This is a genomic window from Streptomyces sp. NPDC004609 (assembly GCF_042873655.1).
In the GTDB taxonomy this organism is placed as follows: domain Bacteria; phylum Actinomycetota; class Actinomycetes; order Streptomycetales; family Streptomycetaceae; genus Streptomyces.
The window spans coordinates 1-57,090 of record NZ_JBIALS010000043.1 but is presented as its reverse complement, the minus strand read 5'-3'; the positions used below and the strand labels follow the sequence as shown (position 1 = coordinate 57,090).

The 57,090-nt window shown below is 71.4% G+C and carries 50 protein-coding genes and 3 pseudogenes (1 of these 53 only partly in view); 33 read left to right on the top strand and 20 right to left on the bottom strand.

The window, feature by feature from the left end:
* Positions 1-36: the beginning of a dodecin gene (locus ACFYT4_RS31215; protein WP_389276538.1), read on the bottom strand. The gene continues 180 nt to the left of window position 1, outside the view; the window shows 36 of its 216 coding nt (coding positions 1-36); the start codon lies at positions 34-36; the stop codon falls past the left edge of the window.
* Between the two features lie 185 nt (positions 37-221).
* Between ACFYT4_RS31215 and ACFYT4_RS31210 the strand changes: the two genes are divergently transcribed.
* From ACFYT4_RS31210 to ACFYT4_RS31200, 3 genes are all read left to right on the top strand, one after another.
* A complete protein-coding gene (locus tag ACFYT4_RS31210) occupies positions 222-1,478 on the top strand; it encodes an extracellular solute-binding protein (RefSeq protein ID WP_389276535.1) in 1,257 nt (418 codons plus the stop codon).
* A 168-nt stretch (positions 1,479-1,646) separates the two neighbouring features.
* Positions 1,647-2,498: a GNAT family N-acetyltransferase gene (locus ACFYT4_RS31205; protein WP_389276532.1), complete on the top strand. Its 852-nt coding sequence runs from the start codon at positions 1,647-1,649 to the stop codon at positions 2,496-2,498.
* A gap of 17 nt (positions 2,499-2,515) precedes the next feature.
* Positions 2,516-3,475: a lysophospholipid acyltransferase family protein gene (locus ACFYT4_RS31200; protein ID WP_389276529.1), complete on the top strand. Its 960-nt coding sequence runs from the start codon at positions 2,516-2,518 to the stop codon at positions 3,473-3,475.
* Here the strand turns inward: ACFYT4_RS31200 and egtD are convergent.
* Genes egtD through egtA form a run of 4 tightly spaced genes read right to left on the bottom strand, consistent with a single transcriptional unit; the run spans position 3,367 to position 7,809 of the window.
* Positions 3,367-4,332, bottom strand: a complete 966-nt coding sequence (gene egtD / locus ACFYT4_RS31195; RefSeq protein ID WP_389276526.1) for an L-histidine N(alpha)-methyltransferase — start codon at positions 4,330-4,332, stop codon at positions 3,367-3,369. The genes ACFYT4_RS31200 and egtD overlap by 109 nt on opposite strands.
* Positions 4,329-5,084: an ergothioneine biosynthesis protein EgtC gene (gene egtC / locus ACFYT4_RS31190; RefSeq protein WP_389276524.1), complete on the bottom strand. Its 756-nt coding sequence runs from the start codon at positions 5,082-5,084 to the stop codon at positions 4,329-4,331. The genes egtD and egtC overlap by 4 nt, the downstream gene beginning before the upstream one ends.
* On the bottom strand, positions 5,084-6,493 hold the full coding sequence (gene egtB / locus ACFYT4_RS31185; protein WP_389276521.1) for an ergothioneine biosynthesis protein EgtB: 1,410 nt from the start codon (positions 6,491-6,493) through the stop codon (positions 5,084-5,086). The genes egtC and egtB overlap by 1 nt, the downstream gene beginning before the upstream one ends.
* A complete protein-coding gene (gene egtA, locus ACFYT4_RS31180; protein ID WP_389276518.1) occupies positions 6,490-7,809 on the bottom strand; it encodes an ergothioneine biosynthesis glutamate--cysteine ligase EgtA in 1,320 nt (439 codons plus the stop codon). The genes egtB and egtA overlap by 4 nt, the downstream gene beginning before the upstream one ends.
* Before the next feature lie 172 nt (positions 7,810-7,981).
* Between egtA and ACFYT4_RS31175 the strand changes: the two genes are divergently transcribed.
* The 3 genes from ACFYT4_RS31175 (at position 7,982) to ACFYT4_RS31165 (ending at position 10,413) form a co-directional block, all read left to right on the top strand.
* Positions 7,982-8,857 carry a TIGR02452 family protein gene (locus tag ACFYT4_RS31175; RefSeq protein WP_389276515.1) on the top strand — a complete coding sequence of 292 codons (876 nt, stop codon included), beginning with the start codon at positions 7,982-7,984 and terminating at the stop codon, positions 8,855-8,857.
* 213 nt (positions 8,858-9,070) lie between these two features.
* On the top strand, positions 9,071-10,093 hold the full coding sequence (locus tag ACFYT4_RS31170; RefSeq protein WP_389276512.1) for a LacI family DNA-binding transcriptional regulator: 1,023 nt from the start codon (positions 9,071-9,073) through the stop codon (positions 10,091-10,093).
* A 47-nt stretch (positions 10,094-10,140) separates the two neighbouring features.
* On the top strand, positions 10,141-10,413 hold the full coding sequence (locus tag ACFYT4_RS31165; RefSeq protein ID WP_389276509.1) for a hypothetical protein: 273 nt from the start codon (positions 10,141-10,143) through the stop codon (positions 10,411-10,413).
* Positions 10,414-10,495: 82 nt separating this feature from the next.
* Here ACFYT4_RS31165 and trxA read toward each other — a convergent pair whose 3' ends face one another.
* Positions 10,496-10,891, bottom strand: coding sequence for a thioredoxin (gene trxA, locus ACFYT4_RS31160; protein ID WP_389276506.1), 396 nt, complete (start codon positions 10,889-10,891; stop codon positions 10,496-10,498).
* 603 nt (positions 10,892-11,494) lie between these two features.
* Between trxA and ACFYT4_RS31155 the strand changes: the two genes are divergently transcribed.
* Positions 11,495-12,937 carry a dihydrolipoyl dehydrogenase family protein gene (locus ACFYT4_RS31155; protein ID WP_389276503.1) on the top strand — a complete coding sequence of 481 codons (1,443 nt, stop codon included), beginning with the start codon at positions 11,495-11,497 and terminating at the stop codon, positions 12,935-12,937.
* 337 nt (positions 12,938-13,274) lie between these two features.
* Positions 13,275-13,619 (top strand): annotated as a pseudogene (locus ACFYT4_RS31150) (peptidase E); the annotation flags it as partial.
* Between the two features lie 76 nt (positions 13,620-13,695).
* Here the strand turns inward: ACFYT4_RS31150 and ACFYT4_RS31145 are convergent.
* Positions 13,696-14,016 (bottom strand): trypco2 family protein, encoded by a 321-nt coding sequence (locus ACFYT4_RS31145; protein WP_389276500.1) that lies wholly within the window; start codon positions 14,014-14,016, stop codon positions 13,696-13,698.
* Between the two features lie 76 nt (positions 14,017-14,092).
* On the opposite strand from ACFYT4_RS31145, the gene ACFYT4_RS31140 reads away from it, so the two are divergent.
* The 8 genes from ACFYT4_RS31140 to ACFYT4_RS31105 all read left to right on the top strand — a co-directional run bounded on the left by ACFYT4_RS31140 (position 14,093) and on the right by ACFYT4_RS31105 (position 24,938).
* On the top strand, positions 14,093-15,796 hold the full coding sequence (locus tag ACFYT4_RS31140) for a trypsin-like serine peptidase (RefSeq protein ID WP_389276497.1): 1,704 nt from the start codon (positions 14,093-14,095) through the stop codon (positions 15,794-15,796).
* Positions 15,793-18,102, top strand: a complete 2,310-nt coding sequence (locus ACFYT4_RS31135; RefSeq protein WP_389276494.1) for a tetratricopeptide repeat protein — start codon at positions 15,793-15,795, stop codon at positions 18,100-18,102. Before ACFYT4_RS31140 ends, ACFYT4_RS31135 begins: the two co-directional genes overlap by 4 nt.
* A 34-nt stretch (positions 18,103-18,136) precedes the next feature.
* Entirely contained in the window at positions 18,137-19,588 is a 1,452-nt protein-coding gene (locus tag ACFYT4_RS31130; RefSeq protein ID WP_389276491.1) for a VWA domain-containing protein, read from the top strand.
* On the top strand, positions 19,585-20,520 hold the full coding sequence (locus ACFYT4_RS31125; RefSeq protein ID WP_389276488.1) for a hypothetical protein: 936 nt from the start codon (positions 19,585-19,587) through the stop codon (positions 20,518-20,520). The genes ACFYT4_RS31130 and ACFYT4_RS31125 overlap by 4 nt, the downstream gene beginning before the upstream one ends.
* Positions 20,517-21,725: an ABC transporter substrate-binding protein gene (locus tag ACFYT4_RS31120; protein ID WP_389276485.1), complete on the top strand. Its 1,209-nt coding sequence runs from the start codon at positions 20,517-20,519 to the stop codon at positions 21,723-21,725. The genes ACFYT4_RS31125 and ACFYT4_RS31120 overlap by 4 nt, the downstream gene beginning before the upstream one ends.
* 851 nt (positions 21,726-22,576) lie before the next feature.
* Complete coding sequence (locus ACFYT4_RS31115; RefSeq protein WP_389276482.1) at positions 22,577-22,759, top strand: hypothetical protein; 183 nt, start codon at positions 22,577-22,579, stop codon at positions 22,757-22,759.
* Between the two features lie 473 nt (positions 22,760-23,232).
* On the top strand, positions 23,233-23,607 hold the full coding sequence (locus ACFYT4_RS31110) for a MerR family transcriptional regulator (RefSeq protein WP_389276479.1): 375 nt from the start codon (positions 23,233-23,235) through the stop codon (positions 23,605-23,607).
* Between the two features lie 35 nt (positions 23,608-23,642).
* A complete protein-coding gene (locus ACFYT4_RS31105) occupies positions 23,643-24,938 on the top strand; it encodes an MFS transporter (protein WP_389276477.1) in 1,296 nt (431 codons plus the stop codon).
* 81 nt (positions 24,939-25,019) lie between these two features.
* Here the strand turns inward: ACFYT4_RS31105 and ACFYT4_RS31100 are convergent.
* Both ACFYT4_RS31100 and ACFYT4_RS31095 read right to left on the bottom strand, forming a co-directional pair.
* Positions 25,020-25,206 (bottom strand): annotated as a pseudogene (locus ACFYT4_RS31100) (CGNR zinc finger domain-containing protein); the annotation flags it as partial.
* A 352-nt stretch (positions 25,207-25,558) separates the two neighbouring features.
* Positions 25,559-26,200, bottom strand: a complete 642-nt coding sequence (locus tag ACFYT4_RS31095; protein WP_389276474.1) for an endonuclease — start codon at positions 26,198-26,200, stop codon at positions 25,559-25,561.
* 744 nt (positions 26,201-26,944) lie between these two features.
* Here ACFYT4_RS31095 and ACFYT4_RS31090 point away from each other — a divergent pair.
* Positions 26,945-28,729: a TerD family protein gene (locus tag ACFYT4_RS31090; protein WP_389276471.1), complete on the top strand. Its 1,785-nt coding sequence runs from the start codon at positions 26,945-26,947 to the stop codon at positions 28,727-28,729.
* Positions 28,730-28,913: 184 nt separating this feature from the next.
* On the opposite strand, the gene ACFYT4_RS31085 is transcribed toward ACFYT4_RS31090, so the two are convergent.
* Positions 28,914-30,359 (bottom strand): aldehyde dehydrogenase, encoded by a 1,446-nt coding sequence (locus ACFYT4_RS31085; protein ID WP_389276468.1) that lies wholly within the window; start codon positions 30,357-30,359, stop codon positions 28,914-28,916.
* A 499-nt stretch (positions 30,360-30,858) separates the two neighbouring features.
* The gene (locus ACFYT4_RS31080) at positions 30,859-31,194 is read right to left on the bottom strand and encodes a tetratricopeptide repeat protein (RefSeq protein WP_389276465.1); all 336 of its coding nucleotides are present in this window, start codon (positions 31,192-31,194) and stop codon (positions 30,859-30,861) included.
* Between the two features lie 159 nt (positions 31,195-31,353).
* On the opposite strand from ACFYT4_RS31080, the gene ACFYT4_RS31075 reads away from it, so the two are divergent.
* A complete protein-coding gene (locus ACFYT4_RS31075) occupies positions 31,354-32,319 on the top strand; it encodes a pirin family protein (protein ID WP_389276461.1) in 966 nt (321 codons plus the stop codon).
* Positions 32,320-34,040: 1,721 nt separating this feature from the next.
* Positions 34,041-34,445: a hypothetical protein gene (locus tag ACFYT4_RS31070; RefSeq protein ID WP_389276457.1), complete on the top strand. Its 405-nt coding sequence runs from the start codon at positions 34,041-34,043 to the stop codon at positions 34,443-34,445.
* Between the two features lie 231 nt (positions 34,446-34,676).
* On the opposite strand, the gene ACFYT4_RS31065 is transcribed toward ACFYT4_RS31070, so the two are convergent.
* The 3 genes from ACFYT4_RS31065 to ACFYT4_RS31055 are packed head-to-tail and all read right to left on the bottom strand — an operon-like array spanning position 34,677 to position 37,377.
* The gene (locus ACFYT4_RS31065; protein ID WP_389276454.1) at positions 34,677-35,177 is read right to left on the bottom strand and encodes a hypothetical protein; all 501 of its coding nucleotides are present in this window, start codon (positions 35,175-35,177) and stop codon (positions 34,677-34,679) included.
* Positions 35,174-36,682, bottom strand: coding sequence for an ATP-binding protein (locus ACFYT4_RS31060; RefSeq protein WP_389276451.1), 1,509 nt, complete (start codon positions 36,680-36,682; stop codon positions 35,174-35,176). The genes ACFYT4_RS31065 and ACFYT4_RS31060 overlap by 4 nt, the downstream gene beginning before the upstream one ends.
* Complete coding sequence (locus ACFYT4_RS31055; protein ID WP_389276448.1) at positions 36,679-37,377, bottom strand: response regulator transcription factor; 699 nt, start codon at positions 37,375-37,377, stop codon at positions 36,679-36,681. The genes ACFYT4_RS31060 and ACFYT4_RS31055 overlap by 4 nt, the downstream gene beginning before the upstream one ends.
* 132 nt (positions 37,378-37,509) lie before the next feature.
* On the opposite strand from ACFYT4_RS31055, the gene ACFYT4_RS31050 reads away from it, so the two are divergent.
* From ACFYT4_RS31050 to ACFYT4_RS31030, 5 genes are all read left to right on the top strand, one after another.
* Complete coding sequence (locus tag ACFYT4_RS31050) at positions 37,510-38,130, top strand: hypothetical protein (protein ID WP_389276445.1); 621 nt, start codon at positions 37,510-37,512, stop codon at positions 38,128-38,130.
* Entirely contained in the window at positions 38,127-39,200 is a 1,074-nt protein-coding gene (locus ACFYT4_RS31045; protein ID WP_389276442.1) for a peptidoglycan-binding protein, read from the top strand. Before ACFYT4_RS31050 ends, ACFYT4_RS31045 begins: the two co-directional genes overlap by 4 nt.
* On the top strand, positions 39,197-39,943 hold the full coding sequence (locus ACFYT4_RS31040; protein ID WP_389276439.1) for an ABC transporter ATP-binding protein: 747 nt from the start codon (positions 39,197-39,199) through the stop codon (positions 39,941-39,943). The genes ACFYT4_RS31045 and ACFYT4_RS31040 overlap by 4 nt, the downstream gene beginning before the upstream one ends.
* Positions 39,940-41,151 (top strand): ABC transporter permease, encoded by a 1,212-nt coding sequence (locus tag ACFYT4_RS31035; protein ID WP_389276436.1) that lies wholly within the window; start codon positions 39,940-39,942, stop codon positions 41,149-41,151. Before ACFYT4_RS31040 ends, ACFYT4_RS31035 begins: the two co-directional genes overlap by 4 nt.
* A gap of 134 nt (positions 41,152-41,285) precedes the next feature.
* Positions 41,286-41,906: an L-threonylcarbamoyladenylate synthase gene (locus ACFYT4_RS31030; protein ID WP_389276433.1), complete on the top strand. Its 621-nt coding sequence runs from the start codon at positions 41,286-41,288 to the stop codon at positions 41,904-41,906.
* A 136-nt stretch (positions 41,907-42,042) separates the two neighbouring features.
* On the opposite strand, the gene ACFYT4_RS31025 is transcribed toward ACFYT4_RS31030, so the two are convergent.
* The 5 genes from ACFYT4_RS31025 to ACFYT4_RS31005 form a co-directional block, all read right to left on the bottom strand.
* Positions 42,043-42,939 carry an ABC transporter permease gene (locus tag ACFYT4_RS31025; protein WP_389276430.1) on the bottom strand — a complete coding sequence of 299 codons (897 nt, stop codon included), beginning with the start codon at positions 42,937-42,939 and terminating at the stop codon, positions 42,043-42,045.
* On the bottom strand, positions 42,939-43,994 hold the full coding sequence (locus ACFYT4_RS31020; RefSeq protein ID WP_389276427.1) for an ATP-binding cassette domain-containing protein: 1,056 nt from the start codon (positions 43,992-43,994) through the stop codon (positions 42,939-42,941). Before ACFYT4_RS31020 ends, ACFYT4_RS31025 begins: the two co-directional genes overlap by 1 nt.
* Positions 43,995-43,997: 3 nt before the next feature.
* On the bottom strand, positions 43,998-44,462 hold the full coding sequence (locus ACFYT4_RS31015) for a hypothetical protein (RefSeq protein ID WP_389276424.1): 465 nt from the start codon (positions 44,460-44,462) through the stop codon (positions 43,998-44,000).
* A 133-nt stretch (positions 44,463-44,595) separates the two neighbouring features.
* Entirely contained in the window at positions 44,596-45,747 is a 1,152-nt protein-coding gene (locus ACFYT4_RS31010) for an SPFH domain-containing protein (protein WP_389276421.1), read from the bottom strand.
* Positions 45,748-45,863: 116 nt separating this feature from the next.
* Positions 45,864-46,034, bottom strand: a complete 171-nt coding sequence (locus ACFYT4_RS31005) for a hypothetical protein (protein WP_389276418.1) — start codon at positions 46,032-46,034, stop codon at positions 45,864-45,866.
* A 594-nt stretch (positions 46,035-46,628) separates the two neighbouring features.
* On the opposite strand from ACFYT4_RS31005, the gene ACFYT4_RS31000 reads away from it, so the two are divergent.
* From ACFYT4_RS31000 to ACFYT4_RS30970, 7 genes are all read left to right on the top strand, one after another.
* Complete coding sequence (locus ACFYT4_RS31000; RefSeq protein WP_389276415.1) at positions 46,629-47,369, top strand: DUF1684 domain-containing protein; 741 nt, start codon at positions 46,629-46,631, stop codon at positions 47,367-47,369.
* Positions 47,370-47,416: 47 nt separating this feature from the next.
* The gene (locus tag ACFYT4_RS30995; protein WP_389276412.1) at positions 47,417-48,934 is read left to right on the top strand and encodes an ABC transporter substrate-binding protein; all 1,518 of its coding nucleotides are present in this window, start codon (positions 47,417-47,419) and stop codon (positions 48,932-48,934) included.
* Positions 48,934-49,899: an ABC transporter permease gene (locus tag ACFYT4_RS30990; protein ID WP_389276409.1), complete on the top strand. Its 966-nt coding sequence runs from the start codon at positions 48,934-48,936 to the stop codon at positions 49,897-49,899. The genes ACFYT4_RS30995 and ACFYT4_RS30990 overlap by 1 nt, the downstream gene beginning before the upstream one ends.
* Positions 49,896-50,723 (top strand): ABC transporter permease, encoded by an 828-nt coding sequence (locus ACFYT4_RS30985; RefSeq protein ID WP_389276406.1) that lies wholly within the window; start codon positions 49,896-49,898, stop codon positions 50,721-50,723. The genes ACFYT4_RS30990 and ACFYT4_RS30985 overlap by 4 nt, the downstream gene beginning before the upstream one ends.
* Positions 50,720-51,520 (top strand): ATP-binding cassette domain-containing protein, encoded by an 801-nt coding sequence (locus tag ACFYT4_RS30980; protein ID WP_389276403.1) that lies wholly within the window; start codon positions 50,720-50,722, stop codon positions 51,518-51,520. The genes ACFYT4_RS30985 and ACFYT4_RS30980 overlap by 4 nt, the downstream gene beginning before the upstream one ends.
* Positions 51,517-52,281 (top strand): ABC transporter ATP-binding protein, encoded by a 765-nt coding sequence (locus ACFYT4_RS30975; RefSeq protein WP_389276400.1) that lies wholly within the window; start codon positions 51,517-51,519, stop codon positions 52,279-52,281. The genes ACFYT4_RS30980 and ACFYT4_RS30975 overlap by 4 nt, the downstream gene beginning before the upstream one ends.
* 353 nt (positions 52,282-52,634) lie before the next feature.
* Complete coding sequence (locus tag ACFYT4_RS30970; RefSeq protein ID WP_389276397.1) at positions 52,635-53,078, top strand: hypothetical protein; 444 nt, start codon at positions 52,635-52,637, stop codon at positions 53,076-53,078.
* A gap of 47 nt (positions 53,079-53,125) precedes the next feature.
* Here ACFYT4_RS30970 and ACFYT4_RS30965 read toward each other — a convergent pair whose 3' ends face one another.
* Entirely contained in the window at positions 53,126-53,974 is an 849-nt protein-coding gene (locus ACFYT4_RS30965; protein WP_389276394.1) for a recombinase family protein, read from the bottom strand.
* A 387-nt stretch (positions 53,975-54,361) separates the two neighbouring features.
* On the opposite strand from ACFYT4_RS30965, the pseudogene ACFYT4_RS30960 reads away from it, so the two are divergent.
* Positions 54,362-55,767: pseudogene (locus ACFYT4_RS30960) on the top strand (IS1380 family transposase).
* A 510-nt stretch (positions 55,768-56,277) separates the two neighbouring features.
* Positions 56,278-56,913, top strand: coding sequence for an SMI1/KNR4 family protein (locus ACFYT4_RS30955; RefSeq protein WP_389276391.1), 636 nt, complete (start codon positions 56,278-56,280; stop codon positions 56,911-56,913).
* The last annotated feature ends 177 nt before the right edge of the window (positions 56,914-57,090 follow it).

Genomic DNA, 57,090 nt, shown 5'->3' with positions numbered 1-57,090 from the left:
GACGATCTCGGTGACCCGGTAGGTGTGATTCGACATGGGGGTGGTGCTCCTCTCGCTCCTTCACTCCACCGTGCCCCACCCCCGGGTTCCGCGCGAGATGTCGGTCTCCGGGGGGTTGACCGCTCGCATTGGTCCATACCAAAATCCACCCACACCCGGGCGAGCCTTACGCCCGCCATCCCCCTCCGGGTTCACATTTTCTTTGCCATAAGGTGAACGCTGTGAGAATCCGTCCCCTCCCCCCCGCTGTCGCGCTTGTCTGCGCTCTCGCACTGACAGGCTGCGGGATTATCCCAGGCACCGGGGAGGACCAGCGCACGGTTCGAATATGGCTCATGAAGGACAGCGTCTCCGACGACTTCCTGGACCGTTTCGCCAAGGACTTCGAGAAGAAACACCCCTCGGTGAAGCTCGAATTCACCTTCCAGGACTGGACCGGCATCGGGAAGAAGGTCCACGCCGCGCTGGAGGGCAAGGACACCCCCGACGTCATCGAGGTCGGCAACACCCAGGTCGCGCAGTACGCGGAGACGGACGCCCTGACCAACCTCACCCTGGAGTCCGTCCGCGATCTCGGCGGCGACGAATGGCTCCCCGGACTCGCCGAACCCGGCAACATCAACGGCTCCCAGTTCGGCATCCCCTGGTACGCCGCCAACCGGGTCGTGATCTACAACAAGGACCTCTTCGAACGGGAGGGGGTCGAACCGCCCAAGTCGTACGCCGAGTGGATCGAGATCACCAAGAAGCTCAACCGCGGCGGCACCCAGGGCATCTACCTCCCGGGCCAGGACTGGTACACCCTCGCCGGCTTCATCTGGGAGGAGGGCGGCGAGCTGGCCAACGAGAGCGACGGCGACTGGATCGGGGCGCTCGACTCCCCCGAGGCGCTGCGCGCCATGAAGTTCTACAAGAAGCTCCAGGCGCTCGGGAAGGGTCCCAAGAACGCCGACGAGCAGACACCGCCGCAGTCGGGGGTCTTCGCCAAGGGCGATGTCGCCCAGATGATCGACACACCCGGCGGCGCGACCCAGATCGTGAAGAACAACCCCGCCCTCAAGGGCAAACTCGGCTACTTCCCCATTCCGGGCAAGTCGCGCAAGGAGCCCGGTGCGGTCTTCACCGGCGGCTCCGATCTGATCATCCCGAAGAAGGCGCCCCAGCGCGGCACCGCCATCGACGTCGTCACGGAGCTGGCGAGCGAACGCTGGCAGACCGACCTCGCGCAGACGATGAGCTACGTGCCCAACAAGGAAGCCCTCGCGAACGTCATCGCCGACCAGGAGAGCACCCGGGCGATGGCCCGGGGCGCGGCCGCCAAGGGCAGCAAGGCGACCCCCAACTCCGCCAAGTGGGCCGACGTCGAGACCGACAACCCGATCAAGGCCTATATGACGGTCGTCCTCCAGGGCGGCAGGATGGACCGCAACGCCAAGGTCGCCTCCGACCAGATCACCCGGCTCCTGTCGCCGGGATAAGCCGGACACCACGGACCGGAGGGCGTGTGCGACGCCCCCGGCATTCAGATGTCGCACATCCGCTCTCCGCCGGGCTGTCATCCCGAATCCAGCCGGTCACGGAAGAAGTAGAGGGACGGACCACCGCACCCGTGGTCCGTCCCTTTCCGTCCGGCACAGGAGACAGCCATGCACGCACCGCCTGCCGTCGTTCCCCCACCCCTGTCCGCGGCTCCCTCCGCGCGGCACCCGGGCCCCCTTCCCGCCGTCCCTCCCGCGCCCCCGGCCGACGGCGGGCCGCCCCGCTACGTCGTCTCCCTCGCCCGCGACCAGGAAGAGGTACGCGCGGCACAGCGGCTGCGCCATCTGGTGTTCGCCGGTGAGATGGGCGCGATACTCGGCGGCAACGGGTCGGGGCCCGAGCCCGGACTGGACGCCGACGCGTTCGACGCGTACTGCGACCACCTCCTGGTCCGTGAGGCGGCCACGGGAGAGGTCGTCGGCACCTACCGGCTGCTGCCGCCCGAGCGGGCGCGGGTGGCGGGACGGCTCTACGCCGAGACCGAGTTCGACCTGACCTCCCTCGCACCGATCCGCGACGACCTCGTCGAAGTCGGCCGCTCCTGTGTGCACCCGCTGCACCGCAACGGCGCCGTCATCGCCCTCATCTGGGCCGGGCTCGCCCACTACGCCACCCGCACCGGCCACAACTGGCTGGGCGGCTGCTGTTCCGTCCCCCTCGCCGACGGCGGCGCGCTCGCGGCGGCCACCTGGCGGACAGTGAAGGCCCGGCACCTGGCTCCCGAGGAGTACTGGGTCACCCCGCGCAGGCTCTGGAACGCCTCCGGCACGGTCCCCGCCCCCGAAGGGCGTACGGAACCGCCCGCCCTCCTCCGCGGCTATCTGCGGCTCGGGGCCTGGGTGTGCGGAGCACCCGCCCACGACCCGGACTTCGGCGTCGCCGATCTGTACGTCCTGCTCTCGCTGCGCCGGACCCATCCGCGCTATCTGCGGCACTTCCTCTCCCTCGCCTCCCCGTGAGCCGCCATCACCGCGTGATGGACGGCCACCCGGGGCAGCGCGGGGCACCGAGCCCCTGGCTTCCCGGCGCGCCCTGCACACCCGGCGACTGCGCGGGGCACGGCCGGACCGTGAGCGCACCCACCGCCGCCGCCCGGCTGTCCGCCGGGCTGCTGACCGTCCTCGCCGGGGTCCTGATCGCCCCCGTGGCCGCCCTCGTGGCGGCGGCGGCCGGGAGGCGGACGGGAACCCGGCTGCGGCACCGGGCGGCCGCCCGCTGGAGCCGGGCGGTCCTCGGCGCCCTCGGGGTGCGCGTACGGATCACCGGGCACCCGGGCGCCCCCGGTGCCCTGGTGGTCGCCAACCACATCTCCTGGCTGGACATCCCGCTGATCGCCGCCGTCCTCCCCGGCCGGATGCTCGCCAAGGCCGAGATCGCCCGGTGGCCCGTCCTCGGCGCCCTCGCCGCCGGGGGCGGCACCGTCTTCCTGGAGCGCGACCGGCTCCGTACCCTCCCCGGCACGGTGCGCACGATGGCCTCCGCGCTCGCGCAGGGCGCGCGGATCGTCGCCTTCCCGGAGGGATCCACCTGGTGCGGACGCCGGCAGGGCCGCTTCCGGCACGCCGTCTTCCAGGCCGCCCTGGACGCGGGGGCGGCCGTCCAGCCGGTCCGCGTCACCTACCGGCCGACGGCTGCCGCGGCGTTCGTCGGCGACGACACCCTGCCCGCCTCCCTGTGGCGGGTCGCCAGGGCGGGCGGCCTCACCGCGGAGATACGGCTCCTGCCGGTCATCCCCGCCGGGAGCCACCCCGACCGCCGCTCACTGGCCCGCGCGGCCGAGCGGGCGGTCCGGGGATCGGGACCCCCGCCGTCACCGGGGCGGCGCACTCACCCGGGCACCGTGGCGAGCGAGAGCGCGAATCTGCCCGCCGAGTCGGTCCACCACCGCGCCAGCTCCATGTCCGCGGCGGCGAGTTCGGCGCGTACGCCCTCCTGACGGAACTTCGCCGACACCTCCGTACGCAGTTCCTCGCCCGCCTCGAACGGCACCACCAGATCCAGTTCGGGGATCTTCACACTCAGCGCGGTCCTCGCCCGCAGCCGCATCTCGATCCACTCGTGGTCCCGGTCCCACAGCGCCACATGGTCGAAGTCGTCCGGGTCGACGTCCGCGTCCAGTTCCCGGGCGAGCACGGCGAGCACGTTCTTGTTGAACGCGGCCGTCACCCCGGCCGCGTCGTCGTACGCCCGCACCAGGACCGATGCGTCCTTGACCAGATCGGTCCCGAGCAGCAGCGCGTCACCGGGCTCCAGGAGGGTCCGCACCGACCGCAGGAACTCCGCGCGCTCGGCGGGCAGCAGATTGCCGATCGTGCCGCCGAGGAAGGCGACCAGACGGGGTCCGGGCGTGCCGGGCAGCACGAGCCCCCGGGTGAAGTCGGCGATCAGCGCGTGCACATGGAGCGAGGGATGGGCCTCCAGCAGCGCCTCGGCGGCGCCGGTCAGCGCGCTCTCGCTCACATCGACCGGGACGTAGCTGTGCAGCCCGGTCAGCTCCCGCAGCAGATGGCGGGTCTTCTCGGACGAGCCCGAGCCCAGCTCCACGAGGGTGCGGGCGCCGGTCGCGGCGGCGATCTCGGGGGCCCGGCCGATGAGGATCTCACGCTCGGCGCGGGTGGGATAGTACTCCGGCAGCCGGGTGATCTCCTCGAACAGCTCGCTGCCGCGGGCGTCGTAGAACCACTTGGGCGGCAGCGCCTTGGGCGTACGGGTCAGACCGTGGAGGACGTCGGCGCGCAGGGCGGCTCCTGTGGCGTCCTCGGGCAGGGTGCGGGTCATCAGGAACGGGCTCACGAAGGGGGCTCCTTGAGGGGGGTCAGGAGAACATCGGCTCGGGTCGCGGTCAGCAGGGTGCGGTCGGGCACCTCGCGCCAGCGCGGATCGTCGTCGTACGGCTCCGAGGCCACGGCCGTGCCGGCGCCGGGCTCGGCGAGGTACCACAGGGAGTCCCCCCACGCGGTCGCCGCGATCGTCTCCCCGTCGGTGAGCAGGAAGTTGAGCCGCGAGCCGGGTGCGGCCCCGGCGCAGTCGCGGACGGTGTCGGCGAGCGCCAGGCCCATCTCGTCGCCGTCGCACAGCCGGTGCAGCACCAGCGCCCACAGCAGGGCCGCGTCACAGCGCGCCTCCAGCGAGAGCAGTTCGGCCGGGGGCAGCGTGAGCGCGAGCGGGGCGAGGGAGCGGGGCCAGCCCGCGGCCGCGCCGTTGTGGCTGAACAGCCAGGGCCCGGAGGCGAAGGGCGCCGCCGCCGCCTCGCCGTCGGCACCGGCCTCGGTGGCGTCGCGTACGGCCGCGAGCAGTGTCCGGCTGCGGACCACCCGGACGAGGTCGGCGAAGGAGAGATCCGCCCAGACGGGGCCCGCGCGGCGGTAGCGAGCCGGCACGGGGTCGCCGTCCGCGTACCAGCCGACGCCGAAGCCGTCGGCGTTGACGGTGCCGTGGCGCTGCCCGCGCGGGGCCCAGGACTGCCTCAGCAGGCCGTGCGGCGGCTCGGTGATCACCTCGCCCAGCGCCAGCGGCTCTCCGGTGTACGCGATGTGGCGGCACATCAGGCGTGCCCCCCGGGTGCCTCGCCGGCGTCCCGCGCGGTGCGGAACCCGGCGAAGATCTGCCGCCGCACGGGCAGGTCCCAGTTGCGGAACGTGCCGCGGCAGGCCACCGCGTCCACGCCGAAGGAGCCGCCGCGCAGGACCTTGTGGGCGCTGCCGAAGAACACCTCGGAGTACTCCCGGTAGGGGAAGGCGGTGAAGCCGGGGTAGGGCAGGAAGTCGCTGGACGTCCACTCCCACACATCCCCGATCAGCTGGTGCACCCCGAGCGGGGACGCTCCCCGGGGGTAGCTCCCGGCGGGGGCGGGCCGCAGATGGCGCTGGCCCAGATTGGCGTGCCCGGGTGTCGGATCGTCGTCGCCCCAGGGGTAGCGGCGTGAACGGCCGGCGTCCTCGTCGTGACGGGCGGCCTTCTCCCACTCGGCCTCGGTGGGCAGCCGCCGCCCGGCCCAGCGGGCGTACGCGTCGGCCTCGTACCAGCTCACGTGCAGCACCGGCTCGTCGAGCGGCACCGGCTCGCTCACCCCGAAGCGGCGGCGCAGCCACTGGCCGCCCTCGTGCCGCCAGAACAGGGGCGCGGTGATGCCGTGCTGCCGGATCTGCCCGAAGCCCTCGGGCGCCCACCAGCGGGGGTCGCGGTAGCCGCCGTCCTCGATGAAGGCGAGATACGCGCCGCAGGTCACCGGGACCGTGTCCAGGAAGAACGCGGGCACCGTGCGCCGGTGGGCGGGACGTTCGTTGTCCAGCGCCCAGGGCTCGGTGGAGGTGCCCATGGTGAACGGGCCGCCGGGGACGAGGACCTCGGGCGGCAGCCCGGCGGCGGAGCCCCGGGGCGGCTCCGGCGCGGTGAGCACCGCGGGGCCCGTGCGCAGCTGATGGGTGATCAGCATCGTCTCGTCGTGCTGCTGTTCGTGCTGGGCGATCATCCCGAACGCGAACGCGGAGTCGACGAGCGGACGGCCCTCCAGCTCGGTGGCGGCGAGGATGTCCAGCACGCGCCCCCGGACGTCGGAGGCGTAGCGGCGTGCCTCCGCGGGCGCGAGGAGGGGCAGAGTGGGCCGTACGGCACGGGGGTGCTCGAAGGCGTCGTACACGGAGTCGATCTCGGGCCGCAGCGCCTCGCGCCCGCCGACCGTGCGCAGCAGCCACTGCTCCTCCTGATTGCCGATGTGCGCCAGGTCCCAGACCAGCGGTGACATCAGGGGGGAGTGCTGGGCGGTCAGATCGTGGTCGTCGACACAGCCGGTGAGGTGCGCGGTGCGCTCCCGCGCGGTGGTCAGCGCGTCGAGCGCGCGGCGCCGCAGGTCGTCGGATGTGAGGTGGCCGGTCACCGGGGCGGCCGTGGTGCGGGGGCCCGCGGTGCGGCCGGCACCCGTGGTGCGGCGGTCGGTCGTGGGACGGTCGGTCATGGGGTCGGCTCCTTCCCCTGGAGATCCCCGTACGACGGGATGGACACCCCGTACATCCCGGCTCCGGCCGGGACACGGAGATCGTCGGCGGGACACCTGCCCCGCAGAACGTGCTTCTCGTGGAAGGCGGCGACCGCCTCGCACACCGCGCCGGACGCGCCGATCCTCGGCAGTGCCTCAAGGGCGGCGGCGAAGCAGGTGACGGCCACCGCGCGCAGCTCGGGGTCGGCGAGGCCGTACCGCGCCGCGTCGAGCCAGAGCGGATTGCGGGGCGCCGGGCGGGAACCCGCGTGTTCCGCCAGCGGTTTGACGGCACGGTAGGCGGTCTCCGCCGCCTCGGGATCGTCGAACAGGGCGGCCGTGACCGCGAGCGGCACCAGCCAGCCGTCGTCACCGGGCTGGGCGTCGATCATGCGCAGTTCGAGATGGCCGCGGGGCCGTACGGGCGGGAAGAGCGTCGTCAGATGGTAGTCGAGGTCCTGACGGGTGGGCGGGCGCGGGCCGCCCGAGCGCATCCACCGCCGGAAGGTCAGCCCGTCCGGCCGCACCCAGGGCCCGTCCTCGCTCCGCACGCACATCACGGGCGCGTCCAGTACGTGGTCGGTCCAGGCGGCGCGCGGCTCCCGGTCCAGCGGCGGCGCGATCGGACGCACCGCGTCGAGTTCGGCCCAGATGGCCTGCCGGGTGGACCGCCAGCCGGTGTAGCGGCCCTCCATCACCGGGGAATTGGCGAACGCGGCCGTCAGGACCGCGCCCAGCAGATGCGCCATCCGCCAGCGCCTGCCGTGCCCGAGCGGGCCCGGCTCCTCCTCCCCGGCGTCCAGACACACCTGGATGGAGGCGGAACTGCACATCATGACGCGACCGCACGGTCCCGTGCGGTCCAAGAACGCCTCCATGGCGTCGTAGCGGGGTTCCCGCAGGAGTCTGCGCGGCGGATTCCAGGGGTCGATCCCGATACCGGTGAGAGTGAGGCCGTCCGTCCGGAGCGAGGCGCGTACGGCGTCCAGATCGTCGGCGACGGAGTCGACGCACTCCATCAGGGAGGGGGCGGGGGCGGAGCTGAGTTCCAGCTGCCCGCCGGGCTCGAAGGTGAGAGCCGAGTTCAGTGACAGGGAGCGCACCCGGTCGTGGGCCGACCTGAGCCGGTCGGCGGGGACGGGGTGCCGGGGGCCGCGCTGTTCCTGGACGAGCCATTCCAGTTCCACACCCACGGTCCTGGGCGGGCCGGTCTTGAAGCAGATGCACCTCAGCAGGTCCTCTGCTTCCTCTTCCGCTATGGGCCGGCCGTAGCCGCCGGCGTCCGCGTGTCGCATGATCGGCTCCTCTTTCGAAGGCACCCTGCCAACCTAAGGCCACGGTCACAGCTCCGCACAAGAGCGCCCCCGGCGCACGACCGGTGGTCACGCCATGGATGTCCGCGTCCGTTCGGCGCCCCGCGGAAAACCGTTTGCCCCGTTCACCGCAGGTCACGCAGCATGAACCACCATGAGCGCACGTTTGCGGGGGATCGCGCGGGAGACCCAGAAAATCGTTGAAAGCGGCCACTATCCGGCCCCGGGCGGACGCATCGTCACCGTTGCTCCCGATGTGTCCGCGGCGCTCGCCGGCACCCGGATGCACGGGCCCGAGGCCGTACCGGTCACCGCCGACACCGACCGGACGACGGCCTTCCGGGTCACCGGTGAGAGCAGCACCCAGGCCGCCCGGCGCCTCACCGCGGCGGCCCCCGGGCCCGTCGCCGTGCTGAGCTTCGCCTCCGCGCGCAACCCCGGCGGCGGGTATCTCAACGGCGCCCAGGCCCAGGAGGAGGCGCTGTGCCGTGCCTCCGCGCTCTACACGACGCTGCTGCGCGCCCCCGAGTACTACGAGCACCACCGCGCCGACCGGGACCCCTTCTACTCCGACCGGGTCATCCACTCGCCCGGCGTCCCCGTCTTCCGCGACGACAGGGGCGGGCTGCTGGAGACCCCGTACACCGCCGGTTTCCTCACCTCGCCCGCGCCGAACGCCGGGGTGATCGCACGCGGGGCCCCCGATCGTGCCCATCGCATTCCGGCCGCCCTCGCGAGCCGCGCCGAACGGGTACTGGAGACGGCCGCGGTGCACGGATACCGCCGTCTGGTGCTCGGGGCCTGGGGCTGCGGGGTCTTCCGGAACGCCCCGGAGACCGTCGCGGGCGCCTTTCACACCCTGCTCACCGGGGACGGCCGGTTCGCGGGCCACTTCGAGGAGGTGGTCTTCGCGGTGCTGGACCGTTCGAAGGACAGGAGCACGTACCGCGCCTTCGAGCGTGCCTTCGCCGGTGTCACCGCCGCCGGTCCGCACGCCGGCCGCGGGGCCGGCCCGGGGCCCGGGAGCTGATCCCGACCCGCCGCCGGTCCGGACCCCGAAGCCCGTCGGCCGGGGCCCCGCCGGCGATCCGGAGTCCGGTACCGGGGGACGGCCCCGGCCGCGGTGCGGGGCCGGTCGCGGTCACGCGGACCGCCCGCTCCCACCGGGCGAAATAAATGCGCGCTGCATCCCGGCCATCACGCGGATGATGTACAGGATCGTTCTGGAAAGATGCAGAGAGCGATGAGTCAGACACCCAGACAGTCCGCGGAGCGCTCCGTTCCCACCAGCGCAGACGTAGCCCGGTTAGCGGGGGTTTCCCGGGCCACGGTCTCGTACGTACTCAACAACACCTCCTCCGTCCGCATCAGCGAACCCACGCGCCGCCGCGTCCGTGAGGCCGCCGAGGAACTGGGCTATGTGCCCCACGCCGCGGCCCGGAGCCTTCGCGCGGGGCACACCCGGATGGTCCTGCTGCCCACGGCGAGCTTCCCGGTGGGGCCGCTCTACAGCCGGTTCTTCGGCGAACTCCAGTGGTCCCTGCGCCGGCTCGACTACACGGTCGTGCAGTACGGCAGTCTGGGCCTCGCCGGTGACGAGGCGGCCCGCGCCTGGGCCGAGCTGCGGCCCGTCGCGGTCGTGTCGCTCGGCGAGGTGGGGCTCACCCCGCACGGAGTCGGTGTCCTCAAACGCTCCGGAGCCAAGGCCGTCATAACCCTCGGGCCGCGGCGGGTGGAGGGCGCCCACTCCCTCGTCATGGACCAGACCGAGGTCGGCGCCTGTGCCGCCGGCCATCTGGCCGGGCGCGGCCGGCGGGCCATCGGGGTCGTCATGCCCCGGGAGCCCGGGCTGGAGCTGTTCTCCGAGCCCCGGCTGGAGGGCGCCCGCAGAGCCGCCGCTGCCGCCGGTGCGCGGATCGAGCCCCTGCCCCTCGCCTACACCGAGGAGTCGGCCGCCGCGCTGGCCGCGCGCTGGCGGGGGCTCGGGCTCGACGCCGTCTTCAGCTACAACGACGACTACGCCGCGCTGCTGATGCGCGCCCTCAAGGAGGAGGGCATCGGGGTGCCGGACGAGACCGCGATGATCGGCTCCGACGATCTGCTGCTCGGCAGGCTGCTACGGCCCCGGCTGAGCACGGTCCATATCGACCTGGTGACCGGCAGACGGCTCGCCGAACTCGTCGACCGTGTGGTGCGCTACCCCGACGACGAGCCGGAGACCCACGATCTGATGGGGGTGAGGGCGGTGCACCGGGAGTCGAGCTGAGCATCCGCCCGCGTGCGACCCGGCCGGTCGCTGTCTAGCGTCCAGGTATGAGCACAGACAACCCGAAGCGCTTCGAGGTCCTGCTGGTGCCCGAGCACCTGGAGGACGACGACACCGCATCCTTGGCCGCGGCCGCCATCCGCTCCGCCGTCGTGGAGGCGACCGGCGAACAGGGGGCCTCCGGCTATCCGCGCTACGCGGGTCACGGGATGGTGGCCGACATCGACCCCGAGACCCTCACCGTCGAGGCACTGCTCGTGGACGGCTTCGAACTCGACTACGGGCTCTCGGCCCGGGTGGTGAGGCCGGCGGGACGGTAGGGCGGCACCGGCCGCCCCGGCGAACACGCCCGCACAGGGGCCGGCGGACCGGCCGGCCTCACCACCCGGCCGGGTCCGCGGGTCAGCCCTGCTGAGGGCGCTCCCCGTTGCTCGCCGCCGCCTCGGCGTCCTTCATCGACTGGCGCACCTGGTCCATGTCGAGGGCCCGGGCCTGGCCGATGACGTCTTCCAGCGCGGCCTCCGGCAGCGCGCCGGGCTGCGCGAAGATCGCGACATTCTCACGGACGATCATCAGCGTGGGGATCGACTGGATCTCGAACGCCGCGGCCAGCTCCTGCTGGGCCTCCGTGTCGACCTTCGCGAACACCAGATCGGGGTGTCGCTCCGCCGCCCCCTCGTAGACCGGGGCGAACTGACGGCACGGGCCACACCAAGAAGCCCAGAAGTCGATCAGTACGAAGTCGTTGTCGGACACGATCTGATCGAAGTTCTCCTTGGTGAGCTCAACAGTGCTCATGACGTCCTACCTCATCCCTTTCGTACGCGCTTGCCGCGTCTTGTCAGGTCCGTTCTCGCCCCCGACAACGGTCGCCGGAGCCGGGCTATTCCTCGCCTGCCCGGGGGGACCGGCAGCCATACCGGCGCGTGCGGAGGATTCGCCGGATCCGTGACGCTTCTCGCACGGCGGCCGTTCACACGCCCGCGCGGGGCCCGCCGTGCCACAGTGGCCGGCGCCCGGCGCCCGGCGGTTCGGTGTCCGGTGGATGCCGTGGATCACTCGCCGGGCACCTCGGCGGGAGTCCCGGGACCTCCGCCCGGACGGTGTGCAGCGGAATCCCCTCCCCGGCGGGAGGGAGCCTACTCCGGGCAGGCGACGTACAGACCGCGATGGGACGTCGCCCCGCCGGGGACCGGCCCCGCCGGGGACCGCAACGTGAGCCCGATGCGCGGACGGCCCGCGGACCCGGCCGGAGAGCCGGCCCGCCCCCTCGTACCCGCTGCTCCCGCACCGCTCCCTCGGGACCCGTGCGCCCCGCCCGAACTCCCCGCTGGAGATGAGGGGTCTGACAGGATGCTCCTAAACTGGACTTCCTATGCGCGCTGGACCCGAGGGGACACCATGGACGGTGCAAGGCCAGAAGCTGTTGAGTACGACGCCGTGGTGCTGGGCGCAGGCCCCACCGGGGAAAACGTGGCGGACCGGCTCAGGGCCGCGGGCCTGAGCACCGCGGTCGTGGAGAGCGAACTGGTCGGCGGCGAGTGCTCGTACTGGGCGTGCATGCCCAGCAAGGCGCTCCTGCGCCCCGTGATCGCCCGGGCGGAAGCACGGCGGGTGCCCGGTCTGCGCCAGGCCGTGCAGGGCCCGCTCGACGCCGACGCCGTGTTCGTCCACCGTGACGAGAACACCTCGCACTGGAAGGACGACGGCCAGGTCGCCTGGCTGGACTCGACCGGCGCGCGCCTCTACCGGGGCATCGGCCGGCTCGACGGACCCCGGAGGGTCGTCGTCGACGGACCCGAGGGCGAGCGCCACATCCTGACCGCCCGCCACGCCGTGGCCGTCTGCACCGGCAGCCGCGCGGTCCTGCCCGATCTGCCCGGCCTGGAGGGCGCCAAGGCGTGGACCAGCCGCGAGGCGACCAGCGCCCACGCGGTGCCCGGACGGCTCGCGGTCGTCGGCGGGGGAGTCGTCGGCGTGGAGATGGCGACCGCCTGGCAGGCGCTGGGCTCCCGCGTCACCCTTCTCGTACGCGGCGGCGGGCTGCTGCCCCGGATGGAGCCCTTCGTCGGGGAGCAGGTCGCGGACGCCCTGACCGAAGCCGGTGCCACGATCCGCTGGGACACCTCCGTGGTCTCCGTGGAGCGGGAGGGCGGCACCGGCCCCGTCACCCTCGTCCTCGACAGCGGCGAGCGGATCGAGGCGGACGAGGTCCTCTTCGCCACCGGCCGCGCCCCGCGCACGGACGACCTCGGGCTGGAGTCCATCGGCCTGGAGCCGGGCTCCTGGCTGCCGGTCGACGACAGCTGCCGGGTGGAGGGCAGCGAGTGGCTGTACGCCGTGGGCGACGTCAACCACCGCGCGCTCCTCACCCATCAGGGCAAGTACCAGGCCCGTATCGCCGGAGCCGCCATCGCGGTCAGGGCCCAGGGCGTCCCCCTGCTGGAGACGGACCGCTGGGGCGCCCACTCCGCGACCGCCGACCGCGCCGCCGTGCCCCAGGTCGTCTTCACCGACCCCGAAGCCGCCGCCGTCGGCCTCTCCCTCGCGGAGGCGGAGGCCGCCGGACACCGTGTCCGCGCCGTCGACCAGGACATCGCCGCCGTCGCGGGCGCGAGCCTGTACGGCGACGGCTACCGGGGCCGGGCCCGGATGATCGTCGACCTGGACCGCGAGATCCTGCTCGGCGTCACCTTCGTCGGCCCGGGCGTCGGCGAACTCCTCCACTCCGCGACCGTCGCGGTCGTCGGCGAGGTGCCCATCGAGCGGCTGTGGCACGCGGTCCCCTCGTACCCGACGATCAGCGAGGTGTGGCTGCGGCTGCTGGAGACCTACCGCCGCTAAGTACACACCGGCGGAGGCTGCGGAATGCGTGGTATGGCTCGAAACATGATCGAACGTCCCTATGACGGTTGTGGTCGATGCCTCGTCGGAGTCCGCCGCCACCAGCTCCCCGGAGCGCCAGCGCGACAACGTGCCCGCCGTGGTCGAGTCCATCGGCGGGCACATCATGAGTGCGCTGCGACTGCTGTGGACGGACGTGCATGCCGGTCACCGCAACCGGGCCGTACTCCTCCAGGGCCAGGACCAGGGTGCATCCCATCCCGAGTCCGCAGCCGACCTCCGGAAGGCTGCCGCGCCCAGCGTGGCCTTGAGGACCCCGTCGAGCCATGCCCGTACGGTCAGCCCGGGTTCCCTCTGCACGTTCCAGGGAGGCGCGACCGATTCGTTCGGGCCTGGACTGCGGCACCGCCACGGACGCGCTCGGGCTCCTGCCGTACAGCAGCGGAGTGCCCTACGACTCGGACGAGGGCCGGCGTCCGTTGACGCATCGGCTTGTGGCGGACGGCGTCATGCCGACGGCTCACTGTACGGATGACGGAGTCGCCTGGTCTGCCGGGGAACGGATTCGGTGGAGACGGTGGCCGAGGTACCGGGTAAAGCCGCCTGCCTGGTCGAACGCGGTGGGGACAAGGCCGTGGAAGAGCGCATCGAGCCTCATGGGCTGCCCGGCCTCAGGCGTTGACCAGGCGATTCACCGCAGCGGGTCGGGATGGCACCCGGCATGCGGCCCCGACTCGCCTGTCGCTTCCCCGGGAGCCTCAGCCGTCCGCACCGCGCGCCCCCCTGGTCCGGCTGACTTTCACGCGCTCGCCGGAGGGCAGTTCCGGCTTCAGGTCGACTTGGATCTGGTGCGTCGTCTGGCGGTCGGCCGCACCGCCGAATTCGGCCGTCACCACGCCGATGTTGACACCGCCGCGGCCGGTTCCGGAGCGGTGGACCTGGAAGGTCAGGGTGAGGTTCACGTTCTCCACGGTGAAACCGACGTCCCGGCCCTGGGCCTCCGCGCGGGCCTCCTCCAGTTCGCTGCGGATCTGACGGATCACCTCGGCCAGCCCCACGGACTCCGATTCGTTCGACAACTCGCCTCCACAGTAGGCATGTTGATCCTCTGTCCCGTCAGTATGCGACAGGAGCAGGCGCCCGTATAGTTTCGATATGGCTGCTGGCGGGGGAGTCTGGGCCGCTTCGTCGATGGAGACGCCCAGCTGGGCGGCGCGGATCCGGGGAGCGGACGGGGAAATCGTGGGGGCCGGCATTCTGCTGAGCCCCGACCGGGTCCTCACCTGTGCTCATGTGGTGGACGCGGCGGCGGGACGGATCACCACGGAGTTCGTCGGCGCCACCGGTCACAGCGTCCCCTCGGTGGCGGCCTGGGTGGACGGGGACGCCTATGTGCCGGAGACCCAGGACGCCGACGGCGATCCCAGCGGGGATGTCGCGCTGCTGAGGTTGGAACGGCCCAGGCCCGCCGAAGAAGCGGTACGGCTCCACCGGTTGTCCGCGTCCAACCGTGACGTGCGGATGTACGGTTTCCCCGAGGATCACAACGGCGGCATCTGGTTCCGGGCCACCGTCGTCGGCGGCTGCGGACGCGACGGGCAGGTGCAGCTCATCCCGACCAGCCCCGGTGAGCTGGCCAGCCCCGGATGCAGCGGCGCGGGCGTCGCCGACAGCCTGACCGGCGAGGTCTTCGGCATGGTGCTGACCGGGCAGAAGGACGCACACGGGAACCTGTTCTCCTTCATGACCCCGGCCGAGACCATCGTCCGGCATCTGCACCACGTCCACCCGTTCACGGTGGGCCGGACCGCGGTCGACGACCGGCTCAGATCCACCGGCGACGACGCATCCGACACCCTGCTCGACGAACCGTTCGCCCACCGCCTCGCCGCCTGGTTGCGGGACGACGGGCAGCAGGTGAAGATGAGCGTCGTCCGGCCCGGCGACGGCGCCCGGGCCGCCACGCTGCGCCGTGCCATCACCCTCGCCGACCGGGAGTTGCGCACCTCCGCGTCCGTCCATCGCGCCTCGCTCGATCCACCGGGCACGGTCCCCTCGGCCGGCGGCCACGATCTGGCGGTGGACGCCGACGGGCTCACCTGCGCCGAGATCGCCGAGCGGATCTCCGAGCGCATGGGGCTCCGGCAGCACTCGGCGGACTTGGCGACCGATCGGATCCGGGACGCCAAGGCCACTCTCAGCCTTGTCGTCGTCGGCGTCGACGAGGCCGTGGATCCCCCTGCCCTCCTCGATCTGCTGGAAGTGCTGCGCGCCGGGGGCAGCAGGCTGCTGCTCGTCTTCCGCACGGCCGGTGCTCTGCACCGCCGCGCCCGCGACGAGCTGCTGATCCGGCCTGCGCGCGAGCGCCGAGCACAGCTCGTCGAGCGGCTGAGGGAGATCACCGGGCCGCTCGCCGGGGCCCTCTACGAGCGCCGGGCCGCCGTGGTAGCCGACGGCATCCGGCCCATGGACTCGGACCTGGTGGCCGCCCACGCCGCCCTCGCCGACCTCACCCGCGTGGAGGACGACCCGGGCCGGGGCCCGGACCGGGTCCGCTACGAGCGGCTGGCCGAGTGGGTGGCCGCCCGGCTGGCCAGACACATCGACCGCCTCGACCGGCTCCGCGACCGGCGCGACGAACTGAGCGGGCGCCTGCGCGGCTACCACGTTCTGCACCAGCACTCCGCCCAAGGCAAGGAGGACCCTGCGGTGGACGCTCTCTATCTCCGGGCGCACGCCCTGCTCCAGGCCAGGCCCTGCGATGTGCGCGCGGCCGAGGCGGCGGTGGACGCCTACACGCGCAAGGTCGACGACCGCGACGGGCAGCGGCGCAGCCACCTCGGGGGTTCGCCGTCATGACCCCCGCGGTATGTGTCAGACCCGGCTGCCAGAGCGGCCGCATCATGGTGACCGGCTTCTGCGACACATGCTTCCGCCGCCCCGCCGCCCCCAAGGCCCCGCCCGCCCCGGCACCGGAACAGCCCGAAGCCGAGCAGCCCGATCCCCCACGCCGCTCCTCCAGCCCGGCCGCCGGAGAGCTGGACCGCGACGGCCTGCCGGTCCTGCCGTATCTCCCCTCCCCCGACCCCTCGGAGGCCGCCGACACCACCGCCCAGCCGCCCACCGGCGGCCGACGCTGCGGCGTGGACAACTGCGTCGGCACCATCGGGGTTTCGTACGGCGGCGACCCGCCCCCCGACCACGGGTTCTGCCCGGAGTGCGGTACGGAGTACTCGTTCAGGCCGAAACTGCGCCCCGGCGACGTGGTCGGCGACCACTACAAGGTGCTCGGCTATCTCGCCGCGGGCGGCCACGGCTGGATCTACCTGGCCGAGGACACCCGAGTGCCGGATCTCCACGTCGTCCTCAAAGGGCTGATCAACACCGGTGACGCCATGGCCCGGCGCGCGGCCGTCGAGGAGCGCCGCTCGCTCACCACGCTCCGCCACCCGGACATCGTCCGCATCATCACTCATGTACAGCACCGGGCGACCGGAGACCCGGAACCCACCGGCTACATCGTGATGGAGTACGTCGGCGGCCGTTCGCTCGCCTGGATCCGGTTCGCCCCGGACGAGGAGCTGACCCGGCTGCTCGGCGGCCCACTGGAGTTCGGGCATGTGATCACCTACGGCTGCATGATCCTCGGCGCCCTGGAGTACTTGCACGACCAGGGCCTGCTGTACTGCGACATGAAGCCCGAGAACGTCATCCACTACGGGCGGCGGATCAAGGTCATCGACCTCGGGGCCATTCGAACGATCGGCGACCGGACCTCCGTCCTGACCTACACGCACGGCTTCCCGCCCGGCAGGCCGGAACTCGATAAGCGCGGCTTCCACATCGACAGTGACCTGTTCACCGTCGGCCGGACCCTGAAGTCCCTCGCCGCCCGTGCCACGGAGCCCGTCGGGCTCGCCGCCCGCTCGTTCGACGTGCTGATCCGCCGCGCCACCCACCCGGACCCGGCCGCCCGGTTCGGCTCGGCGGCCGAGATGTCCCGCCAGCTGTGGGAGGTGCTGCGCGAGCATCAGGCGCTCGCCGGGCACGAGCCGTACCCGGAGCGTTCCACCCGGTTCGAGCCGACCGCGGCGGTCTTCGGCAGCGATCTCGGCACGGTCCCGGAGCTGAAGCACTGGACGCGCCGCTCCGGAGCCGAGGCGCCGGAGTTGCCCGTCGGGGCTCCGGACCCCCGGGAGACGGCCCTGGCCCTGCCGGTCCCGATCCCCGACGCAGAGGACGGCGCCGCCGTGCTGCTCGGCGGACTCGCCGCCGACAGCCCGGACCGCATCGCGGAGCAGGCGCGCCAGGACCCGAAGCTGCGCACCGTGGAGGCCGCGCTGTGGCTGTGCCGCGCGTATCTGGAAGCCGATGAGGCGGACCAGGCCCACGCGTGGGTGCGGACGGCGAAGGGGCGGAGCGGCGACTACGACTGGCGGATCTTCTGGCACCAAGGCCTGGTCCATCTGATGCGCGGGGAGGTGCGCGAGGCGGAGGCCGAGTTCACGGCCGCCTACCACGCGCTCCCGGGCGAGTCCGCGCCGAAGCTGGCCCTCGGGTACTGCGCGGAGTACCAGGAGTCGGCACAGCTCGCCGAGGAGCAGGACCGCGGGCGGCATGCCTCGGAGTACTACGAGGCCGTCCGGCGGCGGGACCCCGCCCAGGGCAGTGCCGCCTTCGGACTGGCCCGCGTCCATCTGCGCCAGGGCGAGCGGGACCGGGCCGTCGCCGTGCTCGACGAGGTGCCGACGACCTCACGGCACTACGACGCCGCGCGCGTCGCCGCGGTCCGGCTGCTGGCCGGCCGGCTGCCGGGCGGGGCCGGGCCAGGACCCGCCGAGTTGGGCGGGGCGGCCGAGCGGCTGGCCGGGCTGCACCTGGACGGCAGCGGGCCCTGGGACCGGCTGGTCACCGAGGTGCGGGAGCACGCGCTCGCCTGCCGTCCGCCCGCTGGATGGGGGACCGGCTTCCCCGCCGGTGACCTGTTCGGGCCCGAGGACACCCCGGAGGCCTTGGCCGCCCTGCTGTCCCGGTCGCTGAAGCGGCTCGCGGACCAGGCGGGCAGCGTCGGCGAGCGCGGCGATCTGCTGGACCGGGCGTACGCGGTGCTCCCCGAGCCCCCCGGGTTCCGGGACCTGCTGCGCGGATGGCGGCGTACGGCCTGAGGAAGCGACGACGAGGGCGAGGAGTACGGACACAGTGGACAGAGAAACGCCCGAAGCGGACGAGGCGACCGCACAGGTCGCCGTCGGACTGGAGATCAGCCAGTGGAAGTACCTGTCCAGCGAGGCCAGCGACCCGCAGATGCACGCCATCCTCAGCGTCCAGGTGGACGGCGCTGAGGGCGGTGGCCGCGGCCCGGTGCTCGCACAGGTCCTGGCCGTGGACTGCTCCAGCTCGATGACCTGGCCGCCGGAGAAGCTGCACGCCGCCCAGCAGGCGGCAGCGGCGGCGATCCGGATGCTGTCCGACGGCACCCCGTTCGCGGTGGTCCGGGGCAACGAGAAGGCGGCAGTGGTCTACCCCGACACCCTCGGCATGGCCCGGGCCGACGACCGGAGCCGGGCGGCGGCGGAGCGGGCCGTGCACCGGCTGGTCGCGGGCGGCGGCACCTGCATCGGCGCCTGGCTGGACCTGTCCCATCGGCTTCTGGCCGAGCAGGACGCGCCCATCGGACACGTGCTGCTGCTCACCGACGGCATGAACCAGCACGACGAGCAGATGCCGCTGGCGGAGGTCCTGGAGACCTGCGCGGGGCGCTTCGTCTGCGACGCGTGGGGCATCGGCGACGGCTGGGACGGCCGGGAGTTGCTGCGCATCACCCGCCGGCTGCACGGCAGCGCCTCCTCCGTCCACGAGGAGGCGGCCCTTCCGGCGGAGTACGAGAAGCTGATGGAGCGCCTGCTCACCAAGACCGTGCCCGAACTGGAGATCACCGTGACCCCGACGGCCGGGGCCGCCGTGCGCTACCTCAAGCAGGTCTATCCGACCGAGGCCCAACTGATCCCCGAGGGCGGGACCCAGCGGTTCGTCACCCGAGCCTGGGGCGACGAGACCCGCCGCTACCAGCTGTGCCTGTCCGCCGACCCGGCCGCCCGGCCGCGCCACGAGGACCTCCAGATCGCCGTGGTCACCGTCGAGGCGCCCGGCGGCGCCGAGGTGCGGCTGCCGCCGCCGCAGCCCTGCGTGGTGCACTGGACCGACAACCCCGCGCTCTCCGCGCGGACCGACGCCCAGGTCGAGCACTTCGAGCACCACCAGCGGCTCGGCGAGGCCATCGCGACCGCGACCGACGCGCACCGCCGCGGCGAGCGCGACCTGGCGGAGCGGAACCTCGGCTGGGCCGTGCGGCTCGCCCACGCCATGGGCGCCGATCAGCAACTCGGCAGACTGGCCAGGCTGGTGGAGATCGACGACGCACGAGCCGGGCAGGTCAGACTGCGTTCCGAGGTGACGGCCGTCGACTTCGAGCACCTGATCACCGCGAGCAGCCACAGTACCTACGGTCCCGCGTCCGGCACCGGCAGCGCCACTGATGCCGCGGGACCGGGCGGCGGGGCTGCCGTGCAATGCCCGAGCTGCTCCCACCAGGCGCCGGCCACCGCACGGTTCTGCCCCTCCTGCCGCCACCGCTTCACGGGGCGGCCGTGAGCACCACCGGCCGGGAACTGACCCGCAGGCTCCGGCTGCTGCTGACGCTCGGGGCCGCCGCCACGCTCGTACTGTTCTTCGCCTACCGGGGCGTGCACGACGACACCGTACCGCTGTCGTCGTCGAGCACCCCGGGGATCCTCGCCGTCGACACCGCGCGGAACGCGCTCGGCACGGCACACCGGATCGTCGGCGACAGCGGGCCGGAAGGCGACATGAGCGACGAGTTCCACACCCAGGTCTCGGTCGCCCACCAGAGCCTCGCCCTGACCGCGTCGGAGAACGTCATCGGCGTGGAGGGCCGCCACGACCTGCAGACGATCACCGGGCTGATCGCCGTCTACTCGGGCTGGGTGGAGCGATGGGGCCGGGAGGACCACCAGGCGCTGAGCACCGCCTATCTGCACTACGCGGAACGGGTGCTCGGCCTTGAGTCCGAGCCCGGAACCGACGGGGACGTCATGAGCCGCCTCGACGCCCTGCGCGACAAGCAACTCGACGTGGCCGAGCGGCAGGCCGCGTTCCCCTGGCAGCTGTGGCTCGGGTGGAGCACGGTCGCGGTGCTGTACCTCGCGCTGCTCCTGGCCCTGCTGGAAACTCAGCGGTTTCTGCGGCGGCGCTTCCGGCGCCCCGTGCAGGTGCGGCTGCTCGCCGCCACCGCGGTGTGCGGACTCGGCGTGCCGGTGCTGGGCTGGATCACGTGGACCGCGCAGCGCGCGATGAGCGGGTCCCTCGACGGGATCCGCGTACGGGAGAAAGACCCGGACGGGATTCCCAAGACCGCCGACCAGGTGCAGAGTGCCCTGGCGGATGCCGGTTTCTGGGCGTCGCTGTCCGGCTGGGTGCTGTTGGGAGGGGCCGTGGCGATGGCGCTGACGGTGTGGGGGCTGTGGCCGCGGATCACCGAGTACAGATGGAGGGCACCGCGATGAGACGGCTACGACCCCGCACGGCGGGCATCCTCTGCGCCTGTCTGGTCCTGCTCGGAGCCGGAGTGTTCGCCGGGGTGCGCTGGGCCCAGGGCTGGAAGGGCTCGGTGACGCTGCTCGCCAACTGGAGCGGCGAGGAGCGCGATCAGTTCGAGGAGAACGTCATCGAGCCGTTCGAGAGGAAGTATCGCATCGATGTCGTCTACCAGGGCAGCTCCGCGCTCAGCCAGGTGCTTGCCGCCGACATGGTGGCCGGGAACCCGCCGGACGTGGCGGTGCTGCCCGGCCCCGGCGAACTGCTGGCCTACGCCGTCGACGGCCGGCTCCAGCCGCTGGACGGCCTGTTCGACGCCGGGCACTACGACCGGATCTGGGCGCCCGAGGTGACGGTCCCGGGCCGGGAGGGCCGCAACACGTACTGGCTGCCGGTCAAGACCGGCCTGAAGAGCATGGTGTGGTACTCGGGCGAACGGCCCACCGTGGAGTCGGCGGGCGATCCGGAACGCTGGTGCCTGGGCATGGAGTCGGGCGCGACCTCCGGCTGGCCCGGCACCGACTGGGTGGAGGACATCCTGCTCCAGCAGGCCGGACCGCAGGTCTACGAGAAGTGGGCGAACGGCGGGCTGGACTGGACCCACCCCGCCGTACGGAAGGCATGGATGACGTGGGGCGAACTGGTCGGCGCGGGCCAGGGCCGCGCCGTGCGGGCGCTGACGACCGGATACGGGGAGGACTGCGCGGGCCGGCGCCTGGAGCACCAGGGGTCCTTCCGCGCCGGCCACTGGCGGGCGGCGGGCGGCGACTACGTCCACTCCTCCGAGGTCGTCCCCGACACCGGCCCGGACGCCGGGGCCTGGGAGGTCTCCGGCGACCTCGCGATCCTGCTGGCCCCGACCGAGGAGGCGCGGCAGCTGATCCGCTACCTGGCCGACACCGGCGCAGCGCTGCCGGACCACTCGGCGAACGAGGCGGCGGCGCCGGACAGCGCCCAGGATGCCACCCAGAAGGAGATCGGCGACATCCTGCGCGGCAGGCAGGAGCAGACTCGCTGCTGGGACGCCTCCGACGCGATGCCCCGCGCCATGCGGGACGCCTTCCAGCAGGCGGTGCTGCGCTTTCTCGCCGAACCGGCTTCGCTGGACGCCCAGTTGAAGGAGCTGCAGAAGCTGAGCGTGGAGCAATCCCTGCCGGTGTGCAGCCGCGACTGACCGGCTTTATTCATCGGACGGTCGCGTCCCAGCCGACTTCGATGACCGCGTGCCGGATGCGGATCGCTCGGGTGCGCGACTGTGGGAGGGGCGTGTCCGCAGGGTGCACGGTGACCACCGTCCCAGCGCCGTCCCGGTAGTCGCGGTCCCATGCGCTGATCCCGTCGGGCCCTGGCCTGGGCGAGTACATCGGCCCAGTGGCCCGCAGGCGTGGACGCCGAACTCCCCGACACCGCCGCCGCTCTCGCCGTCAGTACGGATCTCGCGGGCGCACACACGGGCCGGGCGCGGCGACGGTTCCTGCCTTCCGTCGCACTCGTTCCCTTCGGAGACTTCGCTCTGCCGACTCTCCCCGGCCGGCCGCTGCTCATCGGGCTGTCGGTACTAGGGCGTGTATCGAAAGTCCCGCCTGGCCTGCGACGCCCAGCACGCACACTCGCTGCGTTGTCGGAATCACCCAAGTACGTCCAGTACGAGGGCGACCCTCCGCCTTGCGATTGCACGCACCGGACGCCGCAGGCCCCGCCCTCCGGGCGGACGGCGCTACTTTCGATACACGCCCTAGCGGGCCGCCCCGTCCCGGTCATGGTGCTCGCCCTGGCCGGGGCCAGGTCGCCCCGACTGCCGGCCCGATCCCGCACGGTCAGCCGCGTACTGGCACAGGTGGAGGCCGTACGCGCACCCGTACACGCAGGCGCCGGCACTTCACCCGGACCGGGAACGCGCTGATGCGATGAGCCCTTCGCTCACCGCACGTGCGCGGCCCGTACGGCTCATGGGGCGGGCGGCCTGTGGCGCTCGGTGACGGTGTGTCCTTTGGGACGGCACCACTCTCTGCGAGCAGAGCACCAATGGCGTGGGAGTTCGCGCGGATGCGGGGCGCCCGGCTGCTGGACGAGGTGATACCGGCGCTCGGCACACCCGCCGGGATCGCGGTGGAAATCGCCGGCGGGGAGGGCGCGAAGCTGATTCAGCCCGCGCCCGTGATCGTGCCGGACGCGGTGGCCGTACGCACCGAGGGCAGGAGCCGATGACCGGCGCCGGGACCTGAACGTCAACAAGGAGCGAGCGTCCAGCAGATCACCAAGGGTTTGCGCGCGGCGGTCGCCGAGCTGCGGGAGGCAGGATCGGGCTCGGGTGCGGTCCTCGGCCAGAGCCTCTCCGAGCTGTCCATGACGGGGATGGAGGCGGGCCACCACGGTCTCGCCACCGACTTCGAGGACTTCTGCGAGCGGTGGGAGTGGGGCATGCGGGCCCTGGTCCAGGACCCGGAAGACGGGACCGCTTCGCGATGGAAGCCCGGGCGCGGAGGGTGGAATGGAGGGAAACGACGCCATCGGACCCGGCGGTCAGCCGGTGGCGGGGTCGGTCGTGCCCATGGCAACATCCATGCCCCCTTCAGCCAGGCCGGGGGCTGCCTGGATCAAGACCGGACACAGCCGGGCCCGGCGTACCGGAGGTACTGTGAACCTTCACGTCTGTGTAAGGCATCTCGGGAGGGGTGTGAGTGAGGATCGGTGAATTGTCCCGGCTGGCCGGAGTCAGTGTGCGCGCGCTGCGCTACTACGAGGAGGAGGGCCTGATCCGCCCCGCCCGTTCGGGCAACGGCTACCGCGACTACTGCGAGGGTGCGGACGAGGTGGTCCGGCAGATCCGGGGGCTGATCGACTGCGGCCTGCCCACCCGGATCATCCGTGACATTCTGCCCTACCTCGACGGGCCGGTCGATCTGCTGCCGCCCGTTCCGTGCGCACAGATGCTCGACCAGGTCGCCGCCGAACGTGAACAGCTCGACCGGCGCATCCACTGCCTCGTGCGGAACCGTAACGCTCTCGACGCCTATCTGAAGGCGGCGCGGAGGGCGGCCGGAGACTGGGCTTGACCCTCACGTAAGCGTGAGGGTTTTACGGTCTGGCCATGACATCGACGACGTGCCCATCCCCGCTCGAGACGCTTCCCGCGCCGACCCCGTCGTGGCCGCTCGGCGGCCTGCTCATCCTCTCCGGCGCCGCCTTCATCACGATCCTGACCGAGGCGATGCCCGCCGGGGTCCTGCCCGGTATGAGCGAGAGCCTCGGGGTGACAGAAGCCCGCGCCGGACTCCTCGTGACCGTTTACGCGCTGGCGGCCGCCGTCACCGCCATCCCGATGACCGCCTGGACCCTTGCCCTGCCCCGCCGCACCCTGCTGCTCGCCCTCCTACTCGGCTTCGCCGCCACCAACGCGGTGACTGCTGTTTCGGCCGACTTCGCCGTCACTCTGGGGGCGCGGGTCGTCTCCGGCGTCTTCGCAGGCGTTCTGTGGGCGATGGTTCCGGCGTACGCGGCCCGCCTCGCTCCGCATCGCGGGGGCAAGGCCATCGCCACGGCGCTCGCGGGCATGACCCTCGGGCTCTCGCTCGGCATCCCGGCCGGCACCCTGCTCGGAGAACTGATCGGCTGGCGCGGGGTGTTCCTTGTTCTGACCGGTCTCGTACTGGTGCTGGCCGGAGTGGCGCGGTGGCGACTGCCGCAGCTCCCGGGGGCGTCGGCCGGAGGAATCCGGAAGGTCCGGGGCATTCTCGCGACGATCCGCACGCCCGGTATCGTCGCCATCAACGCGGCCTCGATCGCCATGGTGCTCGGCTTCTACGTCCTCTACACGTACATTGCGCCCTTCGTGGAGCGGGCGGAGCTCGCCGTCTCCACCGGTGTGGTGCTGTTCGTCTTCGGGCTCGGCTCGACGGCAGGCGTGTGGATCGCGGGGGCCGCCGCCGACCGGTGGCTGCGGGGCTCGACGCTGGCCCTCCTGACCCTCGCGGCCCTGTGCCTCACCGCTCTCGCTCTCTTCGGCGGCAGCACGACGGTCGTCCTCACGGCCGCGGTCCTGTGGGGCGTGACGCACGGTGGCATCCCCGCGCTCATGCAGACCGCGGGCGTCAGGGCGGCCCCGCAAGCCCCGGACACCGCCAACTCCCTCTGGGTGACCGGCTGGAACATCGCCATGGCGGGCGGTTCCCTCCTCGGCGGCGCGGTCCTCGCGGGTGTGGGCACCACGGCTCTGCCGTGGACGGCGGCCGGGCTCCTCGCGGTCTCCGCCCTCACGGTCTTCCTGGCCCGCCGGAACGGCTTCCCGCGCACGGACCGCCGGGGAGCGTCCGACGGCTCGGGTCAGGAGGGCGGATCCGCTGTCATTCCCGGCGGGAATCGGGCGGGGCGCGCCAGTAGGAACTGACGAACTCCCCGGGGGAGCCGATTGCGTCGTTACCGCCCGGGACGGGCGTCCCGGGCGGGCGGCGGGCAGATCACCGGGCCGTCATGGTCCGCTTGGTGATCTTGACGAAGAGGCATCGGCCGCGTCCTCGTCCGCCGGGTCGTGGTGGCCGTTGCGGCGGGCGTAGGCGCGGGCTGCGCGGACGCGGTCGCCGCAGCGTGTGGAGCACCAGTGCCGACGGCTGCGGCGGAGGAGGAACCGGTTGCAGGGGGGAGCCGCAAGCGGTGAGAATTGGCCCGGCGTCTACTCGGCCGTTCCACCAGTCCGGGGCTATGGTGTGTCCTTTACGGCGGCTGCTGGAGGGGTACCGGGGCTGACAGCCGCCCACACACACCGCGGCCGTCACACCCACCGTGACGGCCGAACCTCCCTGCGACGGTTGGGCGATGCCCGACCGGTGCCGACCGCCGCTTTTCCGTCGCCGGCCCGGGCACGGTGTGCCAGCCGACGGATTCGTCCACGGCGGGCAACGCAGGCGCTCCGATGGGGGCGGCGGACGGTTGCCCCAGGCTTCCGTCGGCCGCCGTCCGGTCGCCGTGATGCCCGGCGTCTGCCCCCGGCTCCCGTCGCCGTTCGCGGTCTCAGCCGGTCCTGAGCAGGTCGCCGGCGGCTTTTTTGGAGAGCTCGACCCGGACCAGGGCGGCAGCCAGTTTCGGCAGGTCGTCGGTGGCGACGAGGCGCGCGAGGACTTCGGGCTCCGTCGGGAGCCCGAGCCCGGCGGCGGCGTGGCGGGCCCGGCCGTCGAACGACGGGCGCAGCTCGGGCCACACGCCTTGTGCCTCCCGGCAGAAGATGTCCGCCCCCACCGGCCCGATCCGCGGGACCTCCCGCAGCAACTCCCGTATCCGGGCCGGGTCCCCGCCCGCCTCGTCGCGCAGCCGCCGCAGGTCTCCGCGGTACCGGTCGAGGACGAGTGAGGCCCCGGCACCCAGCGCGGTCGCCGTGCTCTCGTCGTAGCGCCGGTAGTGTGCGCGGCCGAGCGCGTCCACCCGGTCCTGCCAGGAGGCGGCCGCCATCGTCTGTGGTGTGCGCATCCCGGCCTCGGACAGTTCGCGGGCCGCGGCCACCGCGATGTCGGCCTTGATACGGATCGAGAACAGCACGCAGAGGGTCAGCAGCCGGTACAGCGGCGCAGGTGTGTTCCGCAGCCGGATGCCCGCTTCCTCGGCGTGGGTACGCCCGTACTCGTTCATCAGCCGCCGTACGGTCGTGCGCTGCGTCACGACGGACCTCCTCCCGGTCGTGCGGTCGGGGCGGCGACGGCCCGCGGGCCGCCTTCCCCGGCTCGGTGGTGAAGCGTTCCGGGCGGCTGGCGGCACGCGTTTCGGCGATGTCGCGGGCGGAGGGCCGCGCGTCGTCGAAGGACCCTCGGCGGTCGACGAGGGCGGCCCGGCGGACGACCGCGCGAGCCGGTCCGACGGCTCGGCCGTCGCGGAACAACCACGGCGCCTGTCGATACCGCGCGGGTGGTCCCGCGGCCCTCACGGCATCCTCCGCACACCGTTCACGGTGGCGGGCTCGCCCAGCGGTCACCCGGCTTCACCATCCATGTTCCCGCCATTCACCCGCGCGGACCACCTGCCGGCCGCGGCGGGACACCGGATCACCCTCGCTCGCCCCGGCGGGCGGGGCGTTCTCGTCGACGCTTCCGGACGCTGAACAGCCACTCCTCCCGCCCCGCCTGCCGTCGTGAGGTCGCCGGAATTCTCCTTCGGGCCGCAGGGGCGAACGTGCCCACGGCCGTTGTGCCCGGCCGTCCGCGACGGTACGGCCTGGGCGTGCCGCACATCCCCGGCCCCGGTTCCTTCCGCGTCCCCGGGATGCGCGCGGTGCGGTAGTGACAGAATCGTGCCGGGGAGGGATGCACCATGGGGTTCGGTTTTCGTGTCGGTGTACCGGGGATGAGTGTGCGGGTGTCGACCCGCGGGGTCCGGGTGTCCGTCGGGCCACACGTGGCCCGGGTGGGTGTGGGAAGCGGGGGAACCCGGTTCTCGTCCGCGCTGGGGCCCCTGCGGGTGTCCTCGTCGCCGCGCCCCCGGGGATCCGGGAGCCCCGCGGGACCTCCGGGTCCCGCGCGTGCGGGCACAAGTACCCGGCGTACTCCGCCGGTCCGCGATGTCGCGCCGTCGGCCGAGGAACTGGACCGGGCGCGGCGGCGGGCCGAGCGGGCGGAGCAGGAGGCGCAGCGGGACGCGGCGATCGTCGAGTTGCAGCAGTTGTGGCAGCGCATGACGAACGTGCATCTGCAGAACTTCCCGCCGGCCCGCCCGCCCGTCGTGGCCGGGCCGCCGGAGCTGGGGCCGGAGTGGGCGCGCGCCGAGGCCGAGGCGTTCCATCTGCGGGGGATCGGCATGTTCGCGCGTTCCGAGCGGACGGCGGGCAGGGAACGGGCGGAGCGGGACGCCCCCGTGTATCTGGTCGACCAGCGGTCGCGCCTGCGCAGCGCGCACGAGCAGCTGATGTCCGAGGCCGACGAATGGTGGCGGGCGCTGACGGGCAATGACGAGGAGACCGTCTGCGAGGCGGTGAACGCGGCGTTCTCCGACAATCCGGCCGCGGGCTGCGCCGTCGGCGTGGAGGGCTCGGTGATGTCCGTCGTGATGCGGCAGCAGGACCTCGACTCCCTGCCGACGCAGGCGCCGGGGCTCACCCCCGCAGGCCGGCCGACGCTGAAGGATCTCAACAAGCGGGAACGCACCGAGCGGTGGCTGACCGTCATGGGCTCCAACGTGATCGCCACCCTCAAGGAGGGGTTCGCGACCGCTCCGGGCATCACCGCCGTGAATCTGGCCGTACTGACCCGGATGCCCGAGACCCGCCGGCTCGGTGTGGTGGCGTACGGCCGCTGGACACGCCGGGCCGTCGAGAGCGTGAGCGGCCACGGGGCCGACGACGCGCTGCGGTTCCTGGACATCGGCGAGGACGTGCTCTGCTCCGTCAGGAGAACCGCGGCCGGGAACATCTCCAGCACGGTCAGGCCCCTGGACACCCGTGGGCTGCCCGGCCTCCAGGAACTGCTGGACCACGCCGAGGACGATCCGGACCCCGGTGCGTCCACCCTCGCCCATCTGGACATCGGGCTGCGCGACCGCCCCTCGTACGGTGATACCGAGCCGCCCTCGGACCCGTACTGGATCATGCCGTTCGCCCAGTGGCGGGAAGGGATCGTCGCCTCACCGACGGCTCCCACGGTGGTCATGCAGCGTCAGGTGCCCGTGTCGCTCGTCCCGGGGCAGACCCTGACGCTTCCGGAGGAGGCGTGGCAGGGGCTGCTGATCGCGTTCGCCTTCGCGGGAGCCGACGCCGATCTGACGCTGTTCCTGACCGACGGCGACGGACGGGTCGGTGGCGACGAGGACTTCGTCTTCTACAACCAGCCGTCGGCGGCCGCGGGCGCGGCCCGGCTGCTGGGCAGGCACACAGAGGGCCCGGACACCGTCGAGAGCGCGACCGTTCATCTGGCCGCCCTGCCCGCGGGGGTCCGGCGCGTCGCCGTGGCGGTCAACATGAACGTCGAGTCGGACCACACCTGCGCCGCCCTCACCCACGCTTCACTGCGCATGGAGTGCGGCACCGGGGCCACCTGGGCGTTCCAGCCGCCGAGCGACCCGGACGTACGCGCCATGGTCGTCGCCGAGCTCTACCGGCACAGCCGGGACGGCCTCCCGGTGTGGAAGATGCGCGCGATCGGACAGGGCTGGGCCGAGGGGCTCGACGGCCTGGCCCGTGCCCACGGTGTCGACGTCCAGTAGGCAGCACCGCACGGGGTGAACGGGCGCGGCCTGACGCCCCGTGGAGCGGCCCGGCCGGAGAGGCCGGGCCGGAGCGGGTCACCGGCGCGGACACGTGCTGCCCGGGAGGCCCATGGGCACGTACCCGTCCCGTACCGGGCCCGGAGGGTCCGCCGGCCCCGTGGGGCCGGGCCGGCGGAACGGGTCACAGATAGACGGTCTGCGACTGCTGGTACGAGGCCAGCCCCTCCGGGCCCAGTTCGCGGCCCAGCCCGCTGGACTTGATGCCTCCGAACGGCGCCGCGGGGTCGGGGATGTAGCGGTTGACGCCGATCGTGCCCGTACGGACCCGGCGGGCGACCGCGGCACCGCGCTCGGGGTCGGCGGTCCAGACGGTGCCGCCGAGACCGAAGTCGGAGTCGTTGGCTATCCGGACGGCGTCGTCGACGTCGTCGTAGGGGATGAGCGAGAGCACCGGGCCGAAGATCTCCTCGCGGGCGATGACGGCGCCGTTGTCGACGTCGGCGAACACGGTGGGCCGGACGAACCAGCCGCGGTCCAGGCCCTCGGGGCGCCCGCCGCCGGTCGTCAGCCGTGCTCCGCCGGCCCGTCCCCGGGCGATGAACGACTCGACGCGTTCACGCTGGCGCGCGGTCGCCAGGGGCCCGATACGGGTCGCCGGGTTACTCGCGTCCCCGACCCGCAGGGACTCGGCCAGTGCGGTGAAGGCGTCCACGACCTCCGGGTAGCGGGAGCGCGGGGCGAGGACACGGGTACCGAGGAAACAGGTCTGGCCGTTGTTGAGGAGCGTGGCGCCGAACAGCCCCTCGCCGATCCGCTCCAGGTCCAGCTCCGCGTCGTCCAGGACGATCGCCGCGGACTTGCCGCCCAGCTCCAGGGTGACCGGGCGCAGCAGGCGCCCGCAGGTCTCGGCGACCGAGCGGCCCGCGGCCGTGGAGCCGGTGAACGCCACCTTGTCGACACCGGGGTGCGCGACCAGATGCGCGCCCGCCGCACGGTCCGCCGGGACGATGTTGACGACGCCGGCCGGGACACCCGCCTCCTCGGCCGCCTCCGCCATCAGAAAGGCATCGAGGACGGTCTCGGGCGACGGCTTCATGACGAGCGTGCATCCGGCCGCCATCGCGGGCGCGAACTTGAACATGGAAAGAGCCTGGGGGAAGTTCCACGGCACGATGGCGGCGACCACGCCGACGGGTCCCTTCCGGACCTCGATCGAGCCGCCGAAGAAACCGGCCCGGGTCTCCTCGAAAGCGGCCTCGCGCGCGAGCCCGGCGTAGTAGCGCAGGACCGCGCTCGGATAGCCGACCTCCAGCTGACGGGCGACCGCCACGGGCATGCCGTTCTGGGCGCTGACCCGCTCCACGAAGTCGTCGGCGCGCTTGTCGATCGCGAGAGCGAGCCGCTCCATCACCTCGGCGCGCCGCGCCGGCTCCCAGTCGCTCCAGCCCCCGGGCTCGTCGAAAGCCCGGCGCGCGGCGGCCACCGCCGTGTCGATATCGGCCTCGACACCTTCCGGTACCTGCCCCAGCGGCTCCTCCGTGCTGGCGTTCACCGGCACGATCACGCGGTCCGTACGGGGCCGGACCCATGCGCCGCCGATGTAGAAGGAGTCGTAGCGAAGTCCCATGACCGGGCTCCTCGGTTGCTTGACATGACGGGTGGACGGCTCGTGGCAGGGCGGGAGCTTCCGTCGAGTCTCGCAGTGTGGGAACAAGGCGGGAAATATCGATTCGCCGATGATTGAGACGTCCGGGGTCTGGATCCGGGCCGGGTCGTTCACCGCCCGGAAGCCCGGAAGCCCGGAAGCCCGGAAGCCCGGAAGCCCGGAAGCCCGGAAGCCCGGAAGCCCGGAAGCCCGGAAGCCCGGAAGCCCGGAAGCCCGGCCGGTCCCCGGTCGCCACTGCCCGATCCGCCGCTCCGGCGAGGCCCGTGCCGCCCCGTCGCCGTACCCCGGACCCGGGCGGCCCGCCCGCCCGATTCGTTCCGTGCGACCGGATGGCCTGCCCGGTCCGCGCGGCCCGGCCGCCGCCGTCAGGGGCGGACGTCGGCGGCCGGCGGCGGAAGGGATACGGCCCGCCCGGGCGGGCGGGCCGTACGCCTCGGAGGGACCGGTCCGGCCCGCGGGCTCAGTCCCCGGACATCGCCGCGGCCATCCGCAGATGCGGCGCCGCGTCCCCCGGCCGCCCCTGGCGCTCCAGCGTGCGGCCGAGCATCAGCCGGGCGTAGTGCTCCACCGGGTTCAGCTCCAGTACGGCACGCAGCTCGCTCTCCGCCCGGCCCAGCTGGGCCGAGTGGAAGTAGGCACGGGCGAGCAGCAGCCGCTGCGCCACCTGCTCCGGCGCCTCGGCGACCAGACCCCGCAGGATCCGGGCCGACGTCTGATACTCCTTGGCGTCGAAGAACAGCTGTGCACGGTCCCACCGCTCGGCGGCGGTGCCGAACTCGTAGTAGGTCTCGCTCACTCGTCCTCCTCCTCGGGCTCTTCGGACTCCTCGGAACCGGTCCGGGGCGCCCGGTATTGCTGGTGACTGCCTCAACCGGAGCAGTTAGTTTAATATTCCACTATCTTGTCAGGTGTGGGGTCTGCCGGCTGTGGCCCCCGCGGGAATAGGTTGAACTCCATGAGCAATCTCGATCGTCAGGCCGCACTCTCCGTCTGCGGCGGTCGTGGCTTCGTCGCCGCGGAGCCCGTACGCGAACTCCTCAGCCCCCGCCGGGTCCGGCTCGGCGAGTCCACCGAGGTCCGCCGGCTCCTGCCCAATCTGGGCCGCCGGATGGTGGGTGCCTGGGCCTTCGTCGATCACTACGGCCCCGACGACATCGCCGACGAGCCCGGAATGCAGGTCCCGCCCCATCCGCACATGGGCCTCCAGACCGTGAGCTGGCTCCACGAGGGCGAGGTGCTCCACCGGGACAGCACCGGCGGCCTCGCCACCATCCGCCCGCGTGAGCTGGGGCTCATGACCTCCGGCCGGGCGATCAGCCACTCCGAGGAGAGCCCCCGGGAGCACGCCCGCTTCCTCCACGGCGCCCAGCTGTGGGTGGCGCTGCCCGACGCCCACCGCCATGTGGAGCCCCACTTCCAGCACCACGCCGACCTGCCCGCGGTCACCGCCCCGGGCCTGACCGCGACCGTCATCCTCGGTTCGCTCGACGGCGCCACCTCGCCCGGTACCGCGTACACCCCCATCGTCGGCGCCGATCTCGCCCTGGCCCGTGGCGCGGAGCTGAGCCTTCCGCTCGATCCGGACTTCGAGTACGCGGTCCTGTCCATGTCGGGCGAGACCCATGTCGACGGCGTCCCCGTGCTCCCCGGCTCCATGCTCTACCTCGGCTGCGGCCGGACCGCGCTGCCCCTGCGCGCCGAGTCCGACTCCGGACTGATGCTCCTGGGCGGTGAGCCGTTCGAGGAGGAGCTGATCATGTTCTGGAACTGGATCGGACGGTCACAGGAGGAGATTGCCCAGGCGCGCGAGGACTGGATGACGGGGACGCGGTTCGGAGAGGTGCAGGGGTACGACGGGGACCCCTTGCCTGCCCCCGAGCTGCCGCAGGTGCCGCTGAAGCCGCGAGGAAGGATGCGTTGACCTGTGGAAATGGCTGACTGGTCGGGGGCGAGCGGGTAGCTTGCCGTCGTGCGTCATCGCACGCCCCCGCCTTCGCGCGCGGGGGGCCGCTGGGCGTGCCGTATGCCCGATGCGTGGTGCTGGGTCATTTCACGCTGTAGCTGTCTGTGGGTAGCTGTGGCAGAACCCTTGCTGACCTTTACTGACGCGTCATCAGTTAAGGTGGAAAGTGCTGTCGTGCCTTCACGACGGCGTAGCGATCCTTGCAAGGTCGGGTGACCGTCGGATGGTGGCTGACCTGGCGGGTGGCCGAGTCGGGCCTCCCCGGCGCGAGGGCCGACTCAGTCTGTCGTTTCGTGGACTATCGACAAAGGGGTGTGTCAAGTTCCTCCCCCGTCCCCACGCGCCCGGCCTGACATTCGGGGCAGGGAATGGCCGACGCAACCGGGGACCACGGCTCCGAGCGTCGTACGGAGGGGCTTTCGAGCGTCAGTATCGACGCTGAGTAACGGTGAACCCGCAGGTCGGGGTCAGCGTCACTATGATCAACGAGTCTCAAAGTAGCGTCAATCTATCGCCCGCAAAGCAGATCATGCGATTCGATAGGACCGCAGGTCAGGGGCCCTTCGCGGCCGGTTCAAGGATCGCTACGCACTCCACACGATGCGTCATCGGAAAGGGGTCGACCTCGGTATACCTGAAGGTAGGTGCAGGTCAGGGGTGGTTCGGCGTCCCTGGGGGCAGTGAATTCTGAGTCCGGAGCGTCATATGAGCGTCAAGCCAAAGGTGACTCAGTTGAGTACCGAGGCTCGGCGCCGCTCACCATTCGACCGGAGGTAGTCACTGAGTGTGAAGGCGTATGAGGCCACCGCCTTGGAGGGACACCGAGATGAGTGCGGGGGAGCCGATGGGATTCGCCTGCGAATACGCGCGCAGATGTCGCGGAACAGACCAGGCGGCTCCGTGACCTACCGCAATCGGCGGGCTATGGTCGCTGACTTGCGTGAATGACCTTACTGCTGTTTCACGCTCGTGCCGGTTGACAGGACCGGAAGTCCCTGAGAAGTCCCAACCCCGGACCGGTGCCGAACCCGGCCTCCCGCTCAGGTCAGGAAGTCCCGCGCGATGCCCGACGCCACGCGCTCCAGCAGCTCGCCCGCCTCCGCCATGCACTTCGCCGGAGCCGGGCACCCTCCGCGTATCGCCCACCCCTCTCGGGATCGGCCAGCCATCCGGCCAGCGACCGTGCCGCGTCTTCCGGCAACGGCCGTTCGAGCATCAAGGCGTCGAGCCTGTCTGCGAGCCCCTGATCGAATGCCACTCCAACACCGTCCCCCCCCGTATGTGACATGACGTCCTGGCATGCGGTGAACACCGCCCGCGTCGCCCGCCGAGGGGTCGCCCCTGCGGCACCACGGCGCCCACCGGGCCGGCACCCGGAGACGGTACGCCATCACATCTTCAGTAACACCGTGCCCGGCTTCCCCCACACCGGACCGGTCGGCGGAGGGCTGTCCGATGTCGAGGAGGAAGGCACCGACCCGCCGCCGATTCGAAGCAATGCGCCGGCAGCACTCCGCCCGCTGGACCGTCGGCCACTGCGCCCTGTCCGGCAGCCTCCACCGGTTGCCGGGACCTTCCTCGGGCATGCGGCGGGCCCGACTGTACGGAGTACAAGCACTCGGGACGGGCTGAGTAGTCGCGCCCTGGTCGGCTGTCGGCCGAGCCGTAACGCTTGGACCATGCGACGACTGCCAAAACCTGTTCCCCCGTTGTTGGCGGCTTCTGCGCTCGCCCTGGTGGCGCTGGCGGCGTGGGCTGCCTGGCTCGGCTGGGACCAGCATCGCGACGTGCAACCCGATGGAACGACGACCGGTCCGTACGGGGCGTGGCAGGTGATCGGTCTGGTGCTGACCCTGCTGGCACCTGTGTACTGGGCGGCCTCCCGGTGCCACCTTGCGGGCGCTGTGTTCGGCATACCGGTCGGCCTGACCGTTGCCGCCTACTACGACTGGTCGGACGACTCGAGCGGCCTCTTCATGATCGGCGTGGTGATGGTGATGGTGGGGAGCCTCGTCGTGACCACCGCGGTCTCCGCCGTGATCGCCTCTCTCACCAGGACGCCCCCGACAACCGCCGCCGAGTAGGCCGCGTCGGCCGGTCGACCAGGGGCACGTGCAGAAAGTCCTCCAGGACGCCCCGGCACGACCGCTGGTCGAGGCGGGTGCCCATGTCCGGCACGCCCCCCGTTCAGTTGGTGCGGCGTGAGCGGGCAGCGCCCCCTGACCTTCCCCTCACCTCCGCTTGCCCTGAGGTGCTGCGCCGTCCTCCTGCCCGTGATGACCGCCGGGCGTTTCGGTCGCCCGCCGCGTCCGGGGTCATCTGCGGAGGAACTGGGAGCAGTGATAGGGCCCGAGCGGTGGGCCGAGGCCGTCGAGGGTCACCTGGACGCTGTCCGGCTGGATGTCCGGGTGCAGGGCGGCCTGGGCGCGGGCCAGTGTGCAGACCCACTGGCCGTTCGCGGGACTGTCGTGGGCCTCGGAGAAGTGGGTGTCCGGCGAGCTGAGCGTGATCCGGTCGCCCGATCCGGTCACCTCGTAGCTGCCGGACGGCTCGACGAGGTTGGTCAGCCCGCGTTCCTGTTCGGCCGGCGTGGGTCCCACCATGAGGAGTTTGATGACGGCGTCGGGGCCGGTGATCGGCCTGTCCGGGCGGGAGACGCCCTGGAGCCGCGCGTCGCGGACGAAGTAGACGCGCGGAGCCGTGGTCAGGCCGGTCGCCGGGGCTCCGCCGTTCAGCACTTCGGTGGGCGGGACACCACAGCCCGCGAGGGCCAGCGTCAGGACGGCGGCCGGGACCTTTCGGCGTACGGCGTTCACGGGTGGTTCCCCCTGACCGTGCCGGGGAGACGCAGGGTGAACAGTGCTCCGCCTCCGGGCCGGTTCGCGGCCTCGATGGTCCCGCCGTGCAGGCGGGCGTTCTCCAGCGCGATGGACATGCCGAGTCCGCTGCCCTCGGAGCGGGCGCGGGCGCTGTCGGCCTTGTAGAAGCGGTCGAAGACATGGCCGATGACCTCGGGCGGCAGTCCGGGGCCTTGGTCCGAGACCTCCAGCACCACACCGTCGGGATCCGTGGTGAGCGTGACCGTGACGGGCGGGGCTCCGTGGCGCAGTGCGTTGCCGACGAGGTTCGCCACGATGACGTCGACGCGGCGCCGGTCGGCCGCCGCCCGCACGGTCTCGGGGGCGTGCAGCGTCACCCGCTCCGACCAGCCGCGCAGGGCCAGGGCCGAACGGACCGTCGCGACCAGGTCGACCTCGGTGGAGATCAGCCGGGCGGCCTTGGCGTCGAAGCGCGACATCTCCATCAGATCGTCGACGAGCCGGGAGAGCCGGGCCGTCTCCGCGCCGACCCCGCGTGCCGCGCGGGCCGCGTCCGGTGGGAGGTGGGCGGCGTCCTCGTCGAGCACGGTGGTCATCATCGTCATCGCGGCCAGGGGGGTGCGCAGTTCGTGGGAGACGTCGGCGGCGAAGCGGCGGGCCTTCTCCTCCTGTTCGCGCAGTTCGCCGACGGAGGTCTGCAGGGCGTCGGCGGTGGTGTTGAAATCCCGGGCCAGGTCGGCGAGTTCATCGCCGCCGCGGGCGGTGACGCGGGTGGTGAGCGCTCCGGTGGCCAGTGCTCGGGTGGCCCGGCCCAGTTCGCGTACGGGACGCAGTACGGTCCGGGCGGCGAGCAGTGCCAGCAGGGCGGCGAGAACCAGGACGGGGATGACCCCGTTCCGCACGGTGTCCAGCAGGCTCCCGATCTCCTGCTGCTCGGTCCGGAGCGAGGTGACGGCGAAGACGTCGAGGCCGGAGTCGCCACCGTTGTCGAAGGCGACGGGTGTACCGGCCACCAGATACGGCTCGCCGCGGTGCTCGACCCGTTGGAGGCGGGTCCGGTCGCCGGAGCGTACGGCCGAGCCCAGGTCGGGGGTGATGAGGGACGCGGCGGTGCGCGGGCCGGAGACGGCGGTCAGCTTCCGGTAGCGGGCCACGACCGAGGGATCGCCGCCGAGCCCGTCGGAGACATCGCCCGCGAGGGCGGTGAGCGTCCGCTGGTCGGGCGGCATGTCGAACTCGGGCGCCAGGGATTCCACCTGTTCCCTGAGGTCGGCGGCGAAGGCGTCCTGGGTGCTGCGGAGAACGGCGTTGCGGTACTCGCGATAGGCGAGTCCGGTGGCCGTCACAGCGCTGACCAGGGCGACGAGGACGAAGGCGACGAGAAGACGGGTCCGCAGACCCCCGAGCAGCCGGGCCGGGACGCGCCGCGCCCGCCCGGCGGCGGGGCCCGCGCGGCGAGGACCGCGACCGCGCTTCCCCGTACCGTGTTCCCTGCCGCTCACAGCGGTCCGAAGCGGTAGCCGAAGCCCCGGACCGTCTGGATGTACCGGGGCCTGGCCGGTACGTCCTCGATCTTGGCGCGGAGCCGTCCGACGGCCGCGTCCACCAGCCGCGAGTCTCCGCGGAAGTCGTGTTCCCAGACGGACGCGAGGAGCTGCTCGCGGCTGAACACCCGGCAGGGCGAGGCCGACAGCTCCAGGAGCAGCCGCAGCTCGGTCGGCGGCAGGGCGAGGGACGTCCCGTACTTGGTGATCGTGAGCCCGGCTCGGTCGATGCCGAGGCCGGCGTGGTCCTCGCCGGGCCCCTGTCCGTGGTGCTGTGCGGGCTCCGCGCGTCTGAGCGCCGCCCTGATCCGGGCCTCCAGCACGGGCGCGGTGACCGGCTTGACCACATAGTCGTCCGCGCCGGCCTCCAGCCCGGTGACGATGTCGTCGTCGTCACCCCGTGCGGTGAGCATGATCACCGGCAGGGCGGCCGACCGGCGCCGGATCCCGCGGCAGACCTCGAAGCCGTCCATCCCGGGCAGCATCAGGTCCAGGACGGCCAGTTCGATGTGCCGGCCCGTGGGTGCGGCGAGCAGGCGCAGCGCCTCCTCACCGGTCGCGGCGGGGGTCACCTCGTACCCGTGACGGCGCAGGACGAGTTCCATCGCGTCCCGTACGGAGACGTCGTCCTCGATGAGCAGAACATGCGGCATGCGTTCGATTATGCGTGTCGTTCATCCGGTGCGGAGCCCGCCCGACCAGCGGAATCGCGGTGCGGGCCGATTGTTACGCCCTCATCATGTAGCCACCATGTGTCCACCATGCGGCAGGCCGAGATTGGTCGCATGAGTCCGAAGAACCCGCGCCTGACGGCGCTTGTCACCCTCCCCGTCCTCGCGTTCGCCGTCGCCTGCGGCGGGGGCGGCGGTGTGCGGGGGGCGGATGAGATCGCCTCCGTCCCGGACGCCCCCGCCACCGCGTCCGGTGAACCCTCGAAGGACGCCGGCGGCTCCGCGAAGGCGGGCGAGAGCGCCTTCTACGACGCCCAGCTGGAGTACGTCCGGTGCATGCGCACCAAGGCCGGCCTCAAGGACTTCCCCGACCCCAAACTGAGCGGCTATCTCGACTGGTCGGCGATCGACGCGATCCCCGACCCGGACGGCAAAGGCGAGAAGTACAAGGGCGGAAAGAACAATGTCTGCGGGCCCGAGTTCCTCGAAGCCATGAACCTGGAACCGAAACGCGATCAGCAGAAGGACTTCGAGTCGATGCTCGCGCACGCCCAGTGCATGCGCGACAACGGTGTTTCCCGCTTCACCAACCCGGTGATGTCCGGTGGCAACGCGATTCCGGGCGGCGACCCGAATCCGGCGACCCCGTCCATCGACCGTGATTCGCCCGCGTACAAGCAGGCCCGCCAGGCGTGCAAGTCCCGGCTCCTCGACGGCCTGGACGGTATGCAGTGAGACTGAGGACCACGCTCGTCACCGTCGGGGCACTGACCGCCGCCGCGGCCGTGACCGCCGGCGCGAGCGGCGCCCTGGGTGGTTGGGGCGATGCCACCGACACCGGCGACCGGGGCGAACGCCTGCCTCCCGCGACCGCCACCATCGCCCGCACCGACCTCGTACAGTCCAAGACGGTCGACGGCGCCATCGGCTTCACCGAACGCCGTCCGGTCAAGTCCGCGGTCGAGGGCACGGTCACTGTGGCCGCCGTAGAGGGCCGGACGGTTTCCAGGGGAGAGCCGCTGTACGAGTTCGACGACAAGCCCGTCACTCTGCTCTACGGCCCCGTGCCGATGTTCCGCGAGATGAAGACCGGCGACCGCGGCAGCGATGTGCTCCAACTGGAGCGCAACCTGCGCGACCTGGGCTACGGAGCCGGGCTGTACGTCGACGTCCGATACGACGAGGCCACCGAGGCCGCGGTGAAGCGTTGGCAGAAGTCCTTGAACCGGGAGACCACCGGAAGGGTGGGCCGGGGCGAGGTCGTCTTCCAGCGAGGACCGGTCCGGGTCGTCGCCGCGGACGCGGCGCTCGCCGACGGCGTCGGCCCCGGCGAACCGGTGCTCACGGTCGCCTCCACCCGGCGGGTCGTCCTCGCCGCCCTCGACCGGGGCGACGTCCCGCTCACCGCCGAAGGCACCAGGGCCGAGGTGACCCTGCCGGGCGGAAGGACCGTGTCCGGCACGGTCTCCGGCACGGTCCGGCCCGAGAAGCCCGAGGGCGGCGGCGAGGAGAACGGCATCACGGCCGAGGTGACCCTCGACCGCGGAACCGACGTCTCCGCGGCGGATGCCCGGGCGACCGTGAGCGTCACCTTCGTCAGCGAACGCCGGGAGAACGTCCTCGCGGTGCCGGTCGAAGCGGTCGTCGCCCTGCGCGGGGAGAACGGCGGCTACGGCCTCCAGATCGTCGAAGGCGGCACCTCCAGGATGGTGCGCGTCGAGGTCGGCATGACCGCGGACGGGCGGATCGAGGTCAGGGGCTCCGGACTGCGGGAGGGACTGAAAGTGGGGGTGGCGAAAGCGTGAACGCCTCCCGTGCGGTCATCGAACTGCGCGACGCCACCAAGTCGTACGCCGACGGGGTGCACGCCCTGCGCGGTGTGGACCTCGCCGTGGAGCAGGGCGAACTCGTCGCGATCACCGGCCCGTCCGGATCGGGCAAGTCCACCCTCCTCCAACTCGTCGGCACCCTCGACAGAGCCACCTCGGGCACCGTGCAGGTGGCCGGCCACGATGTGAGCGTGCTGAGCGACGCCCGGCTCTCCGCCCTGCGCTCACGCCACATCGGCTTCGTCTTCCAGCACTTCCATCTCGTGGCGGGACACAGCACCGTCGACAATGTCGCGGACGGTCTGCTCTACGCCTCCGTGCCGCTCAGGGAACGGCGTGCCCGCGCCCGCACCGCGCTGGAGCGCGTCGGTCTCGGCCACCGCCTCTCCCACACCCCCGGCGAACTCTCCGGCGGCGAGAAACAGCGCGTCGCCATCGCCCGCGCGCTCGTCGGCGAGCCCCGGATCATCCTCGCCGACGAGCCGACGGGCGCCCTCGACACCGCCTCCGGCGAGATGGTGATGAGCCTCCTGCGAGAGCTGAACGCCACGGGCACGACGGTCTGTGTCATCACGCACGACAACGAGATCGCCGACTCGCTGCCGCGTCGCGTCCGTCTGAGGGACGGCGGGATCGTGTCCGACCTCCGTACGGCCGCCTCCCCGTGTGCGAACCTCCCGACAGCCGACCCTCAGTGCGTGAAGGGGACGACACCATGAGCGCTCCGCCCCCCAGCGGCGGCACCCTCGAACCCGGCCGCCTCTCACCGGCGGACGTCCTGCGGCTGGGAGCGGTCGGCCTGCGGGCCCGCCGCGCCCGCGCCGTGCTGTCCGCCCTGGGCATCGCGATCGGCATCGCCACGATGGTCACGGTCGTGGGCCTCTCCGAGTCCAGCCGCGCCGACCTGATGGACCGCCTCGACCGGCTCGGCACGAACCTCCTCACCGCCGAGGCGGGCGAGGACGCCCAGGGCCGGACCGTCAGACTGCCCAAGTCCGCCGTGGCGATGGTGGAACGCATCGGCCCCGTCGAGCACTCCACCGCCACGGCAAACGTCGACGCCAGGATCCGCCGCAGTGACGTGGTCCCCGAGGAGCGGACGGCCGGTGTCACCACTCAGGCGGCCCGGCCGGATCTGCTCGCCGCCCTCAAGGCCGAGGTCGACCAGGGCGTCTGGCTGAACCCCGCCAACGAACGCCTGCCGGTCACGGTCCTCGGCGCGGTCGCGGCGAGACGTCTGGGCATCACCGCACCCGGCGAGACGATCATGATGGACGACCAGCGGTTCGTGGTCGTGGGCATCCTCTCGCCGATCGACCTGGTCCCCACCCTGGACCGGGTCGCGATGGTCGGCTTCCCGGCCGCCGAACGCCACCTGGGTTTCGACGGACACCCCACCACCGTCTTCGAGCGCTCCTCCGACGCCTCGGTGGAGGACGTACGGGCCGTCCTCGCCCGGAGCGTCAACCCCGGCGACGAGGGCTCCGTGAAGGTCTCCCGCCCCTCCGACGCGCTCGCGGCGAAGGCCACCACCGACAAGGGCCTCACCACGCTGATGCTCTCCCTGAGCGCGGTGGCCCTCCTCGTCGGTGGCGTGGGCATCGCCAACACCATGGTGATCTCCGTCCTGGAACGCCGCCAGGAGATCGGCCTGCGCCGCGCACTGGGCGCGACGCGGAACGCGATCCGGCTCCAGTTCCTCACCGAGTCCCTGCTGCTCTCCGCCCTCGGCGGAGCGGCCGGAGCGGTGGTGGGAGCCGCGGCGACCTTCGGCCTCGCCCAGGCCCAGGGCTGGCGGACGGTCATCCCGCTCTGGTCCGTACAGGCCGGCCTGGGCGCGATGCTGCTCATCGGTGTGGTCGCCGGACTCTATCCGGCGGTACGCGCCTCCCGGCTCCACCCGACGGTGGCGCTCAACGGCGGCTGATCCCAGAGGGGAAGGTCAGGCCGGGACGTGTACGCACCGGACCGGGGCGCCGTGTTCCGCCGTCCGGCGCGAGGCCGTCCCCGCCGCGGGTCTCCCCGGCCGGAACCGGCCGGGACGCGGCTTAGGCTCAGCGAATGGCGAAGTACTTCGACGTGCACCCCGAGAATCCTCAGCGGCGCATGATCAGCAATGTGGCCGACAGCATCCGGTCCGGCGCGCTCGTCGCGTATCCCACGGACTCCTGTTACGCGCTGGGGTGTCAGCTGGGCAGCCGTGACGGCATCGGCCGGATCCGGTCGATCCGGAACCTCGACGATCGCCATCACTTCACCCTCGTGTGCCAGAACTTCGCGCAGCTGGGGCAGTTCGTCCATATCGACAACGATGTGTTCCGCGCGATCAAGGCCGCGACGCCGGGCAGCTACACCTTCATCCTGCCCGCGACGAAGGAGGTGCCGCGGCAGTTGCTGCACCCGAAGAAGAAGACCGTCGGAGTCCGCATCCCCGACCACGCCGTGGTCCAGGCTCTCCTCGCCGAACTCGGTGAGCCGCTGCTCACCAGCACCCTGCTGCTGCCCGACGAGAGCGAGCCGATGACCCAGGGCTGGGAGATCAAGGAACGACTCGACCATGTGGTGGACGTCGTGGTCGACTCGGGCGACTGCGGCACCGAGCCGACCACGGTCATCGACTTCTCCGGCGGTGACCTCGAAATCCTGCGCCGGGGAGCCGGAGACACCGCGCGGTTCGAGTAGCCGCGCCCGGCGACGGCACCGTACGCCGGGCACGGGCGGGTCCGCCGACACGGTCGGGTTCTCGGCATACGGTGACGCGGCCCGGCCTGGCCGCCGGTCCTGCCGAGCCCGGCCGGCCCGCGGACCGGCCGGGGCTTCAGGACAGTACGCGGCGGCGGAAATTGCGCAGGCCCAGACCGAGGAAGAGGGCGCAGAACCCCAGGAGCACCGGGTAGACGGCGTACAGCGACATACGCGAGAGATCGGTGAACCCGGCGCGCATGCCCTCGCTGATGTAGATCAGCGGGTTGACGAGGACCAGCACCTGGAGCCAGTGGAATCCTCCGATGTGCACCGGGGACAGTGCGGTCCACTGGTAGTAGGTACCCCCGAGGAAGACGAGCGGCAGCACCACGAACCCGAACATGACGCCGATGTTCCTCGGCTCGAAGGTGGTGCCCAGGAGCAGCCCGAGAGAGGTCATGGCGAGGCACGCCAGGGGAATCAGCGTGAGCACGATCCACCAGTGGACATGGAGGTCCGGGTGCACGCCCGGCGCGTGGACGACGGCCGCGATCGGCAGGACGATGAGTGCCGAGATCAGCCCCTGGACGGCGCCGGAGAGCACTCTGGCCACCGCGACGAGCCAGATGGGGCAGGGGGCCTGGACCCGGTCCTCGATCTCCCTGGTGTAGCCGAACTCCTGGGACATCTGGATGGCGACCGACTGGATGCCCTGGAACATGATGGCGATGGACACCACACCGGGCACCAGGACGGTCGCGAAGGCCGATTCCCCTTTCGGGCCGCCCGCGGAGCCGATGCCCTGCCCGATGACGGGGAAGACATAGAGGAAGACGAAGACGAGCAGGAACGGCTGCATGACGGTCCGGCCGGCGAACTCGCCGAAGTTCTTTTTCAGTACGGTCAGATCCCGCCGGATGAGAGCGGCCAGCGCCAGACGGCTCGCGGCGGCGGCGGACCGCCGCGGCACCACATCGATCCGGCGCCGGGGCGGAGCGTCGAGCGGTGAGGACAGATCCGGTGGGGACATCAGTCCCTCAGCTCCTTTCCGGTGAGGCTGATGAACACCGTCTCCAGGGTGCTCTCGGAGAGGGAGAGATCGACCAGATCGAAACCACCGGCCTCGGCGCTCGTCACCACCCGTGAAAGCAGCCGGTCGACTCCCATGACGTGCAGTTCGACGCCGCTGTCGATGAGGCGGGTGCGGACGACGCCGGGTACGTCGCGCCGCAGCAGGGCGGCCAGCTCATCCGGCGGGCCGTGCGAGACGACCGTGACCGTGGTGTCCGCCCCCACGCTCCGTTTGAGTCCGGCGGGAGTGTCGAGGGCCAGGATCCGGCCGTGATCGATGATCGCCACCCGGTCGCAGAGACGGTCCGCCTCCTCCATGTTGTGCGTGGTGAGCAGGATGGTCTGGCCGTCGGCGATCAGCTGGTCCAGCGCTTCCCACAGAGCGAGCCGGCTCTGCGGGTCCAGACCGGCGGTCGGCTCGTCAAGGAAGAGCACCGCGGGGCGGTGGAAGACCGCCCGCGCGAGCATGAGACGCTGCGCCATTCCGCCGGAGAGGGCGTAGACCGATGACGCCCGCCATCGCGAGAGGCGGAATTCGTCGAGGAGCTCGTCGGCCGTCCGGCACGACTGACGGCGGGGGATGCCGAACAGGAGTCCGTGGAAGTAGAGGTTCTCCCACACGGTCAGCGAGCGGTCCAGGGTGTTCTGCTGAGTGACCGCGGCGATGATCTGTTTGGCCGTGACCGGATCGTTGATCACGTCGATGCCGCCGATACGGGCGGAGCCCGACGTGGGCACCACACGGCCGGTCAGCATGCCGATCGTGGTGGTCTTGCCCGCGCCGTTGGGGCCCAGCAGGCCGAAGATCTCTCCCCGCCGTACACGCAGGTCCACCCCGTCGACCGCCGCGAAGTCCGTGTCCGGGTACACCTTCGTCAGCCCGGCGGTACGGATGACGGTCTCGGCGTCCGGCTCGGGCCTGCCCTCGGCGACGGCCGGCTCTGCCCGGTCCTCGGCGACGTGGGCGTGGCGGGCGCGGTCGGGCAGATTGCCGCCCGCGCCGGGGAGCGTCATCGTTCACCTCGACGGATCCAGTGGGCCCGGCGCTGGTACCGGGCGATGGGCGGTGTCACGGGCGGGGGAGCGGAGGGACGGGGGGCACCCGCCGCCGGCGGGCTCGCCCGCCGGACCCGCCGAAGGGTCCCGCCCGGGGTGGGGCGGGGGCGCCGCGGGCGTGTCGGCGGGTGGGTGGAGCCCCTCCGCCGAGTAGACCGTCGTCGCGATGCAGTCCACGAGCTGCTCTTCGGCGAAGCTCTCGGAGCCGGGTACATGGGGGACGAAGCCGATGAGCACGCCCTCGTCGACGATCTCCGTGTCGAGCCCCGCCGCCCCGTCGACGTCCCAGAGCGCCTCGATCCCCTGGTCCAGGACGACACGGACTCCGAATTCGTAGACGCCCGCCTCGATGACGTGCGCCATCACCCTGCGGGCCCGCAGCGCCGTCACCAGTCGGCCGGCACGTTCCGGGTCCCTACCGCGCACACCTCCTTCGTACAGGGGCCTGCCGGGGCGAAGCCGGCTGGATGAGGCCGTCGTCCGCCCTCGGGGACGACCGGTCGGGCCGGGGCCGGGTCCACCGGGCGGGTCGTCCCCGTCGCCTTCCCCGGACCGGATCTCATGTCTTCTCGGGAGGACGCCGGGCGGAATCCCCGTCGACGGCCCGGTTCGTCGAGCGCTGGAGCGAGTGGAGGATGGCCAGTCCCTGGCCGACCACGCCCGCCGCCACTTCGTTGACGCCGGCGGTGCCGTTGAGCACGGTCAGATTGGCTTCCGACATCCCTCGGGCGGCTGCCTCGGCGAGGGCCGGCAGGTTCTCCACCACCCGGTTGGCCGCGATCAGTTCCTGGTTGCCGTCGCGGAGCGAGGTGGCACGGGCGGTGTTGGCGTCCGCCTGGGCCTGCGCCAGTGTCCGCTCGGCATAGGCGCTGCCGTCGGCCTCGAACTTGACCTGGTCGCGACCGGCTTCGGCCAGGGTGCGCTGCCGGTACGCCTCCGCGTCCGCCGGACGCCGTACCTCCGCCTCCAGCCGCTGCGCCGCGAGACCGGCCTGGCGCTGGGCCAGTGAGGTCTGCTCCTCGATGACCTCCTGGGACGCCCTGGCCTGGGCGAGCGGCCCGGCCTGCGCGGCGCGGGCGTTGGACTCTTCCGTCTCGGCCAGGAATCCCGCCCTTTTGATGGCCGTGTCCCGCTCGTACTCGGCCTTGAGCGCGGCGGCCTGCTGTTCACGCTCCGTCGCCTGCTGATCCGCTCTGGCCTGAGCGATGCGCGCCTGGCCCGCCACGGCGGCGGCGTGGGGCGCGGCGAGGTTGTCGATGTATCCGGTGGCGTCCTCGATCTCCTGGATCTGCAGGGCGTCCACGACGAGGCCGAGCTTCTCCATCTCACCGTGGCTGCCCGCCACCACTTCCTGGGCGACCCGGCTGCGCTCCCGGATGATCTGCTCCACGGTCAGCCCTCCGACGATGGAGCGCAGATGCCCGGCGAAGATCCGGCCGACGAGCTGCTCCATCCGGTTCTGTTCCGACAGGAACCGGCGGGCGGCGTTCGCGATCGAGACGGCGTCGTCCCCGACCTTGAACACGCAGACGGCACGCACGGTGAGCCGGATGCCCTGTTGTGTGACACAGTCCTCGGCGATCTCCGCCTCCTGCAGGGCCAGCGACAGCATGCGGGCCTTCTGTTTGACGGGCAGGACGAAACTGCCGTGACCGGTGACGATCCGGAACTGGGTGTCCTGTGCCTGTCGTTTGGAACCCGAGATGAGCATGGCCTCATTCGGTGCGGGTACGTGCCAGAACAACATGAGAGATCACCTGGCGTGTCTGGGTTCCGGGAAGCGTGCCGGCGGGAGACGGCGGCCCCGAGGCGGCCGGCCGGGGCGGCTCAGGAGGGCAGCGGCTCGACGATCACCGCGCGGGCGGAGATCGCGTCGACGACGATGACGCGGACGTCCTTGTCCACGGGCCGCGCCGACCACGCCGCGTAGGACTCCGACCCGCCGCGTACGGCCACGAGAACCTCTCCCGGACCGTCGGGCGGGATGGGCACCGTCACTCTGCCGATCGTCCCGACAGGGCTCTGCGAGGAATCATCGGCCGCGCGCATACGTCCCCTGAAGACGCGAGCATCCGAGGACGACCGTCCTGGGGGGCTGAGCCGTCATGAGAACCACCACCCGTGAGGCGCACGCTTCCGGTTCGGTCAAGACAGTGAAAGAAGGCCCTTGAGCCCAGGGCCTTTCTCGCTCCCTTCCACGGTACTCCGCCCTGCTGCGGCCCGCCCTGCCCCATCCGTCGCCGCACGCCGCGGAGGGGGAGGGCACCCGCGCCGCCGCCGCAGGCGCCCGTACCGGTGCCGCCACCCGGCCGTGCTCATACCGGTGCCGCCCGGCCGGGCCCGTACCAGTCCGACCCGTACCGTCCGTCACTGCGCTGTCCGTCACTCCGGGTGACGGCGGTCCCGTCGGCACCCCGGTGCCGCCCGAGAAAACCCCAGGTGATAAGGCATGTCGTGCGCGTCTTCGCCGTCATCTCACCATGTGTCACAACTTGACATTAGTTCACCTTATGGCAGATAAAGAGCACGCTTTGGGTTGAACCTCACGCCGGGTGACATTTGCGGCGTGGCCACCGATGGACGTCTACGCGAATGAGTCATGCCGTGTCCCACTCCGCCGTTCCCGCTCAGCCGACCGACGACCCCGCCGTGGGCTGGGAGGCGTGGTGCGACGACCGCATGCGTGCGGTCACCTCCGCGAACGGCAACCTCGCGCTCGTCGAGACCCGCTGGCTCCCCCTCGGGGAGCGGCCCGACCTCGACGCGGCCCGTGCCGGACAGCCGGAGAGCGTGACCGTCACCGCGATTCAGCGAACCGACCTCGTCAGCGGCGAGCCCGAGCACGGTCTGCGGTTCTGGGACGCGCGGTCGCCCGCGATCCGCGCCTTCGACCGCACCGAGGTCTTCCCCTATGACCCGGACTGGGTGCTGGACGCCTCCTACACCCCTGTGCCGGGCGCCCGGAAAGTGGCGTTCGAGCATATCCGTGACCATGGGGGTTCCCGTGATCTCGTGGTCCCCGGCGACATATCCCTCACCGTGGACGGCCGGGACTACACTCTGAGCGCCTTCGATGACGACGGTGTCCTGCTGCTCGTCTTCGGCGACCCCACCAACGGCGACACCACCTACGACGCCGGGCGCTTCCTCTTCGTCACCCGCACCGGCGAAGGCGCCGTCCGCCTCGACTTCAACCGAGCCTTCGTGCCCCCCTGCGGATTCTCCGACCAGTACAACTGTCCGATGCCGCCGCGGCAGAACCGCTTCCACCTGCCCGTTCACGCGGGTGAGAAGCGCCCGGTCTTCCGCGACGGCTTCCCCGGCAGCAACTGACCACCCCGGACGATCCTCCCCACAGCACGAAAGTACGTGTACCGAGCATGAGCATCAAGAAGACCTCCCTGTACGCGACCGCCACCGTCGCCGCCCTCGCCGTCACCCTCAGCGCCTGCGGCGGCGGATCCGGCAGCGGCGACTCCGCCAACGGGGGGCACGACCCGGACGCCACGGTCAACATCGGCTCGCTCTACGAACCGCAGAACCTCGACAACACCGCGGGCGGCGGCCAGGGCGTCACCGAAGCGCTCAACGGCAATGTCTACGAAGGGCTGTTCAAGCTCACCGACGCGGGCAAGGTCGAGAAGCTCCTCGCCCAGGACCACCAGGTCAGCGCGGACGGACTCACCTACACCTTCACCCTGCGCGACAACGTGACGTTCCACAGCGGCAAGAAGCTCACCAGCCAGGACGTCAAGTACAGCCTGGAGAAGGTCATCGCCGAGGACTCGCAGTCCGCCCGCAAGAGCAACCTCGCCGTCATCGACTCCGTCGAGACACCCGACGCGCGCACGGTGAAGGTGCGGCTGTCGAAGAAGTCGATCTCCTTCATCTACAACCTGTCGTACGTCTGGATCATCAACTCCGAGGCGAAGAACCTGAAGACCAGCGAGGACGGCACCGGCCCGTACAAGCTGGGCAAGTGGACCCGCGGATCCGCCCTCGGCCTCGACCGGTTCCCCGGCTACTGGGGCGACGCCGCCGAGAACAAGCAGGTCGTCTTCCGCTACTTCAAGGACGCGACCGCCCTCAACAACGCGCTGCTGACCAACGCCGTCGACGTCGTCACCAGCGGACAGTCGCCCGACGCCCTCGACCAGTTCAAGAACAACCCGAACTACAAGGTCAACGAGGGCAACTCGACCACCAAGCTGCTCCTCGCCTTCAACGACAAGGCCAAGCCCTTCACGGACGTCAAGGTCCGCCAGGCCGTCTCCGCGGCCATCGACGACGAGAAGCTGCTCGAATCCGTCTGGGGCGGCCACGGCAAGCTCATCGGCTCGATGGTGCCGCCCACCGACCCGTGGTACGAGGACCTCACCGCGATCGACGCGTACGACACCGAGCGCGCCAAGAAGCTGCTCGCCGAGGCCGGCTACCCGGACGGCTTCAGCTTCACCCTCGACACGCCGAACTACGACCCGCACCCGACCGCGGCGACGTTCATCAAGTCACAGCTCGCCAAGGTCGGCATCACCGTCGACATCAACACCATCACGCCCGACGAGTGGTACACCAAGGTCTACAAGAACCGCACCTTCACGGCGACTCTCCAGGAGCACGTCAACGACCGCGACCTCGTCTGGTACGGCAACCCCGACTTCTACTGGGGCTACGACGACAAGCAGGTCACCCAGTGGGTCGAGCAGGCCGAGCAGTCCTCCACGACGGCCGAGCAGACCGAACTGCTGAAGCAGGTCAACCGCAAGACCGCCGAGGACGCGGCCAGTGAGTGGCTGTATCTGTACCCGCAGATCGTTGTGGCCTCCAGCAAGCTGTCGGGCTACCCCCTCAACGGTCTGAACTCGCAGTTCCACGCCTACGACATCAAGAAGGGCTGATGGGGCGATATCTGCTGCGCCGCTTCGCCTTTCTGCTGGTATCGCTGGCGCTGGCGAGCGTCGTGCTCTTCGTGCTGCTGCGGATGCTGCCAGGAGACCCCGCCAACGCGCTCACCGCGGTGGGCGCCACCGACGAGCAGATAGCGGCGGCCCGGCACTCCATCGGCTCCGACAAGCCGCTGCCCGAACAGTTCGCCCACTGGATCGGGCAACTGGCCGGCGGGGACCTCGGAACGTCGTTCGTCAGCTCGCTGCCCGTCGGCCCCGAGGTCACCGCCCGGCTGAACGTGACGGTCCCGCTCACGCTCGCCGCGTTCGCCCTGGCGGTCCTCATCGCGGTCCCGGCCGGCTTCGTGGCCGCGTACCGGCGGCGCACCTGGTACGGCGCGCTGCTCAGCGGGGTCTCCCAACTGGGCATCGCCATACCGGTGTTCTGGCTCGGTATGATCCTCATCGCCGTGTTCGCGCTGAACGCCCGCTGGCTGCCGGCGGGCGGCTTCCCGCCGGACGGCTGGGCCCAGCCCGCCGAGGCGATCCGTTCGCTGACGCTCCCCGTCGTCACCATCGCCCTGGTGATGAGCGCGTCGCTGATCCGTTACGTCAGATCGGCGACGCTCGACGTCCTCGGCAGCGACCACCTCCGTACCGCGCGGGCGCTCGGATCCTCCTTCAGGGGGGCGATGTGGCGGCACGGGCTGCGCAACGCCTCCGTGCCGGTGATCTCGATCCTCGGGATCGAACTGGCGTCGACCCTCCTGGGCGCGGTGGTCGTGGAGTCCGTCTTCGCCCTGCCCGGCCTCGGCTCCCTGCTCGCGACCGGCATCGCACAGCACGACTACCCGGTGATCCAGGGCGTGCTGTTCGTCTCCACCTTCGCGGTGCTGATCATCGGATTCGCGGCCGACCTGGTTCAGCGGATCATCGACCCGCGGCTGCGCGGCGGACTCTCGGGAGGCACCCGGTGAAACGGTTCCTCACCCGGTCGCACACTCTGACGACCGGCTGCGTGGTGGCCGGACTGATCGGCCTGTTCGCGCTCGTCTCCCTGGTCTGGCTCCCGTACGCCTCCGACGACACCTCCGGCGGACGGCTCACCGCCCCCGGCGCGGACCACCTCCTCGGCACCGACAAACTCGGCCGCGATCTGCTCACCCAGGTGATGACCGGCTCCCGGATCGCCGTCCAGGCGGGCACCGGATCGGTCCTGATCGCGGCCACCGTCGGCGTCACCCTGGGAGTGCTGGCCGCGTTCGCGCAGGGCTGGCTCGACGACACCCTCTCCGCGTTCCTCGACATCCTCATCGCGTTCCCGACCCTGCTGCTGGCGATGCTCGTCGTCGCCGCCCGCTCGGCCACGCTCGGCTCCGCGGTGCTGGCCATCGGCCTGGCGCAGAGCGCGGTCGTGGGCCGCCTCGTACGCATCCTGGTCAAACGGGTCCTGGCCCAGGACTACATCACCGCCGCACGCACCTCGGGCACCTCGTGGACCAGGATCGTGGCCGGGCACGTACTGCCCAACATCTGGCCGACGCTCGCCGTGAACCTGGCCCTCCAGTTCGGGCTCGCCGTGCTGGCCGAGGCGGGTCTGTCCTATCTGGGCCTCGGCGCGCCGCCGCCGAACGCCTCGTGGGGCCGCATGCTCAACGAAGCCCAGGCCACATTCACCACGGCCCCCGCAGGGGCGCTGGCACCCGGCATCCTGCTCGTCCTGCTCGTCATCGGAGTGAACCTCATCGCCGACGGACTGCGCGACACCCTCGACCCGGCGGCCCGGCGGAGGCGCGCGTGAACATCCTCGACGTGACCGACCTCTCGATCCGTACGGCGGACGGGCGCACCCTCGTGGACGGCCTCCGTCTCGGCCTCGCCCCCGGCGAGCGCCTCGGCCTCATCGGCGAGTCGGGCTCCGGGAAGTCCCTGACCTCGCTCGCCCTGCTCGGCCTGCTCCCCGAGGGGATGACCGTGAGCGGCAGCATCGTCGTCGCCGGAACCCAGGTGGTGGGCGCGACCGAGAAGAAGCTCATGGGTGTACGCGGCAGACAAGCCGCGATCGTCTTCCAGGAGCCACTGACCGCACTCGACCCGCTGATGCGCGCCGGCCGGCAGATCGCCGAACCCCTCGCCAGACACCGGGGACTGAAGGGCGCGGAACTGAAACGGGAGATCCTGGCGGCGCTGGAGCAGGTGCGGCTGTCCGAGCCCGAGCGCATCGCCCGCGCCTTCCCTCACGAACTGTCCGGCGGCCAGCGCCAGCGCGTCGCCCTCGCCATGGCGCTGGCCTGCGACCCCGCACTGCTCATCGCGGACGAACCGACCACCGCACTCGACGTCACCGTGCAGGCCGAACTGCTGGACCTGCTCGATCTGCTGGTACGCGAGCGGGAGATGGCCGTCCTGTTCGTCAGCCACGACCTCGCGGTGGTCGCGAAGGTCGCCGACCGCGTCCTGGTGCTGAAGGACGGCCGTGCCGTGGAGGAAGGCGACGTCCGCGACATCGTCACCGCCCCGCGCGAGCCCTACACCAAGGCCCTCGTGGCCAGCGCGCGCCAACTGGAATCGGCCCTCGACCGAAGGAGCGGGCGATGACACCCGTACTGGAACTGGACGAGGTCTCCTTCGTCTACCGGGGGAGCACCACACCGGTCGTGGAGGACATCACGCTCACCGTGGAGAGCGGTCGCAGCCTGGCCCTGGTCGGCGAGTCCGGCGCGGGCAAGACGACGCTGCTCCGGATGCTGCTGGGACTCGCCCGCCCCACCTCGGGCACGGTCCGTTTCGACTCGCGGGAACTGCGGCTGCGCGACCGGGAGCTGATGCGGCGGTTCAGGCGCAGCGTGCAGTGCGTATTCCAGGACCCGTACTCCTCTCTCGACCCGCGCCGGCGCGTCGGGAGCATCGTCTCCGAACCCCTGCGCTCCCTCGGCATGGCGACCCGGCACACGGCCGCGCCCAAGGTGGCCGACGCGCTGAAACGGGTCGGTCTGCCGGCCGACGCCGCCGAACGCTATCCCCACGAGTTCTCCGGCGGCCAGCGCCAGCGCATCGCCATCGCGCGGGCCACGGTGTGCGACCCCAGGGTGCTGCTCGCCGACGAACCCGTCAGCGCGCTCGATGTGACGACCCGCGTCACCGTGGTGGATCTGCTGAACGAGCTGAAGCGGGAACAGGGCCTGACTCTCGTCATGGTCTCCCACGATCTGTCCGTGGTCGCCTCCCTGTGCGAGCGGACCGCCGTCCTCGAACGCGGCCGGATCGTGGAGGACGGCGACACCGCGCAGGTGCTGGGCGCTCCCGCGCATCCGTACACGGCCCGGCTGGTCGAGAGCGTGCCCCGGCTGCCCGTCTGACCGCTCGGGCCGCACCCGGCCCTTCCCGTGAGCTGAGGGCGCGCGGGTGGCTGAGTGCCGGTGGGTGACCGGAAGGCCCGCGCGGGCCGGTGCGTCGGTTGGGTGTCGACACCCGCTGGAGCACCCGGGTGGGGGTCCCCCCCCGGACGGAGTCGGGGGACGATACTGGTGGGCTCGCATATTCAACTGCCGCCAATCCAGGGGGAAGCAGGAATGACGGTAACTGTGTGTTACAGGAGAGCTCAGTAGCCCACTACCTAGTCCACGTCGGCTTGGCCTGGGCGGCCGGGTGTGTTCGGCCGCTGGACCCGGGCCAGTAGAGTGCGGGCGTCACCGGCATCGGGGGAGGGCTCGTGTTTGGCTTGTCAGGGCAGAGGCTGCAACAAGGCTTCGCGGACTTGGGGGACCTCACCGGCCAGACGCTGGAGCAGATCGTCGCTGCGGTTGGCTCACCGGTCAGTCAGAGCATGGTCGGGCCAGGACAAACCTTGTTCCAGTGGCAGAGCGGCAGCTACCACGTCGCGATCCTCTTCGAAGAGGGCCTGTTCGCGGGCATCATGAGTGAAGACTCGGGAGCGTTGCCCGGCGGGCGGAAGCTGACTCAGGGGTTTGCGAGTCTCGGCAATCTCGTGGGCCGCAGCCGAGACGACATCATCGCTGTGGTTGGGCCTCACTCCAGTTTCAGCGTAGCGGGGCCCAACCAGGTGCTTCTGCAATGGCAGAGCGACGTTTACCACATCGCTCTCCTCTTCGAAGGGGAGACGTGTGTGGGGATCACGCACGAGTTCGCCATCTGACCAGACCGCTTGGACCAGCGGTACAGCCGTTGGCGCTAAGCACTTGATCACTGCCGTTGGTTGCGGATCTCCGCGTTCGGGTGGGGCGGGGCCTGGAGTCGTTCGCGCAGGTCGATCTCCTCGGGGGTGAGTGGTTCCCCGGGCTGGCGGATGCGGGCGGGTTTGGGTCGCAGCGGCAGGCCGTCGTCCACCGCGGCGGCCTCGGCTTCCGCGAGCGCCCGGTAGAGCGAGGCGACCGACGGAGACTTGCCCGCGTTCTTCCCGGCCTTGATGGTGAGCTTCCCTGCGATGTCGGGGACAGGGACGCCCTTGTCCTTCAGTGCGGCGGCGAAGGTCAGCATGTCGTCGTCGATGGCCTTGGGGCGTCCGCCGTGGTTGCCCTTGGCCGCTGCGGCGACTTGGCCTTCGAGGGTCCTCTCCCGGATGTAGTTGCGCTCGATCTGCCCGGCGACGGCGAGGACGGCGAAGAACATGGCGCCCATGCCGTTGGGGTCGTAGATGCCGGTGAGCGGGCCGGTGAGGAGTTCGAGCTGGATACCGGAGTCCTGAAGCTCGGCGGACTGCGTCATCAGCTCGGCCGCGTTGCGCGCGAGACGCTTCAGCTCGTGCACGGTGAAGATGACCGTCATGTCGGGCGCGGTCTCCTTGAACTGGCGGGCCAGCGCGAGCGCCGCCTCCAGCTCGGGCCGCACCTTCACCCGGGTGCTGATCTGTTCCTTGAAGACCTTGTGGCACTCGGCGCGGTGGAGGGCTTCGAGCTGGCTCGCCAGCTCCTGCCGGGCGGTCGACGTCCTCGCGTACCCAATCCGGACCGGCCGTTCCGTGCGGGGCGCGGGGACCACGGAGAGCGTCGGGCCCTGCTTCCACGCGCGGCCGGGGAGCCGGTCGGCCGGCACCAGGATCTCCAGTTCCTCGCGAAGCGCGGGGTGTGGTACTTCGCGGCGGTTTTCCCGCCCCGGGTGCGGCAGGCGCTCCCGGCCGGGGCGTCACAGTTCGGGCAGTTGTGGCGTTCTACCGCCCATGCGGCCTGATCGGGCGTGAAATCCACGCCGGGATTCTCTCAGAAGTACCTCGCAGAACGCGTGGGTTTCGAGAGGGGTTTTGCGAATGGCGACCTGCGGAAACGCGATCGCCCCGGGGGCTCTCGCAGATAACCCATTTAGCCTGGCCGTTTCGCTTGAGCGGCGTCTGAATCTTGGGCGGAAACACGAAAGTGCCTTCTGACCTGGGACGATAGGGCTTGTCTAAGGCTTCTGTCGTTCCAGCAGGAAGGCACTTTCTGCGTGCACACTACCGCCTTGCGCCCCAAGCTCGTCGTCTCGGCCGACGGCCATGGAGTGGTCAGCCACGCAGGATCTCGACTGCTGGCCGATCTCGCCGACGCCACCGGCCTGACCGCCGCCTTCACCGACGCGCTGCGCCGTCTGCGGCCACGTGGCACCGGACACGTCCCCGGGTGGATCGCCGTGGACATGGCCGTGATGCTCGCCGACGGCGGCGAAGCGATCCGCGACCTCTCCGTCCTGCGCGACCAGCCTGCGGTGTTCGGCCCGGTCGCCTCCACACCGACCGCATGGCGGCTGCTGGCCGACATCGACTCCAAGACGCTCGCCGCGCTGCGGGCAGCCAGAGCCACGGCCCGGGAAGTCGCATGGCTGCAAGCCGCCGAGACCCGGGCGGGGATACCGTCTGCCCGCGCCGCCGGCCGCGACCTCGCCGGCCTGGTCCTGGACATCGACGCCACCCCGGTCACCTGCCATTCCGAGAAGGAGCAGGCGGCAGCCACCTACAAGCACGGCTTCGGTTCCACCCGCTGCTGTGCTTCCTGGACAACACCGGCGAGGCCCTCGCCGCACTGCTACGGCCCGGCAATGCCGGAGCCAACAGCGCAGCCGACCACATCACCATCCTGGACCAGGCCCTCGCCCAGATGCCCGACGCCCATCGCCACGGCACCGACCTCCTCGTCCGCGCCGACACCGCCGGAGGTGCCAGAGCTTTCCTGCACCACATCCGGTCCCGGCGCAAGCGCGGCATCCGCACGTTCTTCTCGGTCGGACACCCCGTCACCGGACAGGTCCGCCAGGCGATCCGGGCCCTGCCCGGCCAGGTCTGGCACCCCGCACTCGAGCAGGACGGGAGCTTGCGGACCGGAGCCGAAGTCGCCGAACTGACCGGCGTGATCGACCTGGCCGGCCACCCGGACGGCACCCGGGTCATCGTCCGCCGCGAGCGCCCGCACCCCGGCGCCCAACTGTCCCTGTTCGACCTGGACGAAGGCATGCGCCACCAGGTCTTCCTCACCGACACTCCCCACTCCTGCGGCGGAACAGCCCAGTACCTGGAAGCCCGCCACCGCGCGCATGCCCGCGTCGAAGACCGCATCCGCAACGGCAAGAACACCGGCTTCGGCCGCTTCCCGTCCCGCCACTTCACCATCAACGCCGCCTGGCTCGAGATCGCACTCGCCGCCACCGACCTGCTCGCATGGACTCGCACCCTGGTACTGGAAGGTGAACTGGCCACCGCCGAGCCGAAGAAGCTCCGCTACCGACTGCTGCACGCCGCCGCCCGCATCACCCGCGGCAGACGGCGCATCCGTCTGCGGATCGCCACCACCTGGCCCTGGCGACATGAGCTGACCAGCGCTTTCAACTGCATGGCCGCCCTGCCCCGACCAGCCACCTGACCACCATCACCGTCCCTGACCACACACGACCCAAGGAACCCGGAGAACCCGGCCGAGCGCCGGGCCATCGCCATGCCCACCGCAGACCAGAGGCCACCATTGCCAGTCACGCCGGAATCGACCCATCACAGTCACCCGAACGGCTGCGAAAATCTTGTCAGAGCCGCTCACTGGACAGACCCCACCGCGGCCGTCGTGGTGACCCAAAGTTGGTGGTCGCAACCTGCGTGAACGGTCACGTGGACAGGGCGGTGAGTTCTCCACCCAGTCCGGCCAAGCCCGTCACTCCTGGCGTACACGTGCCCGCGCACCGTCAGCCGTGCGCCGCTCCTGAGCCCCGGGCCCGTCCGGCCTCTGCACATGGTCCAGCCCGATTCCATGTCGAACCGGAGGAATACGACGGCTGCTTCGTCGGCCGCGCCGTACGAGCCGAACGTGAACTTCGCTTTCTACCTGAGCGCGTCACGATCAGCATCGTATGCATTCGGCCTGCCCGGTACGGTGAGTGGCATGAGTGACGATTCGCAACGGGTCGCCGAGTCCTGGGGCCGGATCGGAGCGTGGCTGCGTGCTCATGCTCCCGCTTCGGCCGCTCTGTTGCGCCCTCCGGCCAGTGATGCCGACATCGCGGCGGCGGAGGCGGCCATGGGTGTGGAGATCCCGATGGCGCTCGCGACTTGGTATCGCATCCATGACGGCTTCGACGAAGGATTTGGACGCGGCATATTGCCGTCGGACATGGCGATGTTGCCTCTCGGTGAGCTGGTCGACGAGTACGAGACCCATACGCAGCACTGGGAGCGGGAGCCGGGCCTTCTGCCTTTCGCGCGGAAGGATGGGGACATCTGGTCCGGCTGGTACGTGGACGCGCGCTCGAGTGAACCAACCTTTGGCGGCCTGGGCCACTGGTCGGTGGATGGAGGGGACGGTGCCTACCCGTCGGGTACGCAGGGGTGGCCGCTTGCCAGTTGGCTGACCGAGATAGCCGGAGCGCTGGAAGAAGGGCGGTGTCTGCACCGGCCGGACGGAGTGGACGACACCTACAATTGGCCGGTGTTGACCGGTCGCCGGGGGCTGACCTGGGTCGATCCCAGGGATCCCAGGTTGTTCCCCGAGGGAATGATCAAACTGAACGGTCCCCGTTAGGGCTAGCGGCCCGAGGCGTACACGCCTCGGGCCGCCATCTGACCGTCCGTTGGCGCTTACGCCTTAGGGACGGTGCACGTAACAGGGCTTCGGCGTGAAGCCGGTGTGTCCTGGTTTTGATCACGGGATGGTGAGGATCGCGAGAGGGCGGGTGGCATCGCGGGCGTTGTGCCGGAG

Bases quoted from the DNA above. Each gene is read 5' to 3' on its own strand.
- ACFYT4_RS31205 (WP_389276532.1), top strand. From the start codon at position 1,647: ATGCACGCACCGCCTGCCGTCGTTCCCCCACCCCTGTCCGCGGCTCCC.
- ACFYT4_RS31200 (WP_389276529.1), top strand. From the start codon at position 2,516: ATGGACGGCCACCCGGGGCAGCGCGGGGCACCGAGCCCCTGGCTTCCC.
- egtC (WP_389276524.1), bottom strand. From the start codon at position 5,084: ATGTGCCGCCACATCGCGTACACCGGAGAGCCGCTGGCGCTGGGCGAG.
- egtB (WP_389276521.1), bottom strand. From the start codon at position 6,493: ATGACCGACCGTCCCACGACCGACCGCCGCACCACGGGTGCCGGCCGC.
- egtA (WP_389276518.1), bottom strand. From the start codon at position 7,809: ATGCGACACGCGGACGCCGGCGGCTACGGCCGGCCCATAGCGGAAGAG.
- ACFYT4_RS31175 (WP_389276515.1), top strand. From the start codon at position 7,982: ATGAGCGCACGTTTGCGGGGGATCGCGCGGGAGACCCAGAAAATCGTT.
- ACFYT4_RS31170 (WP_389276512.1), top strand. From the start codon at position 9,071: ATGAGTCAGACACCCAGACAGTCCGCGGAGCGCTCCGTTCCCACCAGC.
- ACFYT4_RS31165 (WP_389276509.1), top strand. From the start codon at position 10,141: ATGAGCACAGACAACCCGAAGCGCTTCGAGGTCCTGCTGGTGCCCGAG.
- trxA (WP_389276506.1), bottom strand. From the start codon at position 10,891: ATGAGCACTGTTGAGCTCACCAAGGAGAACTTCGATCAGATCGTGTCC.
- ACFYT4_RS31155 (WP_389276503.1), top strand. From the start codon at position 11,495: ATGGACGGTGCAAGGCCAGAAGCTGTTGAGTACGACGCCGTGGTGCTG.
- ACFYT4_RS31140 (WP_389276497.1), top strand. From the start codon at position 14,093: ATGGCTGCTGGCGGGGGAGTCTGGGCCGCTTCGTCGATGGAGACGCCC.
- ACFYT4_RS31135 (WP_389276494.1), top strand. From the start codon at position 15,793: ATGACCCCCGCGGTATGTGTCAGACCCGGCTGCCAGAGCGGCCGCATC.
- ACFYT4_RS31120 (WP_389276485.1), top strand. From the start codon at position 20,517: ATGAGACGGCTACGACCCCGCACGGCGGGCATCCTCTGCGCCTGTCTG.
- ACFYT4_RS31115 (WP_389276482.1), top strand. From the start codon at position 22,577: ATGGCGTGGGAGTTCGCGCGGATGCGGGGCGCCCGGCTGCTGGACGAG.
- ACFYT4_RS31105 (WP_389276477.1), top strand. From the start codon at position 23,643: ATGACATCGACGACGTGCCCATCCCCGCTCGAGACGCTTCCCGCGCCG.
- ACFYT4_RS31085 (WP_389276468.1), bottom strand. From the start codon at position 30,359: ATGGGACTTCGCTACGACTCCTTCTACATCGGCGGCGCATGGGTCCGG.
- ACFYT4_RS31075 (WP_389276461.1), top strand. From the start codon at position 31,354: ATGAGCAATCTCGATCGTCAGGCCGCACTCTCCGTCTGCGGCGGTCGT.
- ACFYT4_RS31070 (WP_389276457.1), top strand. From the start codon at position 34,041: ATGCGACGACTGCCAAAACCTGTTCCCCCGTTGTTGGCGGCTTCTGCG.
- ACFYT4_RS31055 (WP_389276448.1), bottom strand. From the start codon at position 37,377: ATGCCGCATGTTCTGCTCATCGAGGACGACGTCTCCGTACGGGACGCG.
- ACFYT4_RS31050 (WP_389276445.1), top strand. From the start codon at position 37,510: ATGAGTCCGAAGAACCCGCGCCTGACGGCGCTTGTCACCCTCCCCGTC.
- ACFYT4_RS31035 (WP_389276436.1), top strand. From the start codon at position 39,940: ATGAGCGCTCCGCCCCCCAGCGGCGGCACCCTCGAACCCGGCCGCCTC.
- ACFYT4_RS31030 (WP_389276433.1), top strand. From the start codon at position 41,286: ATGGCGAAGTACTTCGACGTGCACCCCGAGAATCCTCAGCGGCGCATG.
- ACFYT4_RS31025 (WP_389276430.1), bottom strand. From the start codon at position 42,939: ATGTCCCCACCGGATCTGTCCTCACCGCTCGACGCTCCGCCCCGGCGC.
- ACFYT4_RS31020 (WP_389276427.1), bottom strand. From the start codon at position 43,994: ATGACGCTCCCCGGCGCGGGCGGCAATCTGCCCGACCGCGCCCGCCAC.
- ACFYT4_RS31010 (WP_389276421.1), bottom strand. From the start codon at position 45,747: ATGCTCATCTCGGGTTCCAAACGACAGGCACAGGACACCCAGTTCCGG.
- ACFYT4_RS31000 (WP_389276415.1), top strand. From the start codon at position 46,629: ATGAGTCATGCCGTGTCCCACTCCGCCGTTCCCGCTCAGCCGACCGAC.
- ACFYT4_RS30995 (WP_389276412.1), top strand. From the start codon at position 47,417: ATGAGCATCAAGAAGACCTCCCTGTACGCGACCGCCACCGTCGCCGCC.
- ACFYT4_RS30990 (WP_389276409.1), top strand. From the start codon at position 48,934: ATGGGGCGATATCTGCTGCGCCGCTTCGCCTTTCTGCTGGTATCGCTG.
- ACFYT4_RS30975 (WP_389276400.1), top strand. From the start codon at position 51,517: ATGACACCCGTACTGGAACTGGACGAGGTCTCCTTCGTCTACCGGGGG.
- ACFYT4_RS30955 (WP_389276391.1), top strand. From the start codon at position 56,278: ATGAGTGACGATTCGCAACGGGTCGCCGAGTCCTGGGGCCGGATCGGA.